Genomic DNA, 57671 nt, shown 5'->3' on the forward strand with positions numbered 1-57671 from the left:
TATTAAAAGAATGTGTTTCAACAGACTCTAGCTTTTCCCAATCATATGCTTTTTTTAATAATGCATTTAAGTTAATTTCTTGCCCCTCTTTTGTAATCTTTTCAGTATCTATTCCCAGATCTACCTCATTAAATCGAGTTGAACTAATATTTACCTTTATGTCTTGAATACCAACAAGAGCTTTCAACGTCAAAATTAATTCCGGATCGGGCAAATCCTGCTGTTCACCTTTCTTTATAGGTTTCCATGTTAGTACATTTTCATCGTCATCGAAACCAGTAACTTTCAATTCTGGTACACCTTTTCCAAACAAATCTTCTTGCTTGATAAAAATATAACAATTAATCTCTGTTGGATCTGTTGGATCTACAGAGATATCAAAGCCTGAGCCAGCTTCATCCTCACCACTTTCATCCAAACTGTAAATCAGATTATAATGGTATTGAGGCTTAATATCTTTCACAATACGTTGCAAAGTGAACTCATTACCATCTTTATTCTTTAAGTAAAGCTTTGCAGTCAGATTGCCTCCTGAAGTAAAATATCCTGCTCGATACTCATCGCGGGTATAAATTAATTGTCCTGCCGATGTGCTAACAGTATCACAATAATCAATAAAATACTTTTTCAGGCTCTCTTTATAGGATACTGTCACTTTCGTATTTGCAATTTTGCATGTAATAGATGTATTTGTAATTTCTCCGCTTTTTACAGCAATCGGTTCTTCTGTTTCCCCTACATAGAAAGGAGAATCCCATGCAGCTCCTCCATCTTTATTAGAACTGACCACAACTTTATAATTTCCAACCGGAAGTATTAACTTCTGTCCTTTAACATCTTTCAAATAATCAGCATAAGATTTTACTGTATCTCCTGATGTTGACATTATATCCACTCGTAGCATCTCATCCGTAACAGGTTTTACAGTGCGGGTAATTGTAACATCATCTTCCTCTACACCTAAATATAGATACCCAACCGATGCTACAGTATTCTTTTCATCATTACAGGAAATCAGTCCCCACATCAACTGTAGAGCCAAAACAAACCATATACTTATAATATATTGTCTCATTAGTCTTATTTATTTTACAGTCAGTTTTAAAGTTTGATTGACACTTTTTCCATTCTTGTCTTTCATTGATACAGCAAAAGAAGAATCTCCACCTACTTGTACTAACAAATCCAGAAACGGAGAAATATCAAACTTCTGATTCCCCTTAGCTCCTTTAACTGGCGTCAACAATACTTTATCCATTCCTGATAAAACACCTTTTATCTCTATCAGATTAGGATCATCTTCATTCAATAAATCCAAAGACAAATCTATCGGTACATTAGGTATATTTACTCTGACAGTTAAAGATTCCAACCCAGTAGGTAAATATAAATTAATCACTACACTATTGGTACTTACAGAAATTGTTTGCTTTGCATTCATATCAAAAGACTTACCATCCATCGTTCCTGCAATAGTCGGACTTTGTTCACTCGGATCAACACCCGGTTGCTCTTCTCCGCCACCTGTATTATCATCACCTCCACTATTTAAGATATCCGATGGTATCTCTATAATAAAATCTTTTTCGACCAAAGATACATCTACTGAAAGAGTCGGTTTTCTGGTAGGTATATCCGGAGGGGTATCACCCGGATCTTCCGGTTCATCATCATCCCCTTCACCGCCTCCATCTCCCGGATTATTATTTCCGCTATCGTCATTATCATTGATAAGACCTAAATCAATCACAACATTGTTATGCTGATTTACTTGCTCATTTTTTGATACATCATAATTATAGATCAGTTGCTTTCCTGCTTTAGAAGTAACATAGACTGTAAAACGCAATATTCCCGTATTTTTCAGAAAAGCACTACGTGTCTCATCTTTATCTAAAGTCAAAACTCCGGATCCATTATCCACCACAACAAAATAATCTTCCTCAAACTGTTTTTGAAAATCTTCTGAGTAACGGAACGTCACCTTCTTATTTTCTAATTTACATGAAGTTATCACTTTTTCTATAACTTGGGGTTGTATGATGCATGTATCCACTCCCTTGTAATATGGTTTATCAAAGCCGGCATTCAAATCATTTCCTTTTTCAGCCTTGATAACATAAGTTCCGGGAGATAGTAATAAACCACCTGTTTCCTTTAGTTGAGCATAATTATCATATGACTCAACCAATCTTCCCTCTTCATCATAGATGCCAACAGAGAAATCCGCCGCATCAAGTATTTCATCACTACCTTCTATTTCATCTCCTTTTGAAGTCGGAATAACCACCTCTTTTTCCGGATTTAGCTCCAGATCTAACATTCCGGCATCTTTAGGTAACTGCGGATCAGTCGGCTTCTCAATTCCACCTAATAAATCCTTTTTCATTTCACATGAAAATATAAAAGGCAGAAATATCAGGCTTAACAGACAGATGTAGTATTTCTTCATTTTCAATTTTCCTCTATGCTAAAAGAATCCAACATAACAGCTTTGGCATCTGGCCCGGCATCCAGATTAATCACATAATATTCACCGACTTTAGGTATTGATCCTTCTTCCGGTAAATAGAAGACTCTTTCCGGGTACCAGTCTGAACTATCCAGACGGACACGCACCTTTACTTGTAACTTTCCGTCTTCCCTTGTACAACCAGTCAGGAAATAACCGGTATCAAGACTCTTCTCCAAATCTTCCCCATCTTTCTGCCGCTGATAAAAAGACCATTTGGTATCACCGTCACCATTGTATACATCCATCTCAAAAGCATAAGCCAAAGGAGTATCTTCCAATAGCTTCCGAAATTGCTCGGATAAACGAAGCTCCACAGCCATGCTTGCATATTTACATGTTACATCTGCCCGGCTAACACGTTTTTCTTCAACAGCAAATGGGGTAGTTCCTTCAAAATAAGGTTTTTTGGAAACCTTTTGGTCTTTCTTCTCAAAAGAGGAGGCCAGCAACTGATACTTTCCAACAGGCAGTTGCAACGGTAGACCTGAATCAACCAATGCATTATATGAAGCAAACGTTTTATAAGGCGTTGAAGCCCCATCTTCATAAATAGCCAGATAGAAAGTATTCGGATCCAAATCAAAATGATGCGTAGCACGCGTCATAAAGGTAGGAATCTCAATATCTGTAGGAGCCTTCATGTTAAAATAAACGACTCCCATGCCATCGGGGATACCTGACAAATCGTCACTTTCATTCACATTCTCCTGACTACAAGCTATCAGCAGCCAAAAGGGTAGAAAAAAAAGGAGTAAGAAAATATTTCGCTTGTTCATATTCTTTCGATTATTCATAGATTAATTCAACATTATCGATATATAATTGACTTCCAACATATTCTCCTCTTGTTAAATTAGCACCAGAAGGGTATATTAGCAAATCGTCTTTACTTGTTGATGTACCAGATATAAATGATATACGAATTCTTTCTGCTTTCATTAAACCGCTAGAAACACTATAGTTTACTACCAGCTTTTGATTAGACCATGTTTCTGTAGGAGTAGCTAATCCTTCCTCTAATACCGTATTTGTTATGACATCACCATTCTGATTCCAAGCAGTTAACTTCGCAATAAACGTATCTTTATTTTTTCTTACATATTTATAATCAAAAGAAAGGGCAGTAGGTCTTGAGATAATATCTTTTCCAAAACGAGTGTCTTTCACATCCATATCCAAATACAATTCTCCTGGTGTGCAGTTCTTTACTGTCCCCATATTTCCAGATGTGAGAGCTGCTGTACTACCACTTCCCCAACCAACTGTACGAATTAATGCTGCACTTCCATCTTTACCAGCCTCTTTAATCACAGCAGAAGTTGCAATATAACGCATCCAACTACTTATACTAAAACCACCATCTTGTGTTGTATAAGCATTATTAGTATTCCATCCTTTTGTATCTTCACCAGTCCAAGGCTGCCAAATCTCCCAAAAACGTCCTGGAGGATCATTAGGACTCTTTCCAAGACCAGAAGGTTCCGGAGCACCTTCCAAAATACTTCCATTTGCATCTGGAGCAATGCTCCACTCTTCAAATCCAGCATTAGGGACAAAGGTATTTGCCTCTTCCGTTGTAACAGTTACAGCCTGACTTTTTCTGTTATCTTTATTGTTATATTTCGCCAGTAAGGTATAAGAACTATTTGGTTCTAAACCTGTTAAAACCGCTTGGTAAGTCTGATCATCAAGTACTATATCCGAAATATTAGCAACGGTTCCGTTACAAATAAAATTCAACTTCTTCGGATCCCCTTTTTGAATTGTTCCGTGCAGAACAACACGTTTGGCAAATGCTGCCCCCTCATTTGTATCAAATGTAAATACAGGTGCATAGACAGATATAACTTTCTCTAAAAACTTTTCTTTTCCATTCTTATCTTTTAGTGTAACTACAAACTTATAATCCTTACTTCCAGCATCCGGAGCAGTTAACATTGCGGAAAATGATTTTGTAAAAGTGATTACAGCTTTTGCCTCACTATCAAAACGAGTATTAATACCATAGCTATCCTTCAATGTTGTAGCATCAGTGGATAGATTATATGCCTGTTCATTAATCGTTAATGAAGTTACATCTTTATCAATCAAACCGGAAGCTTCTAATACATATTCTACCTCATCACTCAGTTCATCTCCTTCTACAATAGAAAGTGGTAAACTACCCTTTTCTATTATAATTGGAGCACTGGCATTCTGCATAATAATATTATAAGTCAAATTATTAGACTCATGCTCTTTACCGGTTGCATCTTTTCCTGAAAACTCAAACTTATACAAATAAGTTTCATCTACTGCTAAAGGAGCCTCAAGGCTATTAATAGCAGTACCTAGAAATATATATCCCTCCATCCATTTCTCAGTAACAGGATCCGTTACCGCTTTCTCCGGGTCATCTGTTTTAGACCATTTGAAGTTCTTTGCAGCAGCCACCGCCGCTCCTTCTGTCGTTGTAATATCAAATATATCGGGATCTTCATTATCTTTCGTTATTTTTATAACCAAAGAACTCACCCCACCCTGCATGTTAAAATGAACAATTGCATTACTATCATAACTTCCTGGACGTGTTTCTTTTTCATCGCCATCCTCAAAATGAATCGGACGTAATTCAGCATCTCCCATCGGCTTATACATATATTCCGGAATCTTAGTATCAACAGGAAGATAAGTCAACTCGTCATCCAGCATAACATCCAAACCGACTCCCTGATTTCCATCGCTCAACTTCAGGATTAATCGAACATTCTGGCGACGTTCCAGTTTTAATGGTGTTTGTACATGAACTGCTGTTGAGTCCGTATCTCCCGCTTTTTTCACATAGACAGTAATATTGGTATCTGTTCCTTCTGTTACAACCTGCAAATAAGCTGGGCGCACTTCATCTTTTTTCTTTATTCTGAAAACAGTATCCATCAATGCAGTTTTCAAATCCACATTGTAATCAGTATAGACTTTATTGAAATCGTCAGTAGACTCCACTGTTACTCGCGCATTACCAAGTGTACAAGTCATATCCAACCGCGTACTCATACCATCCTTGACAGTAAACGCCGTACTCCCCTCAAAATAAGGATTCTCAAATGCAGCAGGAAGGTCGTTGCCTTTGGATGCAACTATTGTGTAGGCACCTTCGGGGAGTTCGATCTCGGAAGGCATTTTGTCGAAGCGGTCGTAAGATTTTACTGTGTCTTTGTCGGTGACGATACGGATCTGGTAATCCTCTACGGTCAGGAATTTCTGGAACTCATCCGAAACAGCTTTCGTCAGATTCGAGTTCACACCTTTCTTCAGAGAGGTTGTATCAGCAGTCAAACTTAAACGGAGTTTTCCCGAATGGGCGGAAGAACCGTCTTTCCGGTCATCACAAGCAAACAAACCTATTATTAATACAGAAATACATGCAAATAATACCATAGTTCTTGCAGAACTATGTCTTTTCGTCATTTCCATTTCCCTCATCTACCTATTTTTGCGGTTATTGTCTAACCTTAATATTATATACTAATGTGATATGCACTTTTTATCGGGTGCAAAGTAACCTTGAATTATAAAATCCCGCAAGGTCTATTTATGCGATTTACTGTCCTTTTTATTAGATATGCCTTAAAACATATTAACTAACTCACTTTATTATATACGATATGGCACCGGAAAGGATAAATCCGGTGTTCTATTTATAAGAAAAAGACGACATCCTTTGAAAAATAATAAATACATTTGCATCCAGTAAACAAGCAAGCAAATGAACGCAAATATACCCAAGGAGCTACCCAACCTGGACATACCCGAAGACTGGATCGTAGGGATGGATATCAGCCGGGAAATACTGAATATGTACACCAATTTTCCCTGCCGACTGAAGGCCGGTATCTTCGTGCTTTGCATGGGGGGAGAGATCGAGGCTTCGATCGATATGACCCAATATAAGGTAAAAGAGAACGATTTCGTGACAATCATCCCCGGCAGTATCCTTCAGATACACAAGGTGGAAGGTGATCTGAAGATCTTTTTCCTGGGATATTCCTCGCAGTTTATCACGGAAGCAAACGTGATCAAGCCGACGCTCGATATCTTCTATACAATAAAGGCCACGCCTGTCGTCCCGCTGAAAGCGGAAGTCGCCGCCATCATACAGGATCATCTGGCCTTGCTTGCTAAAACGTACCTTACCTTTTACGGGAAAATAAGTAAAGAGGTAATCAAACACATACTTTTCACACTGGTTTACGGACTGGGGGAATTGTACAAAGACATCCGGACGATAAAAACCGTACAGGGCAAAAGCGAAAAGATTGCACACGACTTCACACAGCTGGTCATGCAGTATTACAGCCGGGAACGGAATGTGGCCTTCTATGCCGATAAACTGGGTATAACACAGGCACATCTGAGCACCACGATACGGCAGGTCACAGGGAAAACATGTATGGATATCATTGCGTCGATGGTCATTATGGATGCAAAGGCGCAATTGAAATCGACGGATGTTTCGGTACAAAACATCGCCTATTCGCTCAACTTCACCAATATGTCTTTCTTCGGTAAATACTTTAAACGACATGTCGGCATGGGGCCGCAGGAATACCGGAATAGCTAAGTTCTGCAAGAACTCAGGTACATAATCGCTTTTCCAAGAAAAGTGCGTTCATGCCTTCATAAGCTTCATATTCAACTAATACAAAGCAATTTGCAATATGAATGCACTCCATGATCGCATTCATACCGGCCTTCATTCCGCCTTCATCCGAAAAGACTAATCCGTGGTGATATTCGAGTCGATGATCAGGCTAGCCGGCTCCGGTTCGTTGTTCCCGGCGGGACGGGTATAGATCGCTATATGGCGGGTGCCGGTCTCTTCGAGCGTGCCATTCTCTACAAACCCGGCCAGGTCTTTCCGTGCCGAATAATCCGAGCAGCCGTTCAATCCGCGATATTTCATAACGGTGATATACGGGTGGCGATCCATATACCATTGCAACCGGCGGTATTTCTCGTCGTCGTTGAAAGTACGCAACTTTTCTTCTTTCAAACGGGTAAGCGGCATTGTCTTCAGCCTGTCTTTCAACGTCTGGCTGCACCTGAAGTTTACGTTCTTGAAATGCACCGACTCGCTTCGCAACTCCTTCTTATCCATCACCGGGCGCGACTGAAGCGAGACGCTGAAAAAGCCCAGCCCTTCGATCTCGACATTATTTCCCGAACGCAGATTTTCCGCCACCAGATCCGTTATCAGTCGAAGTGCACCCGCAATATCGGCCTCCGAGTAAGTAGACCGCTCTTTGCCGTATCGCATCAACTCTCTAATATTGTATGTATTATGAGGAATCAGGCGGGGATGCAACGGCATCTCATCGTTCTCGCCTTTGGGGTTGGGGTTTCGCTCCATCCTGTAATTAGCTTCCATATAGTATTCAATTATAGGTTAATATACTAGTGCTTATTGTTTTTGTCCCTACTTAGTAGTCTTTTGACAATTGTCGAAAGATTATTTGCCTATTGCCGAAAGATTATTCGACAGCTGGCAAAAGATCTTATCACAATTGGCGGAAGAATAAAAAGTCGGCATCTAAGATATAAAATATAACGAACAAAACCATAAGATACAACGACTTATTTATTAGTAGCGGACAGAGCAAAAACCGGATAACTATCGGTCGGAGCGTTCTTTAAACCGAATATCACGGTTGTATATTTGCTGACAGAAACATCAAAAATCAATCAATATGGAAGCAACGATTTACAAAAGCACGAACAAAAAGATGAAAAAGATTGCCTTGGCAACCTTACTGGAAGAGATGCGGACAGCGCAAAAACAAATTCCGGTAACGGCATTTCGCGAAATGCTGGATTATTGCATGCCGGAGAGCCGGCCGGCCGAAGTGGAGAAGTTACCGGTGACTGTTTTCAGCGGAGTTTACAACCGGTCGTCGGGCAACCCCGTCCTAAAGCGGTATACCGGTATCATCCTGGTAGAAATCAATCGGCTTGCCAACCGCTCCGAAGCGGAGAAAATTCGGGGAAAAGCGGCGGAAATTCTCCAAACTTTGGCGGCCTTTGTCGGTTCGAGCGGTAGAAGCGTAAAAATACTGACGCGCTTTACGCTACCAGACGGTTCATTGCCGGACGAAAATCGGCAGATCGGATTGTTTCACGCGCATGCCTATCGCCGGGCGGCCATCTTCTACGGGGAACAATTACAGCAGCCGGTCACGCCGACCAGTGCTTCGCTGTCGAAAGGGGTTCGCTACACGTTCGATCCCGGACTTTATTATAATCCCGACGCGATCGCGATCCGTATGCCCCAACCGCAACAGGAACCGGATGAAATGCAGGCAGAAAGCAGGGCAAAAGAAAAGAAAGAGCCGCTTTACCACCTGATGCCGGGTTACGAACGTTACCAGGTCATCGCCCGATTGTATAACGTGGCACTGAAAAAGACACTGGCAACGACGCCGATTCCCCAAGCGGAAGCCGATAAGCAGGCGTTTCTGGTGAACCTGGCCGAACATTGTTTCCGCAACGGGGTGCCGGAAGAGGATGCCGTACGCTGGACGTTGCTACATACAGGTTTCCGCAAGTTCGAGCCAGAACTGCGGGAAACGATACATACCTGCTACCTGATGGAGAAGAATTTCGGCGGCAAGCCGGAGCTTTCGTCCGGACAGGTATTGATGGCGCAACTGGATGATTTCATGTTGCGCCGTTATGAATTCCGGCGTAACAAACTGAGGGGTGATATGGAATACCGGGAGCAGTGCTCCTTCTGTTTCCGTTTCCGCCCGGTGACGGACGAGGTGATCAACACGATCAGCATAGAGGCACAGAAAGAGGGAATCGAGCTGTGGGACAGGGATGTGAAACGTTTTATCTTTTCCACGGCAACACCTTCTTATGATCCGTTGGATACTTATCTCGAAAATCTGCCGGCCTGGGACGGAAAAGACCGGATACGCAGCCTGGCCGACTCGTTACCGGTGGAAAACGGGAAGTGGCGCGACCGTTTTTATATCTGGTTCCTGGGAGTGGTTGCCCAATGGCGGCAGATGGACAGGATGCATGCCAACAGTGTAGTTCCGCTTATCGTGGGGCCACAGGGATGTGGCAAGTCCACCTGGTGCCGATCGCTCCTACCTCCGGAGTTGCGGGAGTATTATGCCGAAAGCCTCGATTTCAGCAGTCGGCGGGAAGCGGAAATGACGTTGGGACGTTTTGCGTTGATCAACCTGGATGAGTTCGATTCGATCAGTTCCAGGCAGCAGGCTTTCCTGAAACATTTATTGCAGAAGCCGGAAGTGAAGATCAGGCAGCCGTACGGGCAGAGTATTCACAGTCGACAACGGTATGGCTCGTTCATGGCGACCTGCAACAACCTCGACCTGCTGTCCGACCCGACAGGTAGCCGCCGTTTTCTCTGCATCGAGCTGAACGGGCAGATCGACAACAGCCGGACAATCTGTTACGAGCAATTGTATGCACAGGCACTCGAAGCATTGAAGCGTGGCGAACGGTATTGGTTCACACATGAGGAAGAGGTCGCTATCATGCAGGACAACAGAAGATTTCAGCAATGCCCGGCGGAAGAGCAGTTGCTCCTTCAATATTACCGGAAGGCGGAATCGGGAGAGGAAGGCCTTTGGCTGTCGGCCACCGAGATGCTGCTGGATATGCAAAAACGTAGCGGCGTGCATCTAAGCAGAACCAATATGAACACTTTCGCCCGCGTCCTCATAAAGAACGAAATAGCGAAAAGACATACGATGCGAGGCAACCTCTGGCATGTAATAAAAGTTTGATGAAGCCCCCATGAAGGCTCCATGAACCCGAAATGAAAACCGGGTTCATGGGCTATTCCTTATTAATTAAAAGCTAGAAGAGAGATGAAGGCACTGAAGGCTGAAAGGTTATGTGCTATCAGGGAATAGGCTTCAAATCAACCGTTAGCCCTAATGCATTCGCAATATGCAAAAAGCTGGATAGTTGCATATCCGTTTCACCTTTCTCGATTTTTGCAATATAAGCACGTTCTTTTCCTATGCGTTCCGCCAGCTGTTTCTGAGTCAAATTCAATTCCTTCCGACGATCGCGAAGTATCTCGCCATAATACCAGGCTAAGGCCTTTGCCTGAAAAGCTTCACGCTCCGGAGTGCCGTATTCACCATACTCTTCTACCAGCCTTTTAGTAAAGCTCAACAGCTTGGTTTTATTTTCTACTATTATATCTCCCATAAGTTATATTTATCAATAAGTTTCAATGCTTTCTTTATTTGCTTTTCATAGTCCTTGGTTGACTTTTTCAGGAAACCATTCAAAAGAACAACTTTGGTTGAGAGGATAACATTCCTATCGTCTACTGTAAACAGTATTGTCCGATATTCATTATTGCCTATCGAAATCCGCATTTCATACAAAGGTAACTAATTAATTACATTTCACCCGATAAAAACAACTCTATTTTTCCTACAATCCCCAGCTCTCCCTATCCAGATTACGGTAATTGATAGCCTCGGCCAGGTGGCGGGCTTCTATCTTTTCAGAGCCGTCGAGGTCGGCGATGGTACGGGAAACTTTGAGGATACGGTCGTAGGCACGGGCGGAAAGGCTCAGGCGTTGCATGGCTGTTTTGAGAAGAGCCAGCCCGGCAGCATCGGGGACAGCATATGTATGAAGAAGTTGAGTGCTCATCTGGGCATTACAATAGATACCTTCGTGACCGGCAAAACGTTTTTCCTGGACGGAACGAGCTTTGATCACCCGCTCACGGACATCGGCACTCGACTCGGAAGGACGTTGTTCGGAGATCTTTTCGAAAGGAACAGGCACGATCTCCACCTGTATATCTATCCGGTCTAGCAACGGCCCCGAAACACGGTTCATATACTTTTGCACCGCACCCGGTGGACAAAGACAGGGACGGTCGGGATGGTTGTAATATCCGCAGGGACAGGGATTCATGGAAGCAACCAGCATAAAGCTGGCCGGATAATCGACCGAGAAACGGGCACGGGAAACCGTTATCTTCCGGTCTTCCAACGGCTGACGCATCACTTCAAGGACACTCCGGTTGAACTCCGGCAATTCATCCAGGAAAAGCACACCGTTATGCGCCAGGCTCACCTCTCCCGGTTGCGGATAAGCACCGCCGCCTACCATCGCCACATTCGAAATGGTATGATGCGGGGAACGGAACGGCCGTTGCACCATCAGGGATGTCTCCACCCCTATTTTCCCGGCAACGGAATGGATCTTTGTCGTTTCGAGCGATTCGTGCAAAGTGAATGGGGGAAGGATTGTAGGCAGGCGTTTCGCCAACATCGACTTACCGCTCCCCGGCGGGCCGATCATGATCAGGTTATGACCGCCTGCCGCAGCTACTTCCAAGGCACGTTTCACATTCTCCTGTCCACGTACATCGGAAAAGTCGAATTCGAACTGTTGCTGACGGGCGTAAAACTCTTCCCGTGTATTGACAACGGTAGGTTGCAGGTCACGTCTGCCGGCAATAAACTCGATCACTTCTTTGATATTCTCCGCCCCATACACATCCAGGTCATTCACGACAGCCGCTTCACGGGCGTTCTGCTTCGGAAGGATAAATCCCTTAAAACCCTCCTCCCGTGCTTTGATCGCTATCGGAAGGACTCCTTTTACCGGTTGCAGACTACCATCCAGCGACAGTTCACCCATCAGCAGAAAACGATCCAGACGCGACGCATCCAGTTCTTCGGCAGCCGCCAGTATACCGATAGCCAGCGGCAGGTCGTACGACGAACCTTCCTTCCGGATATCGGCAGGTGCCATATTAATAACGAGACGGTTGCGGGGGAATTTATACCCGCTCACCTGAAGTGCGGAAATGATACGTTCGTGACTTTCGCGTACAGCGACATCGGGAAGGCCTACCAGAAAGAACTGGATGCCTTTTGTACAATTCACCTCAATGGTTACGATGGTTGCAGAAATGCCCTGCACGGCAGCAGCGTAAGATTTTACTAACATAATTAAAAGGTTTTTGGTTGAAAGTTTATAATTCGTTATCTCATCATTCTACCAGTTTTTCGAGTGTTTGTTCGATTTCCAGGCCGTTGTCCGTTTTCATGATGATCTTACCATCCTCATCGATCAGGAAACAGCGCGGAAGCGCATTTACATTATACAGGTCGACCAGCATAGTAGCCTGACCGGCCGAGTCGGTCACCAGGTTCCAGTCGATACTGTCTTTAGCCAACAACTTACGGACTTCCTTCGGATCATCATCCAGACTGACCAGTAACATTTCGACCTTGTCTTTCGGATATTTCATAGCGACCTTATCCAAAAGCAGATCTTCCGTCTGGCACATATCGCACCACGGAGCTGTAAAAGCCAGTAATAAATAACGTTTAGGGAAAGAATCCAGACTTACGGTATGCCCGTAGATATTCTTCACATTAAATCCCGGAGCTTCAGCCCCCAGCGAAGTACGCTGCGCCTTGGCACTATACTCCTGCAATTTACGGATCAGGTAGAAATCCTTCAACTTCGGACTCAGCACCGCCAAGAGTTCGTCCATCTTGCGGGTATCGTCCGGATTCATAAAGAAATACTGCAAAAGGACAGCCGAAGCTTCTTCATCCGGATGCTCCTGGATATAGGCCTGAGCACGCTCACTCAGCGAATGGGTTACATTCGTCAGGCGGGAAGGAATATCCGTCTCCTCTATTGTATTGGTATGATTACTCTTATTATTCAGGATATTGATCAAATCAGCCTGTTCCTTCAGCAAGGGGTTGACGCTTTTACGGAAAACCGTCAACTGGTCGTTAATACGTCCGCCTTTTACCTGCAGCAGAGCCGGATAAAGGGCATCGCCCGTTATCGTCACTTTCTCGCCCGGTATCAGGTAAGCCGTTGCCCAGCGCTTTTTATGATCGAAGAAAATTGTTACCGTATTGAAGTCGCCTTCACTCCGTTTGATAGAGAACTGTCCGGGTTTTTCGCAGGTGATGGTATCGACTACTTTATAACTGTCATTCTCAAAAACGGCATATAGCGTCTCATCTTCCAGATTAGACAATTTGCCTTCAATCCGGTAAGGGACGTCCCCGCCGCATGACGACAAGAACAATACGACTCCGAAAAACAGTAATAAACGTTTAATCATTATACCTTAAAACCCCACATTAACAGATAATATGCGGTAAAGATAGCAATAGAAATTAAAATACGCTAACAATTATAATAAAATTCATTCAAATATATAAAAAAAAGCGTAGAACATGATGTTCTACGCTTTTCAATAGCTTTATTCTTAACCTTTGATAAAAACTTATCTCCGGTAGGGAAATTACAATTTCGGACCAGCAGCAACCAAAGCCTTACCAGCTTCGTTACCAGTGAACTTAGCGAAGTTCTTCTGGAAGCGGCCTGCCAAATCTTTAGCTTTTTCGTCCCACTGAGCAGCGTCAGCATAAGTGTCGCGAGGATCAAGGATCTTCGGATCAACACCCGGAAGTTCTGTAGGAACAACGAAGTCGAAATAAGGAATAACCTTAGTCGGAGCTTTGTCGATAGAACCGTCCAGGATAGCGTCGATGATACCACGAGTATCTTTGATAGAGATACGTTTGCCGCTACCGTTCCAACCTGTGTTAACCAGATAAGCCTTAGCACCAGCCATTTCCATTTTCTTAACCAGTTCCTGACCGTATTTAGTCGGGTGCAATGACAAGAAAGCAGCACCGAAACAAGCTGAGAATGTAGGAGTCGGTTCAGTGATACCACGTTCTGTACCAGCCAATTTAGCTGTGAAACCAGAAAGGAAGTAGTACTGAGTCTGTTCCGGAGTCAGGATAGAAACCGGGGGTAATACACCGAATGCATCAGCAGACAGGAAGATAACCTGTTTTGCGTGCGGGCCTTTAGAAACCGGCTTAACGATGTTTTCGATATGATAGATAGGATAAGAAACGCGAGTGTTTTCTGTAACTGACTTGTCAGAGAAGTCGATAGCGCCGTTAGCGTCTACTGTACAGTTTTCCAACAGAGCGTCACGTTTGATAGCGTTCCAGATATCCGGCTCGTTTTCTTTGCTCAAGTTGATAGTCTTAGCGTAGCAACCACCTTCGAAGTTGAATACACCGTCGTTATCCCATCCGTGTTCGTCATCACCGATCAACAGACGTTTCGGGTCTGTAGACAATGTAGTCTTACCTGTACCTGACAAACCGAAGAAGATAGCTGAGCTCTTGCCTTCTTTGTCTGTGTTAGCAGAACAGTGCATAGAAGCCATACCCTGCAGCGGCAACAGATAGTTCATGTAAGAGAACATACCTTTCTTCATTTCACCACCGTACCAAGTGTTCAGGATAACCTGGATCTTTTCAGTCAGGTTGAATACTACAGCAGTTTCTGAGTTCAAGCCCAGTTCTTTGTAGTTTTCAACTTTAGCCTTAGAAGCATTCATGATAACGAAATCAGGTTCACCGAAGTTAGCCAGTTCTTCAGCTGAAGGACGGATGAACATGTTTGTTACGAAATGAGCCTGCCATGCTACTTCCATGATGAAACGCAGTTTCAGACGGCTGTTTTCGTTAGCACCGCAGAATGCGTCAACAACGAACAATCTTTTGTTAGAAAGTTCTTTTGTTGCTAATTCTTTACAAGCCTTCCAGCATTTTTCGTCTACTGGTTTGTTATCATTTTTATATTCTTCAGATGTCCACCATACAGTGTTTTCGCTGGTAGCATCCTTTACAAAGAATTTATCTTTAGGAGAACGTCCTGTATAAACGCCAGTCATAACGTTTACAGCACCCATATCAGTTACCTGACCTTTTTCGAAACCTTCCAGACCTGGTTTTGTTTCTTCTGCGAACAGAACTTCATAAGACGGATTGTGTACAATTTCTGTTACACCGGTAATTCCGTACTTGCTTAAATCTAAATTAGCCATTCTTGATAATAATTTAAATGATTGACTTTATATAACTTTTCTCTCTCTCGAAATTAAAAACAGCAGGGCTCTGATACCTACTTGTAACTTGCTGTTACCCCGCCTTGTTAAGACCGGTACAAAAGTAATATTTTTTTTAATTGCTGATACTCTATTAAGGAAATTTTTCAGTAATAATTGCTCTTTTCCATGCAATTAACAAATACACTAGTCTATTTGCAAACCAGACCTTACAATATAGAACAAAAATGTCAGTTCAAGTGTTCAGGCACAGTACTATCTGAAATAAAAAAGGCGATCATCCGACCGCCTTTTCCATCTTATTTTACTTCCCAGATCTCACCCTGCATAAGCAAATCTTTCAGCTTACGGGTCGGATTTTTCGTCTGTACTTCCTCGATCTGCTGATGAACGGCCTGGTCGTATACCGGAGCTTCCACATCGCGGATAACTCCCAGTGCGATAGGCATATCGTCTTTCATCATAGCCAGCATCATATGGAGAGTCGTATCTTTCTCATGGGCATCATGAACCAGAATATCATCCATCGTATAGCCGTCTTCGCCGATCGTAACAGCTTTCAGCTTCAAGCCGTCCAATACGAGGCCTTTATTACCGTCTTTTCCGAAGACCATCTTTTCGCCGTGACGCAGGAAGATAGTACGGTCTGCACGGAATTCCTTATCGACGATACTTTTGTGGATACCGTCGTTAAAGATCACACAGTTGACCAATACTTCGGTAACGGAAGCACCTTTATGGCGGGCTGAAGCAGCCAACACTTCGGTTGTATTCTTCAGGTCTACATCGATCACACGGGCAAAGAAGTTTCCGCGTGCACCCAAAGCCAGTTCGGCCGGGATAAACGGATCTTCCACTGTTCCGTAAGGAGAACTCTTGGAGACGAAACCGCGTTCGGATGTCGGAGAGTATTGACCTTTTGTCAGACCATAGATCTTATTGTTGAACAGAACAATGTTCAAATCGATGTTACGGCGTACGGCATGGATGAAATGGTTACCACCGATAGCCAGACAGTCGCCGTCACCTGTGATCAACCATACGCTCAGGTCGGGACGAGCCGTCTTTACACCTGTTGCAATAGCAGCACCACGTCCATGAATGGTATGGAAACCGTAAGTATTCATATAATAAGGTAAACGGGAAGAACACCCGATACCCGAGATAACGGCCATATTGTGAGGAGCCACTCCTACTTCAGCCATTGCTTTGTGTAAGCAGTTCAATACGGCATGGTCTCCACAACCCGGACACCAACGTACATACTGGTCGCTCTTATAATCTTTCGGTTCGAATTTTATATCTGTCATTTTTTAAGCCTCCAATATTTTAGTGAATTCCTCAACTAATCTCGCAACAACAAAAGGCTGGCCTTTTACGCGATTGAATCTGTACGGATTGAATCCGGAAACTTTACCACGCAGGTAGTTGGCAAACTGTCCGTTATTCTGCTCGGCAACAACGACTTTCTTAAACTTGGAAAGTACTTCAACCGTGTTCTTCGGCAGCGGGCTGATAAACTTGAAGTGAGCCATCGCAACCTTCTTGCCTTGTTTCTGCATGGTCTCCATTGCTTCATACAAGTGTCCGTAGGTTCCGCCCCATCCTACCAGCAGCAGGTCGGCATCGGAGTCACCGATCACTTCCAGTTCAGGGATATAATCGGCAATCTTGTCGATCTTTGCCTGACGGGTAGAAACCATCTTCTGGTGGTTGATCGGATCCGTTGAGATCGCACTTGTTTCGTAGTCTTTTTCCAGACCACCCAAACGGTGTGCGAAACCTTCCATACCCGGGATAGCCCAGTAACGAACCAGACTTTCTTTATCACGGCGGTATGCTTTCCACACCTTTTCTTCCGTATAGTTAGATACGTAATTCGGTTTGATTTCCGGATACTTGTCCAGATCAGGCAGTTTCCATGCAGACGAACCGTTTGCAATGAAAGCATCTGTCAACAGGATAACCGGAGTCATATGTTCAACGGCCAGTTTACCTGCCCAGTAAGCAGCATCGAAACAGTCTGTCGGAGTAGAAGCGGCAATCACAACCAGCGGACTTTCACCGTTACGGCCGTAAAGTGCCTGCATCAGGTCGGTTTGTTCACTCTTGGTAGGCATACCTGTAGAAGGGCCACCACGCTGTACGTCGATGATCACCAAAGGTATTTCGGCTATAACAGCCAGACCGATAGCTTCACTCTTCAGAGCCAGTCCCGGGCCGGAAGTGGAAGTAGCAGCCAGGCTACCGGCAAAACTGGCACCGATAGCAGTACAGATACCGGCTATTTCATCTTCAGCCTGTACAGTAACGACTCCCAGGTCTTTGCGTTTTGATAATTCATGCAGGATGTCTGTAGCGGGGGTAATAGGATAACTTCCCAGGAACAACTGCAAGCCGGACTTTTCGGCAGCGGCAATCAACCCGAGGGAAGTAGCCTTATTTCCGTTTACATCCGTATAGAATCCCGGTTCTGCCTTTTCGCTTTCGATACGATAGGTGGAAACCGTTGCGTGGATATTGTGTCCGTAGTTATAACCGTCGGTCAAGACTTTGATATTAGCCTTTGCGATAGCCGGCTTTTTAGCGAACTTATTCTGGAGCATGTTCATAGCCTCTTCCAGAGGACGGTCGAACAACCAGCAAACAAGTCCTAAAGCAAACATATTCTTACAACGCAGAGCAGCCTTATTATCCAGGCCGTATTCAGCCAGTCCGTCTTTCACCATTGTGGAGATCGGGGCGGCAACCACCTGCACACTTCCCAGACCTAATTCCTTGAATGGATCGTCGGTAGTGAACAATGCTTTGTCGAGATCAGCCTTTTTGAAAGAATCGGTATCTATGATAACAATCGCATTCTGTTTGATATTCTTTACATTAACCTTCAGGGCGGCCGGATTCATTGCTACCAATACATCTGCCTTATCTCCCGGAGTAAAGATCTTGCGCGATCCCAGATGCACCTGGAATCCCGATACACCACTAAGTGTTCCCTGTGGAGCACGAATTTCTGCCGGATAGTCGGGGAATGTAGAGATCTCATTTCCGAGGATAGCCGACAGATTTGAAAAGATTGTTCCGGTCAACTGCATACCGTCTCCGGAATCTCCGGAGAAACGAACTACAACCTGTTCCAAAGTTGTTACTTTTGTCTGTTCTGCCATAATTACTTATATTAGCTTTAATCGCTTGTTTGTAGTTAGATTTCCGCAAAGTAAAGAATAAACTTGGCTAGTTCAAAACTTTTGGGGCTTAAAAAGCAGATAGATATAGATCCAGGTTATTAGATGATAAATTAAAATGATTAGATACATAACTGCTTACAGGTTTTCCACAATACATGTAAACACCTGAACGAAAGCCATCATCTGTCTTTATCATATTCTGGACTGACCCGGCATCCCCCAACGAGAGGAAAACGGGTACGAATATATTACTGAAAGCCATTGAAGTGGTACGTGCCACCCGGTTACTGATATTGGGTTTGCAGTAATGCAATACGCCATATTGTTCAAACACGGTCGGATCTGCTTTACCCAAACAGCAGGTAGTCTCAAAACATCCTCCCTGGCTGATACGCAGATCGATCACCAGTGAGCCCCGCTTCATGGTACGGATCAGTTCCTCCGCAATCACGTAACGGTAACGGGTATTGATATAACGCATAGCTCCGATCACCACATCGGCGGTACGGAAAGCGTTGTGCAATACGTTCGGATGAAAGTTGGAAGTAAAAAGTCCCTGCCCCAACACCTGCTGAATGGTACGGAGCTTATTAATATCATCGTCAAAGACTTTCACCGAAGCTCCCAGCGCCAGGGCGGCACGGGCAGCAACTGTCCCAGCATTACCGGCTCCGACAATAACGACCTCGGTCGGTGAGACGCCGGGGATTCCACCCAACAGGATCCCTTTTCCCCCCTGCGTATTGCTTAACAGCTCGGAAGCGATGGTAATCGAAGCGGTTCCTTCTATCTCGGATATGATATTCAATACCGGACATCTTTTCTGGTCGTCCGACATCAGTTCGTAAGCGATAGCCGTAATACGCTTGGCCATCATCAGTTCGAAGGCTTCAGCGGCAAAAAGGTTGAGCTGCACCATCGAGAATATGGTCGAACGGGGTTTCATCAACAGGATTTCTTCCGGCAACGGGGGAAGGATTTTCAGGATAATATCGGCCTGGAATACTTCAGCCGGGGTTGCGACTATCTGAGCTCCTGCCTCGGAATAATGGTTATCGGAATAGTTTATACCCAGTCCGGCTCCGGATTCTACCAGCACATGATGTCCGCGATCGGTCAGCATATCGACAGCTTCGGGAGTAAGCACCAAACGCTTTTCCCCTTCTTTCCGTTCGCGAGGGATACCAATCAGTAAGCGGTTGCTTACCTTATTCAATTCCTTCAACAGTTCCTGAGGGATATATGCCCCCTGTACCTGCTTGCCTCCTGTTGCTTCCATAATACGACTCCTGTCGGCAACTCCTGCAATTGCCTTTACCTTATTATATATAATATATTTTCTAATGCTTCCGATATTTCATGTACATCCGACTCTGTCAACATCACTTCCGCATCAAATACGATTGAAGCTTTCGTATAGAAAGGGGTTCTCTTCTCCAGGCTTTCGGCAATAAATGCAACCAGTTCCTCTCCGGAACGTCCTTTCAACACCGGACGGGTACCCTTGCAGGCTTCCAGGCGTTTGGCCAGTTCTTGCACCGATACTTTCAGATAGACAGTCGTCCCGTTCGCGTTCATAAATTCCATATTATCAAAGAAACAGGGAGCACCGCCGCCTGTCGAGATCAATACGTCTTCAAACATCGAGACTTCCTGAAGCATCCGCCGTTCAATATCACGGAAAGCTTCTTCTCCTTTCTCAGCAAAAATCTGCCCGACAGTTTTGTGATAGCGGGCTTCGATATAACAGTCCAGGTCGATAAAAGAGAGTTTCATCCGTTCCGCCAGGTCTTTTCCGACCGTCGTCTTTCCGGCTCCCATATAACCTATCAAAAAAATACGCTTCATCTCGTATATGATTGTTTACCGCAAATGTAAAGTTTTTTTTCCTCATAACTATGATTTCCTTAAATTATAGTTGGGATCTGAAAAAGTCGTTCCGATGTATTACCTTTGTACTCTTATCTGAATAATAGCAGACAATGGCGAAGAACAAATATTATGTAGTATGGAAAGGGCTGAACCCGGGAGTTTATGACAACTGGGCGGAGTGTAAGATGCAGGTTGAAGGACAGGATGGTGCCAAATACAAATCGTTCGAAACCCGCGAAGAGGCTGCCGAGGCTTTCGAAAAAGGGTATTCTTATTACCTGAAAGCTGCGTCATCAGCCAAAGCTGCTTCCAACCTGGCTCCACAGGCTCCCATCGGAAAGCCTATCAATGAGAGTCTGGCTGTCGATGCTGCCTGCAGCGGTAATCCGGGGGATATGGAGTATCGCGGCGTTTACACGGCTACCGGACAGGAAATCTTCCATATCGGGCCGTTGAAAAAGGGCACCAATAATATCGGTGAATTTCTGGCCCTTGTACATGGCCTGGCGTTGCTGAAGCAGAAAGGAAGCGACCTGCCTATTTATTCAGACAGCCGCAACGCCATTATCTGGGTAAAAAAGAAGAAATGTAAAACATTACTCGAACGCGAACCAGTCAACGAACCGATCTTCGAGCTGATAGAACGTGCCGAGAAATGGCTCAACTCCAACACTTATACCACCACCATCCTGAAATGGGAGACGGCGGTATGGGGTGAGATACCGGCTGACTTCGGACGAAAATAAAACGGATCAGAAGCAACGGATATAAGCCAGCGAGAAAGTATCATACAGATAATCCTGCAAACCGTGCTTATATCTGAACGAGACAATGTTTTTCTTAATCTCATAATTTAGCTTGGAACGGAAAACCATCGGCTTATCCCCTTCTCCCCTGTAACCACGAAAACCGGAATAATCTACATCCAACGTAAAATTATGGCAGGTTCCCTGCAAGCCGAGCCCGTAACAAAGTGCATCATTCTGCCGGTTCTGAATACTGTTTGTCATCCAGCAATAAAAGCCGACCATTCCCTGTGCACGGACAGAAAGCGTCTTTTCCGGATTATTCCATAACGTACGTCCTATATTGCAATCGAACCAATAAGAGGCGGCATCCGTATAACGGGCATCACACAAGCGTCCTCCGCTGGCCGTTTTCAGATTGGCACTTACGATGATATCCATCCACTTTTCACTGGTAAGAGCCTGATAATGGAAACCGAAAATAGCATCCCCATGACAAGGGATAGGCTGTTTTACCTCCACGGCATTACGTTCGTCACGCACTTCCGGTGAAGTCTCATACCATTCCTGGATCACTCCCTGAACCGTAACACCGGCACGTCCTTTGGCAATGGGGATATACAAACGGGCAAAAACATCTTTGGTCTTATCCCCCGGCATCGTATGATATTCACCCCTGAGTTCGACTTCCCAACGGGATGAAAGCTTTCCTCCCAACATCTCCGGTATAGGAAAGGCATTGGCTCCAAAATAGCGGGGAGTATAGACTAATAAGGGTACTTTATCCCACCAGTTGCCAGCCTGTACGGAGGATAGTGATAACAGGCAACAAATAAAAATAGAAAAGAGCGTCTTTGTTTTCATTCTATACGTTCTGTTTGTTATTTTGTTAGAGACGATCGTCTACCCATTCCGGGTTCAGACAACCTTTCACGTCATATACTACATGGTTTTCTTTTACAAGCGACGGTATATCGAGGGTCATAAATTCCTTATGTGCTACCGCCAGCACTACGGCATCGTACTTTTTATTACCGGATAAAGAGACAGTCAGATCAATGCCATACTCCTTCCGAACTTCCTCCGGACGAGCCCAAGGATCATATACGGAAACGTTTATTCCATAATCCTTCAAAACACGGACAACATCGCCCACTTTGGTATTCCGCACATCCGGACAGTTTTCTTTAAAGGTGAAGCCCAGCATCAATACCTCTGAAGACTTCACAGGAACATCTTTCTTGATCATACATTTGACGACCCGGTTGGCTATATATTCACCCATCGTATCATTAATACGGCGACCGTGCAGAATCAGTCCGGGATGATATCCATAATCCTCCGCCTTACGGATCAGATAATAAGGGTCGACACCGATGCAATGCCCTCCGACCAATCCCGGTTTGAACGGAAGAAAGTTCCATTTCGTTCCGGCTGCCGCCAGCACCTCATTCGTATCTATATCCAACAGATGAAAGATTTTAGACAACTCATTTACAAAAGCTATATTGATATCGCGCTGGGTATTTTCAATCACCTTGGAGGCTTCCGCCACACGGATGCTGGATACAGGAAATGTTCCTCCCGTAATTACAGAGCGATAGAGCGCATCGACTTTTTCTGCCGTCTCCGGTGTCGAACCGGAAGTTACCTTCATAATCTTTTCTACCGTATGCTCCTTGTCTCCCGGATTGATACGCTCGGGAGAATAACCGGCAAAGAAATCCCGGTTAAAAGCCAGACCGGATGTTTTCTCGAGAATAGGAACACATTCCTCTTCCGTCACTCCCGGACAAACGGTAGACTCGTAAATCACAATATCATTCTTCTTCAGCACCTTGCCGACTGTTTCACTGGCACGGTACAAAGGGGTCAGATCCGGACTGTTGTGGCTGTCCACCGGTGTCGGAACAGCCACTATATAATAATTGCAGACAGCCAGATCATTTATATCGGAAGTACAATACAAACCTGTTTCGCCATCAGCCGGCAATCCGGGAAGGAGAACGGCGGACAGGCATTCGTCCGAAATCTCCTGCGTGACATCCTTTCCGGCTTTCAGAGCCGCCACCCTTTCTACCTTTACATCGAAACCAATGACAGGATAACGCGTTGCAAACAATCTTGCCAACGGCAATCCTACATATCCCAAACCGATAACGGCAACTTTTATATTTCCCATTGTGCGATTTCTATTTTATTCGCTATAGTGCTTCTGTATTTTATCAATTAATTTCCGGTTCGCAGAACTGAATTTGCGTGCAAAAAGCATATCCGAACCGACCAGTTCTTCATAATCCGTATTCTGCCACACGTAAGGTCTTCCGCGCTCCCAGTCTATTTTCCTCATAGAACTGTCATCCGTCTCTTCCTTCGAATATAAATTGAAGCGGAATGGCGAATTCCACAAAATCGTTTGCAGAAATATCTCATCCGGACAAAGCGTATACCGGAAGCGTTTCAAGACAAAATCCTTCTTTGTCATAAGATACTCTACAAACTCATGCGTGACACTGACCCAGTTTGCCCCTTTCCTGAATTCCAGTTCATGATACCTGCGATATTTGGAAACTTTCTGCAAACATAATACGATATTACGACTAATAGACGAAGCAGAGTGCAAAAAAATATTTCCACCCTTAAAACGCCGTGTGAACAGATGATACCGGGACACCTTACGATCCATATCTTTTTGATGAAAAGAGCTCTGCCAAAAGCCCACAAATTCTTTTCCGGCATTCTCCCGGAAAAACGTATGAATATAATCCTGACGTTGTATAGGCAAATCTACTCCCGACAACAAATGATAATAAGCATACGGCCCATTCGACAAAGCCGTCTCAAATAACAGGTACTCAACTTTAACCTGGCTGATATCTCCCCAATGCACTTTCATAGGTTTCTCCAAAAGATAAAAACCGGCTTTTCTCATCCGAAAGAGACCCACTTGGCGGGATAACTCGTATGAACGCTTATCCACATGCAGAAAAACATCGTTTCTTTCATCATCCAGCATCGACAAAAGAGCTTCTAATACGAGATACTCTCCATGTGCTATAACCAAATATGCATGTTTCATTTTATCGTTTTTTCATCCAATCGCCCAAACCATTCCGGTATGGTTGTATCCGTTCGGATAAACCCATCTTGTTTAAGCTGATCGAACGATGTCGCTCCTATCACTTTATCATATTCGGCTTCCAGCAAACCCTCTTTATAAAGCTGATAGAAGTAACGCCAGTGACGTCCTCCATGCTTTTTAGGGTTTTGTTCCAACTGTTTGCCACCGTTGATCATCTTTTCTAAAAACGGTTTTTTACCCCGAATGTTATAATGATAGATACGAATATTACTCTTTGCCACCTTTTTCGGGAACATAGTCACCTTGTGATTACCCATCGATATCTGTATATAACCGGCTGTACGATGAATCACTTTCTTATTCTGACGGGCAAAAAGAGAATAACGGGAAAGGTTATATCGCTCTAAATCGTTTACAACTTCGACAGTCTGCCCCCATTGCCAGAAAGGCTTACCCTCTTCGGGATAAACGCACTTCATCTCGCAGGTCAGGACATTTGCCCGGCTCGAAACAAGTTCTGTCTTCAGGTCACCGGAAGGAGCATACCATATCTCATCGGCATCCGCATTAATAACCCAATCTGCTTTATGCACCGATTTTGCCTTCCAGATCATGCGATCTACCCATTTTTTCTGTTGATAATCCGTCGCTTTCTCTTCAATGGCTTCTACTATCCACCCTTTCTCTTTATATTTCCGGATAATTTCCGGCGTACGATCGGATGAGTTATTATCTGTAATGATAAACCCATCCACACCCATTGCTTTATGGAAAATCAGATTTTCCTCCAGCATATCCTCTTCATTCTTAACCAGCAACGTCATGATCAACCTGGGCGTGGATTTCCGTTTATTTGTCCGCACACCACCCTCAACAACTGCAAGAACGATCTTTTTTATAAGAAAAAGATAATCCATATTCAATTCTAATTATAGGTAAACACTTTATCTGTGCCGACAGAACAATACTAAAACCTTATTGTTGCGCCAACGTATATTTCATAATCAACCTGAAACATTCATCCGCATCAAAGCCTCTTGCTTTTGCATATTCATCCGCCAGAACGGCAAACATTTCAGGCGTACCGGGCAAACGCTCAAAATTCTTACAACCTTCATCCATCCCGATCTCTTTGAAGCGGATCCGGTTCAAATCAATGATCTCGACCTTTATTTCCTGTTCCGTATCCTTAAACAGGATGTTACCCCGTGAATAATCCTTATGTAAATAGCCATGTTCATGCATAGCAGCCGTTGTACGGGCAATTGCACGAAGTATCTGTTCCTGGTTAGAGAAGCTATTTTTTACCAGATCATAATAGGTATAAGGACATTCCGACTTCAGGCTGACATAATAACTGCGTTCAAACAATAAACCTGTACGCTCCGTATAATAACCCACCGGTTGCGGAGAGCCGATACCCGACTTCAACAACATCTCTGCATATTCATACGAACGCTGTGCCTTGGAAGAACGGAACAAGCCGTAAACGATCTGATTGACAAGATTCGGTTTACGGAAAGATTTTATGACCAAGTCCTGTCCTTTATAATTAAATTCGCGCAGTTCATTACGCCCTTTATAAATAACTTCGCCATCTCCATTCCTAAAATGAACAGGGAGAGTCTTTATAAAATAAGAGAAACTGCTATATGCTTCATTTACAAATGAAACACGAGGATAGAAAATCCGGTATATTCTATTGATCAGCTTCGACCAGGTTCTTCTGTACCGGAGAGGGCCGCCCAACTCCCGTTCGAAAAATTCAGGATGACGCTTGTTCAGCACATCAATTACATGCTTTTTCAGTAAACGGTCCGTTACACGCTTCGAGCTGTTTCTAATCCGGTAATGCAGAGATATATCAGGAAGCTTTACTACTTTCCCTCCATCCTTCAATACAGAAATCCAGAATTCCCAATCTTCACGTGCGACAATCTCCTCACAATAGCCTTTTACCCGTTCCCAATCCGATTTACGATATAAGGCACAGGTATCCATTATATTCTTCCGTGCCAGCAACTTTAAAGAGAAAGAGGGCAAAAGCCATTCTCCCGAACGATCGCCAAAAAAGTCCGAATGCGGGCAAACGACTTTAATATCTTCATCTGTCATGATTACCTCTACGGCTTTACGGATAAAATCGGGTTCAATAGTGTTATCGGCGTCGACGGGTAAGATCAATTCACCTTCCGCCAGCGAAATCGCATGATTACGGGCAGCACAGGCTCCGCCATTCGGTTGCGTAAAAGCTTTTACCCGGGAATCTTTCCGGGCATATTCTTCCGCTATTTGCAAAGAGCCATCTTTAGAACCATCGTCCATGACAATAACTTCAAAAGAAGGATAATCGGAAGCCAACACCGAGTCGAGTGTCTCTCCCAGATATTGTTCCATGTTATAGACAGGTACGATGACCGAAACCAACGGCGAATGTTCCATAAGCAAATCAGATTTTATCCAGCCCTTTCGTAAACTTCAGCCAGTAATATTTTAGAGGATTTGTATATTTAAGCTGTTTCCAGGGCCGGCTACCATGCGGACGATGCCACACAGTCAGGGATGTGAACAGGTAGTTTGTAAATCCTTTTTCCTGCGAACGGTGCGAAATAGTGACATCATGCCAATTTTTCTCCGGATTCAGCAAATGGAAATCAAAAGCCTTCAGAAAAGATAAGGTAAGCAGGGAGCAACAAAAGCTCAAATGCTTTTTCTCCGGAAAGACCTGGCCCTCCTTTCCTTTTGCATATAAATAAGGATAATTGATATTTTCCTGCTCATCCACCGTCACGGCTGCGGCAATACCACAATCCGGACGAGTCGAAGCTCCGTCAAACAGGGCTTGCAGCGTATGCTTTTTTACGATCACATCAGATTCCACTATCAACAACCCGGCATTAGCATCAATCGCTTTTTGCTGCGCAGTCTGAAGGGTCAGCAAATAGTTCGGTGAAGGATGATCTGTCAGGTCCGAAAGATTGACCAGTTCAAAGCCCAATCGCTCCGAAGCCTCATGCAACCGCATTGTATTCTCCTCGGTACTGAAATCATTATAAACATAATAATGGTAAGGCACTGTGAAATCAGACGCCAATATTGACTCGATCGTTTGCAATGCCAACTCTATCGAATCTTTTACCGGGGTAATGATATGTAATTGCTTCATCTTTTCTTTCTTTATTTTCAATACTTGAAATATGGTTGTTGTCCGTCAGCTAATTCTCTTCCAGCGCAGCCAATACCCTTGAGACAATAAGTTCCGAAGGCAATTGCGTAAGACATCCCCAGTCTCCCCGAGGACATTCTTTTTGCCCGAACTTCGAACAAGGACGGCAAGGCATGGACAATTGGATCACATCATCCGGCCGCTGGCGATAGCCATAAAATCCGGTATAGATATGTGTAGCTCCCCATACGGATAACACCCGTGTCCCAACCAGTGAAGCAAAATGCATATTGGCGGAATCCATACTAAGCAGCAAGTCCAACTGACTTATTAACGCTAATTCATTGTCAAGCGTATATTTACCTACTACATTTTTTACACGGGGATAACGATAAGCCCAATCTTCCAGTACAGCTTCTTCATATCCCCTCGCCCCAAACAGGAACAATGTCAGATCTTCTCTTTTAGATAGTGTAGCAACAACCTGCTCCATTTCATCGATCGGATAAACTTTACCCCGATAACGGGCAAAAGGGGCGACTCCCAGCCACTTACCTGTCTTGACCCCGGCAATAGCCTCCATTTTTGACAAGTTGGCCGGATGTGATTCGTATAAAGAGGTGAACGATTCGGTATAAGCCAGCCCGGCAGCACGGAATACATCGGCATAACGTTCGAGCACGGAAGGCAGAGGTTCCAGTTTTTTGTTTTCCCTACGCATAAGCGGAGGGTATCTTTTCCGTATCTTGTCCAGCACATAGACCGGTTTACCTTTCATCCAGAAGGAAGTACGAATAATCATAGTGCGAATCACATTCTGTAAATCCAGAACGATATCAAAATCAAACTTCACCAAAGCGGAAGTAAACCGTAACAGACCGATCAACGTTTTCTCAGCACCTTTAGTACTAATACCTATCACTTCCACATTGGAAGGACGATTCATGAAAACCGGCATCATAAATGCCTGCGTCAACACCGTAAACGAATCCTTCGGATTGGCTTTAGCAGCCGAATAGATGACCGGAAGTGTCATCGCCACATCGGCAATCGCCGCGAGTCGTATCACTAATATCTTTGCCATCTCTTATCGTACTTTTTCGTTTTCAATCCGTTTTTCTTTCTGTAAATACAGTCCACAAAGGTAGGAAATCTTTTCTGATACCCAAAGTGTAAACTTTCAACGCATTTGCTGCAAAGTGGTGGTGGGTCCCTCCACATACAAATGTCCGTCTTTGTCAACGCCCATCTTATCGATAAAAACGACCCGTTCTTCACCAGTAGCCTTTGTACGACCGTGATAGACACAATACATCTGTTTCCCGTCTTTTGAATAAGTCACGCTGTTATGACCGGTTCCGGTTACTATTCCTCCTTTTTCCACATTCTTCTGCAATACCGGGTTATTCGCTGATTTGACAAACGGGCCAAGCGGAGATCCGGAAGTAGCATAACCGACGGCATAGTTCTTACCTCCGAAATAATTCGCCGAATACATCATATAGAAAAGAGCACCTTTCTTGAATATATAGGAACCTTCCGTCCATCGGCGATTCACCTCACCGGAAGTAACGGAACGGCTCTCCCACTCTGCCTGCGGATCGTCATTCGTTACAGGCGGACGCAGAATCAAAACAGGTTCACCGATAATTCCGCTCAGGTCTGGTTTCAGCTCGACTCCATAGATCCAACTTTCTTCTATCTCTTTAAACATACCTTTTTCACGTGCCCAGGTAGCCACTTCGCTCTCAACCGGATGCTTATAGCAGCAACGGGAATAATACAGATAAAGCCGTCCGTCGGAATCTTGCAGCAGGTTACCGTCGATAACCGGATAGCCGGGATCGAAAAGAGGGCGGTCGCTCATCTCTTTAAAAGGCCCGGTCGGTTTATCGGCCACAGCAACACCTATACGGAAATTTTCCAACTCATTCGTGGGATTCTCTTTCCAGTCTGCACTGAAAAACATATAATACTTACCGTTCCGCTCATATACTTCAGGAGCCCAGAAGTTGGCAACAGCCCACGATCCGGGAACATTTCCCCGATAGACCTGTCCTTCCGGCTTCCAGTCTATCAGATCATCTGAAGAATAAGCACAAAAACCATCCACAGCTCCGGCACCCGTACCATACATATAATAACGACCGTCTGAAGCCAGCAACACATACGGGTCACCGAACTTCACCGGCAGCGGATTCGTATATTTATCCTTACCATGGACAGACAGACCAAAGGTTAACATAAAAAGTAACAGACTCCAAAATACATGTTTCATAATCTAATTTCTTATATTAATAAAACTCTCTCCTTTACACAGAACCGAAAAATACTGTGTATTATGCGTTCTAGGCATTATATAGTACAAATATAAATCATTTTCAGATATGTAGCTATAATAAACAGGTCCGAACAAATATTGAGTCCGGACCTGTAAAAAAGCTATTCGTAAAATACACAATTCTATCTATAAATAAATTCTAAACTACGATTAAATTCATATGCAGAAGATCTCCCAGTAGGTTGAAATGATGCCAATTGATTTGATTTCCAATAATAACTACCATTTGAACTTCCATCCCATCCCCAGTTCATACGAAAATAATCATTTGTTTCATATTGATTATTAGGATTTAAAGTTACTAAATGTTCCCATCCTGTAATAAGCCATGCATGTCCACCTTTATCGCAAACACCTCTTATATATACAGGTTTATTATTGAGAATATTTTCGCATATATAATCAGTATTATAAGATCTTACACCTTTAGTTGAATATCCATAACCACGTAAAGCTGCTTCTGCACTGTAAATATTTGAACCACTTCCATCACAATCATAAATCATTGATACCTTATCACCAATATCAAACATAAGTCTTGCGATTTCGTTTCTTCTTGATTCAGAATCATTTTGAGAGACAATAGGACTAGACAATAATAAATTCCAATTAAATGATGAAGGTTGTTTATGATACGCCATCAGCTGTGCTAATGCAACAGCAACACATCCTGCAGGAGCTTTTCCACCATATTTAGGATCACCATTTGGACAAGAATATGTAACCTTATTGTTATAAGGGCTCCCTTGTCCCCAAGTTACAGGAGGATTACAATAATGTCTAAACGATTCTTTCGTTGGGTCATCAGCTTTCGTTAATACATCAGTATCCTTAGTATAAGTATATGCCTCTTCCAAATCATTTTTGAGACAATCAGGTATAGTTTGCACAAAGAATTTTAATGGTAAATTGAATACTGTATCATTTAAAGATCCATAACTAGAATAAGCCAACACTTTTTGAATTCTTTTATCTGCTACCACTAAAGCAAAACCGCTTTTACCTTCATTTTCTGTGAAAAACTCGTATACTGGCACATTACCACCTATTGATTCTCCAGATCTTGTTTTCACAGAAGTTTGAATAGAATATTCTGTCTTTTTTTGTCCTACAATCCTAATTGTTCTATCACTCTTTGTTACAGAACTTCTTACAAAATCATAAACCATTTTTTTTGCCTCTTCTACTGATAATTCATAAGATTCATCACTTGAAGTAGATATAACAGTTATATCTTCTTTAAGAATATCTCCATTACTACAAGAAAATAAAAGACTTAAGACAATCAAATAAAACAAACTACACTGTTTCATACTTTGTAATATTTTAATTAGCCTACTCTATAAGTTTTTCGGCATCTACTTTGAACTTTTATATCTTTCCTTTAGGAATTAAGGCTCATATATTCCGCTATAAGGATTCTGGTCACCAGCCGGCCAGATCTCATCTACCAGTGCCTTATTGTTCTTCATTTCCGTACCCGGAATCTGATAGATAAAACGCCATGAGCGGGCCGGAAGCGGAGTAGCGCCTCCGTATACAACATGGTTTCCTGTACGCAACAATGGTTTCTGATTACGAATCAAATCGAACACGGCAAAACCCTCTCCGTACAGTTCTTTCCGTCTTTCTACCAATATATCTTCAATCAGCTGATCACCGGTCGATTCTGTCCGTTTGGCATTTCTCAGATCCTGCAACTGCCACAATAACTCTTTGGCTTCTCCTTCTTTGCCCTGACGTGCCAAAGCTTCTGCCGCATTCAACAACATTTCATCCGAGCGCATAACAACCATAGAACCGCGGCAATCTTCATTATCACGGAATTTGAACGATACCCAGAATTCTTTTTTATTCTCTCCTTCTCCTTCCGACCAACGTTCCAGTTGTTTAAAACGAATATCATCTTCATCAAACAAACTGACAAAATCATCAGCAAGAATAAAACCACCGAAAGTCCAGCATTTGCGGGTTCCGTTGTACCACATGGCAAACGGGGAATAGTCGCCCATATTCTGTTCTTCTGTTTGCTTGATCGACCAGATCCATGATGCTGTTCCATGATTATTGAAACCATTTGTATAATCTTCGGTTGTCGATAGCGGATATTGAGCCAATACCTTTTTCGCATATTCTTCCGATTTTGGCCAGTTATTCATCACCTGGTAAACTTCGGACAATATACCTTGTACAATTGCCTGATTGAAAACGTTCGGATAATTAGTACTACGGACAAATCCTTCCAGCATCGGTTCGGCAGTAGTCAAGTCAGACAATATCTGTGCATAAGTCTGTTCCAATGTCCCACGCGGCTGACCTTCCGTATTCTCAGTTGTCGGTTCCGTATAAAGAGGAAGTCCCGGCATATCTTTTGCTATTGCATAAGTCTGCTGAAATAAACGCGACAGGCTAAAATAAGCCCAGCCTCTCATAGCCAGAGCCTGACCTTTAATATATTGTTTATCCTGATCGTCTCCCTCCGTTTGATCCACATAGGCAATGACGGAATTTAAGTTGTTTATCAAACGATAATGGAATGTCCAGAGTTGCGGAGCCCTGAATATATTCGCTTGTGTCTCTCCCCAATAGTTATAATTCCACACATACCATGCTCTCCCGTTATTCATCATATCTTCGCCACACATATCGGATATCATTTGTATGGAAGGAATACCATAATCATCATCCCGGTCTGCACCGCCACTATTACGGGCACGCATCTGAAAATAGCATCCATTCAAAGCTGATTGCGCACCGGCTGTTGTCGTAAAGACATCATCATCTGAAACCGCCGTAGATGGTTTCGTTTCAAGGAAATCGCTACAAGAGATTAACCCACCGGAAAACACACCTGCAGCAAATATCGACAAAATATATTTTATTGTTCTCATATAACTTTTCATTATTAATTAGACAATTCTTACAAATTCAACTGTAACCCGAAAGAAAAAGATTTAGTTGTCGGGAAACGGTTATCTGTTGTTCCCGAAATACTTTGTTCCGGATCCGTACCACGACGAGCCGCACTACCAATAGTTATCAGGTTATCACCCTGAACAAATAAACGTAATGTATTTATTCCGTATTTTGATGTGAAAGACTTCGGTACCGTATAACCCAAAGTTACATTTCGTAAACGGGCAAACGAGTTATTAAATAAGAACTTGGAAGTATAAGTCCCTAAATAATTTGCATATGCATTAGACAAACGCGGGAATTTAGCATCCGTATTTTCCGGAGTCCATGCTTTGAGCATGTCCGGATGCATACTATAACCGGTACGATAAGACATCATCTGAGCATAATCGCTATCATACAATTTGCCACCGATACTGTAATAGATCATGAAAGACAAGTCGATACCTTTATAAGAGAAGTTATTAGTTACTCCTCCGAATAAAGCAGGAATAGCATCTCCCAGGTATTTCATCTGACTATCGCTCGTCACTTCATTATAATCATCCGTAAGAACCCGTTCTTTAACAACTTTCTCGCCTTTTTCATTCGTTTCATAGATATTCTTCCAATATTGATCGTTACCGGTTTCCTTATTTACACCGGCATATTCAATCCCCCAGAAATTATAACGGGATTCTCCTTCCCTCCATTTGAATACACCGGAGTTGATTTCCGCCTGTGGTAATTTAGTAATACGGTTTTTATAAGATGTCCCGTTCAGGTCGATCGACCATTTGAAATTTTTATTTGAAATAGCGGCATAATTCAAAGAGAACTCTACACCATGGTTCTTCACATCACCGATATTACGATCAATGCCGCTAAATCCGGTAGAAGGAGCCATTGGCAATGAGAATAACAAATCTTTAGATTTACGGCTAAACCATTCTACACTACCGCTTAATTTATTAAATAAAGCGAACTCCAATCCGACATTCAACTGCATATTACTTTCCCATTTCAAATCCTTATTAGCCAAACGACTAACCATAACCCCCGGATCTGTATAATTATTCATACCGGTTTGATACAAGCCCTGATAAGCATAATATGTACCAAGATTATCATTACCAACGGCACCATAACTGGCTTTCAGCTTCAGATTATCCAACCAACCGCTATAAGGTTTTAGAAACTCTTCATTAGATAATCTCCAGGAACCACCTATAGACCAAAAACTACCCCAACGATTATCCGGATGGAAACGGGAAGAACCGTCTGTACGGAAACTTCCTGAAACATAATAACGATCTTTATAATCATACTCTACACGACTTAACCAACTCAATAAACGATAATTATCCTTATAGGAATTCATACTGTTCATCACTGCAGCCGAACCGATCTCTTCCACTCCGGGGAAAGGGAAGCCTCGTTTGGAAGCAGACAGATACTTAAATTGCATGGAATAAGCTTCCTGTCCCAGCAATACCGATAAAGAATGATCGCCGAAAGTCTTTTCATAAGTCAGCAGGTTATTAACCGTATAAGCGAAATTACGATCGCTTTCTTTATAAGCTTCTCCCTTATAGCCGGCAGCATACCCATATTGGCTATTTACATATCCGTCATAATTATATTGATAGAAATCTACACTCAGATTGGTACGCCATTTCAAACCCGGCATGAAAGTAATCTCAAAATAACTCCGGTTGGAAACATCATCGTGTGTCCATGGAGCATTATTATATTCATCATCAGCTAATGGATTCGAGCCCTGCCATGATTTACGATAGTCACCATAGTCATAAATACGATTTCCATTTTTATCCAGAATATATTCCCCTGTAGTCTGGTTTGTTTCATAAATAGGATAAACAGAAGGCATCGTACGAAGGAACCATACAGTATTTGCACTAGCAGAACCTTCGCGTACACTATGGGATAGACTAATGTTAGTTCCGACTTTCAACCATTTGTTAACAGAATAATTGAAGCTGGCTCGTGTTGAATAACGCTCGAAACGTTGTATCGAAAATACTCCTTTATCATTCAGATAACCGGCAGATAAGTAATAATCGGCTTTCTTGGACTTACCGCTAAAGTCTATCGTATATTCCTGACGCAGCCCTGATCTAAACAATTCATCCCGCCAATTCCCGGAATATAATAATTTTGCATTAGGATCCATTTTTCCATCCGTCCCCACAGGAGAGCCCACATTATAAGGATTACAACCGAACTCCCCAGTCAGGTAAGCAGAAGCCCAGTTTCTTGATTCATCTTCTGTATATCCCCAATCTTTATATCCATTATATAAAGAACGCCATGTTAAAACAGAAAACTCATCCGGTGTTAATTCACGAGGCAGGTCAACAGCCAGACTGGCAAATCCCCAGGTAGAACGGAAATTGATCTGTCCTTTCTCCGAAGCTCCTTTACGGGTGGTTATCATTACAACACCATTCGCTGCACGGGAACCGTACAAAGCAGTGGCAGACGCATCTTTCAGAACTGTCATCGATTCAATATCAGCCGGATTAATCGCATTCAGATAACCATTATAAGCTGTTCCGTCCACGACGTACAACGGATCGCTGGAAGCATTCATTGAACCGATACCACGTATCATGATTTTGGCATCCGCCCCAGGCTCTCCGCTATTATTAAGAACTTGTACACCAGAACTCTGCCCCTGCAATGCTTGTGTCACGTTAGATGCACGTATCTTTTCCAAAGATTCTTTCTTAACCACTGTTGCCGAGCCCGTAAAAGTCGATTTCTTTCCGGTACCATAAGCAACTACCATAACCTCATCGATGGCTACCACATCCGGTTCCATCTGAATCGACAGGTTGTTCCCAACAACAGGAACTTCTTTGGTTTTGTAGCCCAGATAAGAGACATGAAGAACTTTAGTGCGGGCAGTCACTTCAATAGAGAACTCTCCATTCTCGTTCGTTGTCACTCCGTTCATGGTTTGTTTGTCCATGATCGCAACACCAATCATCGGTAAACCATCTTCCGAGGATGTAACGACACCCTTCACCAGCTTACCCTGCGCTACCACCAGTTGAGTACACAACAAAATGGCGCAAAGAATTGAAAAGATTTTTTTCATAATCACATTTATTAATATCAACACTAGTTTTTTCATCTACAAAACACAAAATCCGATAATTCAAAGCAAACAGAGTTCTGGTAGAACTCATGCTATTTAGTGTAAGGGGCCTGTTTCTGTGCGATATAAGCCTCTTATGTTTCTGTGTTGTAGAATAACGGTATCTTTTTTACTCAATTTTTAGCCTTTGATTGCTTTGTCTTTGAAAGAAAAAGACTTTTATTTGTAATTTATTAATATTTATTTGATGGTTTAAGTATAAATTTAATATATTTGCCATCAAGACTATGATTTGACAGAGTCCTACCAGAACTAACACCCCTACTACCCAACTTGATTCTGCAATAAATACATTAATCACCCTCATTCCTCTTCCTTATAAAAGAAAGCACTACCTTTGCACACAGATAAAACAATAGGATTTCTCTTTTATCACAGCAGTTAATACAAAGGCAAAATGAAGATAATAGCAGATAACACCGTCCCTTATCTAAAGGGAATAGCAGAACCGATTGCAGAGGTTAAATACCTCAATTCAAAAGAATTCACTCCCGGAAATATCCATGATGCAGATGCACTGATCGTTCGCAGTATAGATAAATGTACACGCGAGCTGCTGGAAGGCAGCCGGGTAAAACTGATTACCACAGCAACCATCGGTTTCGATCATATCGATACAAAATATTGCGACGAAGCCGGTATCACATGGAAAAATGCTCCAGGGTGTAATGCGGTATCGGTTGCCCAATACGTATTGGCATCGCTAATCACGGTAGCACTCCGCAGAAAAGAATCATTACAGGGAAAAACAATCGGGATAGTCGGTGTCGGCCATGTGGGGAAAGAGCTCGAAAAGCTCTGTACAGCTTACGGACTGCATGTTTTACGCAATGACCCGCCGCGTGCCGAAGCAGAAGGAAGCAAAGGTTTCGTTTCTTTGGATACAATCGCCCAAGAGTCTGATATCATCAGTTTCCATACGCCTCTAACCAAAGAAGGACGCTTCATGACACGTCATCTGGCTAATGAAGATTTTTTCGGTAAAACCCGGAAGAAACCCTGGTTTGTAAATGCCTCAAGAGGAGCCGTACACGATACGGGAGCACTTCTCGCAGCATTGAAATCCGGACAGATCAGCGAAGCCATTATAGACTGCTGGGAAAACGAACCGGCAATCGATCGCGAACTGCTTGACCGTGTGTCCATCGCGACTCCGCACATTGCAGGTTTCTCTGCCGACGGTAAGGCAAACGGTACCCGTACCTGCCTCGAAAATATCGAACATTTTTTCAACGTAAAAATAGAGAAGTTGGGAGAAGTGATCCCGCCAGGCCCGACCGATCCGGTTATCGACCTGGATGGTGTGGCGGATCAACGTATCGAATATGCCGTTCTCAGGAGCTTCAACCCGCTTGCCATAGATCAAATGCTACGGGAAACGCCGGATAAGTTTGAATGGTTCCGGGCAAATTATCAGCACCCACGGGAGTTTGCAGCTTATACAATAAAGAATGCAACTGCAGAAGAGCGGAAACTTTTCGATCAGTTGGGTTTCCGGTAACTTCAGTATTTTATTTCGATACATACGGTAATTAATCCAACGACTCACAACAATGACGAAAGACAAGTTATTATCACCCGGTTTTTGCTACATATTGACAGCAAATTTCCTGCTGTTCTTTGCTTTTTACCTGATACTTCCGATCCTGCCTTTCTACCTGCAGGAACGGTTTATGACGGATAAGTCGATGATCGGGTTTATCCTGTCCTGCTATACGATCGCCTGCCTTTGTATCCGGCCGTTCTCGGGTTATTTACTGGATACGTTTGCACGCCGGCCGTTATACCTGCTGGCTTATGGTATCTTTATGGTCATATTTGCCGGATATATGGTGGCTAGCCTGTTGAGTATATTCATTGTGCTGCGTATCCTGCATGGGTTTGCTTTCGGTATGGTGACAGTTTCCGGTAATACGATCGTGATCGACATCCTCCCCTCTTCCCGACGTGGCGAAGGGCTTGGATATTACGGGATGGCAAACAACCTGGCAATGAGTTTCGGGCCGATGATCGGATTATTCATGCACGAAAGTTTCAGTTATGAGGTGATCTTCTCCTGCTCGCTTATTTCCTGCTTCCTGGGATTCATTATGGCTTATCTGGTAAAAACACCTTACAAGCAGCCGGTCAAGAAGGAACCGATCTCGCTCGACCGTTTCTTCCTGGTGAAAGGGCTTTGGGCCGGGATTTCCTTATTATTGCTTTCCATCCCTTACGGCATGACGACTACTTATGTGGCGATGTATGCCGACGAGATCGGTATTTCCGTACATTCCGGACTTTACTTCACCTTTATGGCGATCGGGCTGGCGGTATCACGCCTGTTCTCCGGGCGACAGGTGGATAAAGGGCGTATCACGCTGGTTATCCTGTTGGGAATGTTCCTGGCATGTGCCAGCTTTTTCGCACTGGCGTCACTCGAAACATTGATGAAATGGAACCCGGTATTCACCTCCTATTTATTTATCGGGATCGCCTTGTCGCAGGGAGTCGCTTTCGGAACGATGTTTCCGGCCTTCAACACCTTGTTCGTGAACCTTGCCCCCAACAGTCAGCGCGGAACGGCTACCTCCACTTACCTGACAAGCTGGGACGTAGGTATCGGTATCGGCTTGATGATTGGGGGAAGCATTGCGCAAACCTTCGGCGGGTTCAATTACGCCTATCTTTTCGGCGCCTGCCTGACAGTCTTATCGACACTTTTCTTCATGGCAAAAGGCGGGCCGCATTTTAACAGAAATAAACTGCGGTAAAAAAGACGAAATACAAGCCGGATTCATCACGCCAGAGACTCTATGTAATCACATAGTTTCTCTATACCTTTTTCGCTCTTTATCTGTTCAGCGACAGCGGCTGCATTCTTTTTATAATCCGGATTAGTAACCAAGTCGCTCATCTTTTCTTCCAACTCTTCTTCCGAAACCTTTGCGATCTTTACCCTTGCCGGGCCTAATCCCAGAACCTGCACCCGGTAAGCCCAATAAGGCTGGTCGAGCAATAAAGGAGTGATCAGTTGAGGAACTCCTGCACGTGCCACGCTATGTGTCGTTCCGCTTCCTCCGTGATGGATAACAGCATCGCAATGGGGGAAGATCAAATGATGAGGGATCGGCTTGTCCATCAGGAAGAGTTGCTCGCTTCCCTGTAACGAAGCTCCGGTCTTTGCCCAACCCGAACCGACCACCAGGCGGTATTTCTTCCGTTCACAGATACGGGCCAGCATCCCGCAGAAACGTTCGCGGTCATTGGTCGTACAACTGCCTAGAGTGAAGAAGATAACCGGTGCCTTGTCTTTGTTTATAAACGCCATCAGTTCCTGATAGGCCTCTTCATCATACTCGAAAGTATCATTAAAGCAATAGCCACCGATATTCCAACGGAAACGTTCATCCCAAACCGGATCGGTATGTCCCAGGTATTGGCTATACAACAGGAAGTTATCACTATTCTTCGCGGCATCCTGTCCGAAGTTCTTGATAGGAGCCAGACCATATTTCGCACGGTTCTTGTTGATTGTGTCTTTCACCATATAATTGGATACACGGTTCATCATCAGCCAAAGCAACTTAGGCGTGAAGATAGGATTGGGTTTCGGATATGGGAAAGCGGGCGGCGGCATCTTCTCCCCGGGCAGGAAAGGAGCGAACGCCGTACGGATAAACGGCTTTTTACAATATTCCGCAATGCCGGTTGCCGCAAATTCGGTATTGGCGGCAACCAACACATCGTTTTGTTCCAGAAGCGGTACGACCTGCACGAACTGCTTGTCTATCGCATCGCGCGTCCATTCGACGATCCGTTTAAAACTTTGCTTATTCTCTGCGGCATCGGCCATCATTCCGCCTATATTGTCGAAGTCCTGCAAAACCACTTTCACAGGATATTTTTTTGCCATCTCCTCAAAGACATGGGGAAGATTCATTGTTACTTCATGGCCGCGCTCAACCAGTTCACGGGCAATAGCCAGATAGGGCAATACATCCCCCTGCGATCCTCTTGTTACTAATAATATTCTCATCCGTTCAATATTTTACATGTAGTTTTTCCACAACAATTCAGACTTCTTTGCCTTCACTGTCATCCACGAGACACTGTTCTTTCACTTCGTATCCCTCACTTACCTTTTTACTTGCCGCTTTCCGTTTAAAGAGCATGCGAACCAAAAAGGCTAAAAAACCTAATAATAGACTCATTAACATAATGAGAACAAAGAACGTACTTATAAATATATCCGTCAATCTCCATTTTTCACATTCGATATTCTATTATTAATAATATCTCATTGGCATATATTAATATACAGATAGTTATACAAGAATAAAAGGTCATTTCTTAAGAATAGAATATTGATTCCGAAAGATAGCTATTGTTTGATTTAAAGTTATGTCGGTACTTTGTAACATCATTATATTAAACAATAAAAAGAAAAGTAAATGAACAAGTATTTATTGCGCAACTTTCTTTATGCCATCTGTATGGTCGCCCTACTTACCGCCTGCGATGACAATGATGATTATGATGGACCCGAAATGAACGGAACCTATTCTAACAAGTTGAGCGCACCCGAGGGTGGCGACGCACTGATCCTGACTTACAGCGGACGAGAGTTCATCGGTAAGGATGTCGCTTTTAAAATGACTAATGACAACACAGCCAACATTACCTTACACGGTGTCTTACCGGGAGAAACTGCTACCCCGCTGGAGAATGTAGCACTCACTTCCGAGACCAACGGCTATTCTTTTGCCGGGAACGGAACCGGAACCAATGGAACAACCTTCGCCTACAAAGGGAAAGTGGAGAAGGGAAAAATGACACTGGACCTGACTGATGTGAAAATCGCAAGCAACCAGCTGACATCCAACAAGACCTGGTATCCGGTGCAAACCGCTGTCACCGAAGAGAAAGACCCGGTGCTGGGAAACTACACCTTACGTCATTATTCTTTCCATCTGGTAACCGACAACCTGATACTGGCACAGGCCGCTCCCATGCTGGAAGGTATGCTGAGCAACCTGATCACGTGGTTTATAAATAACGTCACTTTCAATCCGGATGGGAATATCACAGCCAGGTATGCCACTATGCCGGAAGGGAAAGCGATCGGCGACCTGATCAATGCAGTTCCCGACAGAAAAGACAGCGAATGGATCTCCTCTCCGATCAACCTGGCTTCTTATTATGTAAAAGACGATTCAGAGCTTTACATCGTGCCTAATATCGACATGATCCTCTTCCAGATCCAGCAGAACAAGACCAAGGCGGACGACAGGTTAGACATGGCACTTATCGCCGCTGTTTATCAGCAGCTCAATAAATGGAGTACGACAGGTATCAAGATGAACATCCGTAAAAACTCGGAAACGCCCACCAACAGCATGGGCAATATGATTGCCTACAAGGGAGACATTTACCTGTACCTCGACAAGGAAGAAATAGAGGCGTTCATTCCCCTGCTTTCTTTAGTAAAAGGACTTCTTCCGGAAGAAATCCTGAACGGCCCGATGGGGCCGATGATCGGTACCTTACTCGACCTATTGAGCGGAAGCCTGCAACAAACCCAGACACTCGAACTGGGTATGATGCTGACCAAAGAAAAACAGACATTATAACAAATAAAAACGATAGAAATGAAAAAGTTATATGTAATAGCATTCCTACTAACCTTTCTGGCCGGGCCTGCATTCGGGCAGATAATGAAAGGACATATTTACGATCAGGAGACAAACGAACCGCTGGCCGGTGTCAATATTACTTATAAAAGACTGAGCGGGGAAACAGACGGAACCGTCTCGAATGCCGACGGTTTTTATCAGATCAGCCTGCCGGAAGGTGGCGTCGACTTGTTGTTCAGTTATATAGGATATGAGAACGAAATGGTGCCGGTAGTGATCAACCGGAACGAAACGAAAACCCGGGATATCCGGATGCGTATCAAAGCGAATCTGCTGGGCGACGTAGTAGTCAGTGCCGGACGCTTTGAGCAGAAGCTGAGCAACGTAACCGTTTCAATGGATCTTCTGAAGGCGGAAGATATCACCAAACAGGCACCGACCGACCTGAGCGCAACGCTGAATACGATGCCGGGTGTAGATATCAACGACAAACAGCCATCTATCCGTGGCGGTAACGGCTGGACATACGGTGTCGGTTCGCGAAGCCTCGTTCTGATAGACGGGATGAGCGCCCTTACTTCCGGTACGGGTATTATCAACTGGAATATCGTCCCGCTTGAAAACATCGAACAGGTAGAGGTGATGAAAGGAGCTTCATCGGTTCTTTACGGCTCGTCGGCCTTGAATGGGGTGATCAATATCCGGACAAAACGCCCCAGCCTGACACCGGTAACCACCCTGCGTACTTATCTGGGTATTTACGGCGATCCTGATAACGAAGAATACCGTTGGAGCGACAAATCGTTCTGGAAAGAAGGTAAATATGAAGTGGAACCTTTCCTGCGTAAGAATGTATTCTCCGGTATCCGCAACCCGATATACGAAGGGATAGACTTCTCCCATGCCCGCCGTATCGGGAATTTCGACGTATCGGCCGGACTGAATATGTTTACCGACGAAGGATACAAGGAGCAGGGCTATAACAAACGTTTCCGTGCCGGTGGTAACCTGACTTATCATCAGCCTATGACGAACGGCCTGTTGGTAAACTATGGTTTCAACGTCAATTTCATGAGCGATAAATATGCCGACTTCTTCCTCTGGCGTTCACCGAAAGATGCTTATGAGCCATCGCCTATCGCCAATATGGGACGCGAAGCGAATACATTCTATATCGACCCGTTCTTTAACTTCACGAACCCGTCCAATAATACGTCACATAAGATCAAAGCCCGTTTCTATTATCGTGGCGACAACATTGCAGACGGTTCCAACAAAGGCAAGTCGATCACTGAAATTCTCGGAAATATGGGAACGGACGTCAATGCCATTACAGGGATTGTGCAGAACGTACAAAATGGCGATTACAGCATGCTCTACCCGCTCATCCAGCCGGCACTGCAAGGCGATGTGAACGGACTGGTGAACGGAGCGACCGGTATGCTGGGCCAGATCTTCCCGACAGCAACTACGGCCGATTATGCCGACCTGCTCTCGTGGGTGATGAAACGCGGTATTCCGAGCAGCACATCCGACCTGATCCCGTGGTTATCGAATGCGATCGAACCGAAATCCGATCCGGTCAGCATCGATAAGAACTATACCTATTATATAGACTACCAGTTCAATAAGAAATGGGACAACGGAACACAGATCACTGCGGGTGCCACTTACGAGCACATGCGCAGCACATCCGTCACCACCGGTAACCATGACAGCGACAATGCCGCCCTCTTCTTCCAGTACGACCAGCGTTTCTTCGACCGCCTGAGCGTATCGGCCGGTATGCGTGCCGAATACTACCGTGTAGACGACTACCTGCGTGAAGCTGATACCAAGATATTCGGTGCAAAAGTACCGGTTAAGCCAATCTTCCGTGCCGGTCTGAATTATCAGTTGGCCGATTACAGCTTTATCCGTGCCAGCTTCGGGCAAGGTTACCGCTATCCGTCTCTGACCGAGAAATATGCCCGCAAGGATATCGGCGGAGTCGGTGTATTCCCGAACAACGATGTACAGCCGGAAAAGGGAGTCAACGCTGAATTAGGTATCAAGCAAGGCTATAAACTGGGAAATCTGCAAGGCTTCTTCGATGTAGCCGGTTTCTATACCCAGTATACCGATATGATCGAGTTCCGCTTCGGATTCTTCGACCCCAATACATTTGCCTATGCCAACAGCACGAAAGAGATCCTGGGTATCCTTGCCCAAGGCCAGATGCCGGGTATCGGAGCACAGTTCTATAATGTATCGAAAGCACGCATCTACGGTGCGGAAGTAAGCACGACCGGTGCTTATAACTTCAACCCCGACACGCGCTTAACCTACAATCTGGGATATGTATTTATCGAACCGGAAGATGCCGACTATAAAGAAAAGAACGAGATCGAAGCACAATACAACGACCCGCTCCGTGCCAAAGAGAAATCAAACGACTCCAAATATTTAAAATACCGCCAGAAACATACGGTAAAAGGAGTTGTCGATTTTGAATGGAAACGTCTGAACCTCGGTCTGAACGTCACCTGGAAAAGCAAAATGCTGGCAGTGGACTATCTGATGGTAGATGAACGCGAAAAGGATCAACCGGATGTAATGGAATATATCCGCCAGTTCCTGTATGGCAATATCGGCGGAGAGACATTAAACTCTTACTGGAAAGAAAAGAACACGGATTATTGCGTGGTCGACTTGCGCGCAGGTGTGAAAATCACAAAAGATATCCTTTTCCAGTTCTCCGTAAACAACTTATTCAATAAAGAATATTGTACCCGCCCGATGCTGGTATGTGCACCGCGTACTTACGTGATGCAGTTGAATATGAGTTTCTAATTTTACTATACACATATTGAAAAGCAACTATCACACTATCACGAACCTTCTTGATACTATTATAATCAAGGGATATGAGAGTGATAGTTGCTTTTTTCAACTATCACTTAACTATCACTCATCTATCACCAACTGTTAACTGTCTTGTCCAGAAATAGGATATACCCATCCTTACAACGCTACCGGACTCTGTTTTTATCCTGTATCTTATCACAGTATCATATATTGTGATACTGCATTCTCATATATTATGACACTCAAGTATCATGTATTGTGGCACTCAAGTATCATAATATATAAGAATTTTCTCTCCTGAAGAGCAAGCACTTACAGTACAGTCCGTTTCATTAATCAAAATCACTTGACTGTTACAGGATAGTTAATATAATAGGAAAAAAGCGAACCGGTTCTGTCTGTTCATCCATTAATATATGTATCTTTGTGAATTACGTAACACATAAAACACTTAATTATGAAAAATTTAGATCCTAAAGTCATGGCAGAGAATGAAAGAAAAGAGTTGCAAGACCGGTATATCCGCTTCGATTGGGCCATCAAGCGTTTGTTGCGCCAGAAGGCCAACTTCGATGTGCTTAACGGTTTCCTGACAGTCGTGCTTAGGGAAGAGGTTCGTATCCTTGAAATCCTCGAAAGCGAAAGCAACCAGGAAAGTGCCAGCGACAAGTTCAACCGTGTAGACATCAAAGCATTGAACAGCAAAGGCGAGATCATCATCGTCGAAATCCAGAACACCCGCGAAGTACATTATCTCGAACGTATCCTCTACGGCGTGGCCAAAGCCATCACCGAGCATATCTCGCTGGGTGAAGGTTATCAAAAGGTAAAGAAAGTCTACTCCATCAGCATTATTTACTTCGATCTCGGTGTAGGTACGGATTATTTCTACCACGGACAGAATCATTTCACCGGTGTGCATACAGGCGACCGTCTGCGTATCAACATGCGCGACCGCGATGCAGTCATCACCCGCCTGCCTGCAGAGATCTTCCCTGAATACATTCTGATCCGTGTAAACGAGTTCGATAAAGTAGCCACAACGCCTTTGGACGAATGGATCAAATACCTGAAAGACGGTACGATCCGTCCCGATACGACAACACCCGGCCTTCGTGAAGCCCGCGAGAAACTAAAGTACTACTCCATGTCCTCGCAGGAGCGGCATGCTTATGACGAGCACCTGAATGTAATCATGATCCAGAACGATGTCCTCGACACCGCCAAATGGGAGGGCCGGATCGAAGGCCTTGCAGAAGGTAAAGCGGAAGCCTTACGTCAGACGGCAGTTAATATGAAACGTATGGGTATAGAGACTACCGACATTGCAAAATGTACAGGATTGTCGGTTGAGGAGATAAAGGCATTATAATCCACACATCGAAAACATTCAAGTCTAGAACAGTTGCAGGTAGCAGGCGATAAGACCGTGCAGTTGCAGGCCGGTTTCTATATCGTCCGCATCGGTAATTATACCGCTAAAATGATCATTCGCTAAGCGGAATTAATACTGGTTTCCAGAAGAGTGCACCGCCCGGATCTTCATCAGTCCGGGGTGCACTCTTTTTTATTAAATCTTCTTTAATACCTCTTCAATTACATGCGGATAATGGGCATATTCGAGTTTATGCACCTTTGTGGCTACTGCATCGGGCGAGTCGGTAGGCAACACCTCACATTTGGCCTGGAAAATAATATCCCCCTCATCGTAATTCTCATTGATATAATGTATGGTGATACCCGACTCCTTGTCGCCGGCAGCCACTACCGCTTCGTGCACATGCATGCCATACATACCCTTTCCCCCATGTTTCGGCAATAGGGCCGGATGGATATTAATGATCTTCCCCGGATAAGCCTTCAGCAATGCATCCGATATTTTATTCATAAAACCAGCCAAAACGATCAGGTCGGCCTGATATTCCGCTAATTTCGCCAAAACGGGCGTACCTTCCACAAACTCCTCACGGGAGAATACAAAGGAGGGTATTCCCAGATTATTGACACGGGCATGGACCCCTACATTTTTGTTATTCGACAAAACAACCGCCACTTTAACGGTTTCACTTTTAGAGAAATATCGGGCGATATTCTCGGCGTTTGTACCCGAGCCGGAGGCAAAAATTGCTACGTTTTTCATATTTTCCTATGTTTTAGTGCACACGAAAAGAAAAAATGTGCAGTTTTCCGCATTTTTAGTGCATTAAATTTGTTTTGTAACATAAAAAATTCTTTTCTTTGCACTGCAAATTTAAAAAGTATATTCGTATTTATTAATCTAAATTGAAAAAGTTATGTCTGAAGTTGCATCTAGAGTAAAGGCTATCATCGTTGACAAGTTAAGTGTTGAAGAAACAGAAGTTACAAACGAAGCAAGCTTTACTAATGATTTAGGAGCAGACTCTCTTGACACTGTAGAATTGATTATGGAATTCGAAAAAGAATTCGGTATCTCAATTCCTGATGATCAGGCAGAAAAGATTACAACAGTAGGCGACGCAGTTGCTTATATCGAAGCTAACGCGAAGTAATCAATCCTTTTAATTAAAGGTATGGAATTAAAAAGAGTTGTAGTAACAGGTCTTGGTGCCATTACTCCTCTTGGTAATACCCTCGCAGAAACATGGGAGGGTATTATCAATGGGAAGAGTGGAGCCGGCCCTATTACACAGTTTGATGCATCCAAATTCAAGACACAATTTGCATGCGAAGTTAAAGGTTTCGATCCGTTGTCAGTAATGGATCGCAAGGAAGCCCGCAAGTGTGACCGTTATAGTTTATTTGCAATAAATGCCGCAAAACAGGCAATCGAAGACGCTGCTATGGACTTGGACAATGAGGACAAGAACCGTATCGGTGTTATTTTTGCTTCAGGTATCGGCGGTATCAAGACATTTGACGAAGAAGTTTTAGGATATGCGAAAACCAAAGATACGATCGGCCCGAAATTCAATCCGTTCTTCATCCCGAAGATGATCTCGGATATTGCAGCCGGACATATCTCCATGCTTTATGGATTTCATGGTCCTAACTTTGCAACAGTGTCGGCTTGTGCCTCTTCTACCAACGCGATCGCTGACGCATTCAACTATATCCGTTTGGGTAAAGCCAATGTGATCGTAACAGGTGGTGCGGAAGCTGCTATTGCAGATTCAGGTGTCGGTGGGTTCAACTCGATGAATGCGCTGTCAACCCGTAACGATTCGCCCGAGACAGCTTCTCGTCCATTCAGCGCAAGTCGCGACGGTTTCGTCATGGGAGAAGGTGGAGCTTGTTTGATTTTGGAAGAAATGGAACACGCTTTGGCTCGCGGTGCTAAAATATATGCCGAGATTGCCGGAACAGGAATGTCTGCCGATGCATACCATCTGACAGCGTCTCATCCTGAAGGATTAGGTGCCAAGTTAGTGATGCGTAATGCACTGGAAGATGCAGAAATGGCTCCGGAAGATATCGACTATATCAACGTTCACGGAACATCTACTCCGGTAGGAGACGTTTCAGAAGTAAAAGCGATCAAAGACGTTTTCGGAGATCATGCTTACAAGCTGAATATCAGTTCAACGAAGTCAATGACAGGTCATTTGTTAGGTGCAGCCGGAGCTATCGAAGCAATGTTGTGCATCATGGCGATCAAAGATGGAATCATTCCTCCGACAATCAACCATGCAGATGGCGACGATGACCCTGAAATAGACTACAAACTGAATTTTACATTCAATAAAGCTCAAAAAAGAGAAATACAGGCAGCACTATCCAATACTTTTGGATTCGGTGGTCATAATGCTTGTGCTATTGTTAAAAAATTTGTGAAGTAACGTGTTTACACAACTATACAAAAAGATAAGGCTCCTGAAACATAAGAATAAGGAGCCTTATTCTTCTTTATATAAGATACTGGGATTTTACCCCGACAACATCCATGTTTATGAACAAGCCTTCCTTCATAAATCTTCCTCTGTAGAAGATAGTGATGGTAAATGGTTGAATAACGAACGATTGGAGTTTTTGGGTGATGCCGTATTGGATGCTATCGTAGCAGACATTGTGTATAAACATTTCCAAAACAAACGGGAAGGTTTCCTGACCAATACCCGTTCGAAGATCGTACAACGCGAAACGCTCAACCGCGTGGCGGTCGAACTCGGTCTCGACAAAATGGTCGTTTACTCGGCTAAACTGAGTTCACACAATAATCACATGTACGGAAATGCATTGGAAGCGCTGATCGGGGCAATCTACCTGGATCAGGGATATCGTGCCTGTTACCGTTTCATCAATGATGTGATCATCAAGAGGTATATCGACCTGGATAATATTGCCCGCAAAGAGGTCAACTTCAAATCGAGCCTGATAGAATGGAGCCAGAAGAATAAGCTGGAAATAACATTCGACCTGATCGAGTCGTTTTCCGATAATGACGGTAATCCGGTATTCCAGACAGGCGTAACATTAGCCGACATGCAGATCGGCGTCGGTATCGGTTATTCCAAAAAAGAATCCCAGCAGAATGCCGCCAAGATGGCTATCAAAAAGCTGCGTACCGACAAAACTTTCCAGCAGTTTATCTCCGACCTGAAAAAGAAACAGACGGGAGAAAATACCGCTGCACATGAGTTTGAGGATCTGCCGGAAGAAGAGTCTTCTGCGGAACAGACATCTTCTGAACCGACAACAATCAACAAGACAGCATGCATTGATGCCACCATCAATGAAGAAGTCCGGTAATTACTTACCGAACGAAATCCCCATTCTTTCTCCCTGAACGATCAGATCCTGCTCCGGCGTGACCACTTTCAATTTGCCTGCCACTTCCGATAGGGCGATCGATTCCACTTTATCCCCTTTCATACACACCATACGTCCGAATTGGCGGTTTGCAATCAATTCCGTGGCATGTCCTCCCAAGCGGGTGGCCAGGTTACGGTCGAATGGCGAAGGGTTGCCACCGCGCTGGATATAGCCTAATACGGTATCACGGCATTCGATACCGGTAGCCGCTTCTATCGTGCGGGTGATATAATCGGACGGGCGTTTCTTATCGGGTGTCTCCACTCCTTCGGCAACGACAACAATTGAATAGGGCTTACCACGGCGGGCACGGTCGAGGATAGCTTCATTCACCCGGTCGATATCATAACCGAGTTCGGGCAACAGGATAACATCCGCTCCCCCGGCCATTCCGGCATATAAGGCAATCCATCCGGCATGATGTCCCATCACTTCCACCACCATTACACGTTTATGCGAACTGGCGGTCGAGTGCAGGCGGTCGATCGCTTCTGTAGCAATGTTAACAGCTGTATCGAAACCAAAAGTGATATCAGTACCCCACACATCGTTATCGATCGTTTTGGGAACACCTATAACGTTCAGTCCCAGGGCAGAGAGCATACCCGCTGTTTTCTGCGTACCGTTTCCTCCGATACAGACAAGGCAGTCTAATCCTAATTCTTCATAATTCTGTATAATGATCTGAGGCTTTTCGCTTTCGCCCGAAGCGAGTAGTTTGCGGAAAGGTTTCTCGCGGGATGTTCCCAAAATCGTTCCGCCCAGATTAAGGATACCTGAAAGGCTTCGTTCGTCGAACGATTGAATATCTTTGTTCAGCAGTCCTACAAAACCACTATGGATACCTATTACTTCCATGCCATAATGCATGATGGCTGTTTTACCTACACCGCGAATCGTAGCGTTTATACCGGGACAATCACCTCCGGAAGAAAGGATTCCTATTTTCATTGTTTTGTTAATTATGTATGCAACAAAGATATAAATAAAAAGAGAATGCCTACATTTGCAGCCTATACAAAGTAAAAGGAGCATGGATATTTTAACAAATACGATATCACTACTCTTCCGTCACCGGCAGAAGGACATAGAGAAATACGGGCAGGACACCGACCTGCTCCAGCGTAAGCAATTGCGCACTCTGTTGAAGACCGCACGTAATACGGAATGGGGTCTGACATACGATTACAAAAGTATCCGTAACTACAGTGACTTCTGTGAGCGGGTTCCGCTTCAGCTCTATGACGATATCAAGCCTTATGTGACACGGATGATAAACGGAGAAAGGAACATTCTGTGGCCTTCGGTCGTCAAGTGGTACGCTAAAAGTAGCGGCACCACGAACGATAAAAGCAAATTCCTACCCGTTACCCGCGAGGTGCTCCACGGCTGCCACTATCAAGGTGGCTTCGACACAGTGGCTCTCTACCTCCGAAACAATCCCGAAAGCCACTTCTTCTCGAAAAAAGGCCTGATACTCGGAGGAAGCCACAGCCCCTCCCCCATCAATCAAAAGTCCCATTGCGGCGACCTCTCGGCTGTTCTTCTACAGAACCTGAACCCGTTGGTCAACCTGATGCGTGTTCCGGCTAAAAAGATCATCCTGATGGACGAATGGGAAAGCAAGATTAAAGCAATTGTAGACTGTACCTGGAATAAGGATGTGAACAGCCTGTCGGGTGTCCCTTCCTGGATGCTGGTGCTTATCAAGTCGATCCTGAAGAAGACCGGACGGGAATACCTGAGTGACGTATGGCCCAATCTGGAAGTATTTTTCCACGGAGGTATCAGTTTCGAGCCTTACCGGGAACAATACAAATCGCTGATTCCTTCGGACAAGATGCATTATATGGAGACTTACAATGCCTCGGAAGGTTTCTTCGGCATACAGGATGATCCGGCAGACCAGAGTCTGCTGATGATGCAGGATTATGGTGTTTTCTACGAATTTATCCCCATGTCGGAAGTGGGTATGGAGAACCCGACGGTTCTTCCCCTGGAAGCAGTAGAGACAGGAAAGAATTATGCGATGGTAATAACGACATCCGGCGGACTGTGGCGTTATCAGATCGGCGATACGGTTCGTTTCACCTCCCTTTTCCCTCATAAGTTTATTATTTCGGGCAGAACAAAACACTATATCAACGCTTTCGGCGAAGAGCTAATGGTAGACAATGCCGATAAAGCGATCAGCCGGGTAAGCATCCAGACGGGAGCAAAAGTGAAGGAATATACAGCCGCCCCTCTCTTCATGCTGGACAAGGCAAAAGGCCGTCATCAATGGTTCATCGAATTTGAAACAATGCCGCCTTCGCTGGACGAATTTGCATCCCTGCTGGACAAGACTCTGCAGGAACTGAATTCCGATTATGAAGCCAAGCGTTACAAAGAAATATCTCTCCAACCGTTGGAAATCACAATAGCTCATGAAGGAGCTTTTTACGAATGGCTCAAAGAAAAGGGTAAACTAGGCGGACAGCACAAAATACCCCGCCTCAGCAACGACCGTACACACATCGAACAATTACTGGCCATCAATAAGCGGTTGTCCTGATTAGATTCTCCAAATCTGACATGTACCCCCATTAACTATATATTCAGAATTCATTGAAAGTATAAAATTTGGTTTACCGTTGAATTTTAGGCTTTCAAAGATTATAATACCCATCTCGAAGATTTTGTTTTTCAAACATGAAAAAACAATGCAACTTGCGCTAAAATTTAAATTATACAAGCATGAAAAAACAATCCTTTTATCTATCATTATTCTCTTTTATTCTAAATAAGCCAGGTAATATTATCGTATTGTTACTGTGCATTTTGTACGGAGCAGTCAGCTGTGGAGATAAAGAAGAGGACGATGGTACGGAGATATATGATATACCCGATATATATTATACCAATTATAGGTTCTCGACTATAAATCCTCTTGAAGAAAACGATACAATAGAATTAAAGGTAGGTGATACTATTGCAATATATATGAAATCCGCCATAGAGTGGAATGTATTAGCTGAAGACAACTCTGCTATTAATATAGCTGATAAAGGTAATGTCGGATATATGGTTACGACTAAACAAGTCGATTTTGTTACAGCGGGTATACTGTCTGACTCTTTCAATTTCATATTCTATATAGATATCCAATCACTCAACTCCGAGATTCAGGTATTAGAGCCTCCTACATACCAGATAGATATAGAAAATGGAAATCTGAGAAACACAATTCAGGAAGAGTTAGAGTCCTCGTATGCCGTTCGGCTTTTAGACAAGTTTGAACTTACATATACAACAATGAATGTAGGGTCTGTCAAATATACTAATAGAGCGGATGTTGACACCATAACCGGGACATTCAAAGATAATGGTAATGATTTAAGCATATATATCGATAATCATCTAAAATACAATTTCACTTTTGAAAAATATGAGCCTGCTTCTCTAATTTATTCACACTATATATGCCAGGATCTTACCGAAATATTCCGGATCAAGTATCCGACAGAACAAATAAATAAAGTTCTTGTCACTGCAGAATGTCATAAAACAGATCCTAAATAAATTATAGATAAATACAAAACGAATAAGCGGAGGGGTTTAGGTATTATTAAAACGAATAAGAAAAATAAACTCCTCCCCCCTGTTCGTTGAAGGTCGGGGCGATCACCATGTTTTTAGCTGACTTACGATTTATTTTGCGGGCTATGGCGTTACGGAGGGGGAAATAAGCCAGATAGGATAATTCGACGGAAAGAATACCGAAACCGGCTCCCGCCACGACATCGGCCACCCAATGGCGGTTATTATACAACCGCGAACCGGCGACAAACAAAGCGATCGCATATCCCGAATAAGCCAGTACCGGACTACTGTCCTTAAACTCTTTATAAGCCATGTGAGCCCCCAGAAAAGCATTGGCCGTATGACCGGAAGGAAACGAATAAGGCCCTCCGTCAGGACGGGTCTCATTGATGGAATATTTCAGGGCACGGGTCATAACGGCATTCATACCTTCCGCCATAGTCACCAGAAAGAGCTGGTCTACCCAGTTATGCTTCTCCTTCCCCATCAGGTCGCAGACGAAAACCCATCCCAACATCCCCCATTCCAGATAATCGTCCACACGAATCTTCTTCACATCGCTTTTCCTGGAGAAAAGATGGAAATCATTCATCCCGTCGATAGCTGTTCCGACTGCTCCGACGGTGATCAGAGAAGCCGGGAGAATCAGGTGTTTCGGATTAAATTTATATTCGATAACCGGCATCTTTTGTTTCAGGCTATCGGGTACAGACACCTCATGCTGAGCTTTCAGTGGCGACAAACAGATAATCGTCAAGAGTGCAACGATAAGTACGGATATTCTCATTCCTTACAGGCTTAATCTTTTTTATTCAAACCACAAAGGAACAAAAAATAACTTATCTTTGTTTCATACACTAGTATAGATCTCCGTTTATAAACAAATTAAAGACATTCATTCCGATGAAAAAAACAAACAACAGGCACATGCTGGCTGCCTTTATTCTTTGTGCAGGATTGCTTTCTGCCTGCGGACAAAAGAAAGCACAACAAGAACCACAGTCAGAAAACGAATCTGCCGAAATGGTTGGAAATGATAAAGACGAACACGGCTGTATTGCCTCTGCCGGCTATACCTGGTCGGAAGTACAACAAAACTGCATACGCCTTTTCGAGTCGGGAACACGCCTGGAAGCAACAGACGGTAAATCGTCTGCTTACCTCGTATTCAGTCCGGACTCGCTGAAAGCCGAATTATTCTTCTCTACCGGCGCTCCGAGTGAAGTACTCGACCGCCGTTCACTGCCAGCCGGAGGTTATGCCTGGAATGTAGAAGACGATGATACAAAAAACGTACGTATGGTAGACGGCGTATGGACTATCAGCCAGCGTCAAACTGAAATCTACCGTCAGGATAAAGCGGAAGCAGACAACTCCCTGGGAGCTATGCAGACGCTTACTTATGAAGGTCTGCTTCCCTGCGCCGACTGTCCGGGTATCCGTTACGACCTGACTATCCGTAGCCGGAAGCATAGCGGGGACGGCACTTTCTCTCTTTCACAAACATATCTGGAAGCGGAAGACGGCAAAGACGCTACATTCGTTACTAACGGGAAACGTCTCACACTCAAAGGGATGCCAGGAGACGACAATGCAACTATATGGCAACTGGTATCCGATAATGGAGACGAAGTGATGAATTTTCTTTGTGAAAATGACTCTACACTGACTCTTTTGGGAGACGATTTTACTAAAGCAGAGTCGGAACTCAACTACAGCCTGAAGTTAGTAAATCAACAATAATAAGCATTATCCTTGATTTATTTATTCTATTCATACAATTAAAACCAGGAATATATTTAATTTTGCCAGTTATAGACCTCCCGAAATTTATAGGCTATGGCAAACGACAAAAATGCTCTGACAGGGATGAAGCAGTTTCTGAAACTGCTTCCCGATACGGTTTTAATAGTAAACAAAGAGGGTGTAATCGAGGATTTACTCAATTACCAGCCTGAAATATCTCTGTCCCTTACGCCTCAACAGCAAAAGGGACAGACGATACAAGAGTTGTTTCGTTATAAGAATTTGAGAGGAGGCTCAGGGGCTGAACTGCTGAATGCATTCCTGGATACAATAAAAACACGTAAACCGAATATAATTCATTACGAAGTAGAGAACGAAGGGCACACAGGCTATGCCGAAGGATATATAATCCCTTTTGAAGAGGATTACACATTCGGCATCTTCCGTAATATGACCGAACGAATACAGGCCCAGCATGAGACGATCGAGCAGAAAAATAAACTGGCGATGGCTCTGAAGGCAGGTGGACTATCCGTCTGGTCATACCTCCCCAATACCGACTCATTCGACCTGGCCGATGAAAACACAGTGCCTCAACCCGGCATGAGATTACGGGATGTCACCAACCAATTAGTTCCGGAAGACCGGAAAAGGCATGTTAAACTCGTTACCGATATTGTCGAAGAGGTACACGAACAGAGTTGCGAACAATTCCGTCTCGTTACTCCCGACGGCCAAATCCGCTGGTATGAGATCTACTCGATGGGGATACGCGGAGAAAACGGAAAAATAGACCGTTTGATTGGTACCCAGAAAGATATTACCGACCAGAAAAACAAGGTGCAGGAGTTAATAGAGAATAAACAGCAACGAGACCTGCTGCTCCAGATCACGAATATGATCATCTGGGAATACGACCATAAAACAGGAATATCTACTTCGGCCGGAGAGTCAATGTTTTTCGATAAGGATATCAAATTGAAGGATAGCTATAAAATCATCGCCCCCGAACATCGGTTAATGTATCAAAAAGCATTCGACAATATCCTGAATAAGCGTTCTGACCAGATGAACATAAAATTCCGTGTCAAGACGCTCGATAATTCCTACCGATGGGTTCGGCTCATTGCAAAGGTATCGAACTATGATAAAGAAGGTAATGTGGCCAAACTGATCGGAACCCGCGAAGATATTACAGAAGAGGTAGAACGCGAACAACGTTTCAAAAACTATATCCAGCGAAGCGAACTGGCTATTCAGGCTGCCAACATCATCCAATGGGATTTCGACGTCGATACGCAGGAATATACCCGCCTCTATCCCGACCCGATCGATCCCGGAGAGTTTATCCGAAAAGAATTGATTTTCACTATCCATCCGGATGATCGCTTGATACTGAAGCGGGAGCAGGAAAGACGCGCATTGGAAAACAAAGGATATAGTAATCTACATTTGCGCATTATGCTAGAAGGCGATACAAACTACCGTTGGGCAAATGCCTTTTCCGTCCCTATGGAGTTCCACCTTAACGGGAATCTGAAAAGCGTTACGGGGTTGCTGATAGATATTACCCACATCGAAAAAGTAGAAGAAGCCAACCGGATGAAGATGACTTTCCTGGCAAATATGAGCCATGAAATACGTACGCCGTTGAATGCCATAGTAGGATTCTCCCAGCTACTGGCCGAAACGGACAATCACGAGGAAAAAGGAGAATTTGTCCGTATTATCGAAGAGAACAATGATCTGCTCCTACAGATTATTAACGATATACTCGATATATCCAAAATAGATGCCGGGAAAATGGTATTCAATTACACTAACTTCGATATTACGGAAGTTATCGTCGATTTGAAGCAGGTCTATGAATCACATTTGTCACCGGAAGTAAAGCTTATCTGCCATTTACCTCATAAGAAATATGTGATCAACTCTGAAAAGAACAGACTGACGCAAGTTATCACGAATTTATTGAATAATGCTGTTAAGTTTACTTCGGAAGGATCGATTACGATAGGCTATGAGGTCATCCCCGGTGGATTGGCTTTTTATGTAACCGATACAGGAAAAGGGATCGATCCGGAAAACCTGAAGCGTGTATTCGAGCGTTTTGCCAAGTTCGACAGCTTTGTTCCCGGCACGGGGCTGGGCTTGTCTATCTGCCAGATGATCGTAACAAAATTAGGAGGTAAAATATCTGTTGAATCGGAGTTGGGAGTCGGAACGACTTTCCGCTTTACGATCGCTTGTGAATCGACTACACAAGCAAAATAAACAAAAGCCACTTGTCCCTATGCTTTGCATGAGACAAATGGCTTCTGCCAGATTTCTTCAGATTTCAGATCAATTCTCAACCTTCACATCCCTCTTCTCATCGAACCCGCCATCGAAGGTATTGTCCTTGATTTCGGAATTAACTACACGCTGGAAGAAGAAACGGTGATTATTCCAGTGGAAAGCAGGATACTGGTTATTCTGTTTGACCGTATTGTTGCGGAAGATCAGTCCGTCCACCGATTTCGCATACAGGATCGGAGCATCGAATGTTTCGAACTCATTATTCTCGATCACGATATTGCTATGGAAATACTTTTTCTGGTCTTTCAGGTCGGGTATTTCGGGATAGATCGAGATAACTGCATTCGTAAACTGGAACATATTGGTCAATGCATTGATGAACTTGTTGTTGCGGATCAGCACATCGTGGCAGGCTCCTGTTTCAAACCAGCCGTTACAGTCACCGCACAGCAGGATAGCCGTACCGGAAGTATGGTCGAAGACGTTGTTTTCCACCACCGTCTTTTTCGGCGTGCTGAACAAGGAACCGCGGGCACGGTTGTTGCGGATCAGATTGTCGGCAAAATAAACTTCCGGTGTCCATTCCAGATTCTCGATACCGAATGTTCCGGCTTCGCTGATTGCCGGGTCGATACTTTCTTCAAAGACGATCTCAAACTGTTTTGCGCCGTGTGCAGTCGGTTTGTCCACCGTTTTGATAGAAGCGACTTTGTTGGGATTACCGATAATCTCCATTGTCTTGGAGTCGATGAACTGTACGGCATTACCCGGAAATCCCCATTCAAAGCCATAACTCTGCGAATGCATATACTCGCCTACCAACGTCTTATCATCCACACGCTTCTGGA

45 protein-coding genes (2 of these 45 only partly in view) are annotated in these 57671 nt (G+C 44.0%); 15 read left to right on the forward strand and 30 right to left on the reverse strand.

What is annotated here, in order from left to right:
- The 4 genes from HMPREF1212_RS26415 to HMPREF1212_RS20045 form a co-directional block, all read right to left on the reverse strand.
- On the reverse strand, positions 1–1075 hold the 5' portion of the coding sequence (locus tag HMPREF1212_RS26415; RefSeq protein WP_052725063.1) for a PCMD domain-containing protein. Its footprint begins 1073 nt before the window's first position; only the first 1075 of its 2148 coding nucleotides appear in the window; the start codon lies at positions 1073–1075; the stop codon falls past the left edge of the window.
- A gap of 9 nt (positions 1076–1084) precedes the next feature.
- On the reverse strand, positions 1085–2389 hold the full coding sequence (locus HMPREF1212_RS20035) for a DUF4493 domain-containing protein (RefSeq protein ID WP_157317077.1): 1305 nt from the start codon (positions 2387–2389) through the stop codon (positions 1085–1087).
- A 65-nt stretch (positions 2390–2454) separates the two neighbouring features.
- A complete protein-coding gene (locus tag HMPREF1212_RS20040; RefSeq protein WP_046150827.1) occupies positions 2455–3291 on the reverse strand; it encodes a DUF4493 domain-containing protein in 837 nt (278 codons plus the stop codon).
- A gap of 10 nt (positions 3292–3301) precedes the next feature.
- Positions 3302–5968 (reverse strand): DUF4493 domain-containing protein, encoded by a 2667-nt coding sequence (locus HMPREF1212_RS20045; RefSeq protein WP_157317079.1) that lies wholly within the window; start codon positions 5966–5968, stop codon positions 3302–3304.
- Between the two features lie 304 nt (positions 5969–6272).
- Here HMPREF1212_RS20045 and HMPREF1212_RS20050 point away from each other — a divergent pair, with 304 nt between their 5' ends.
- On the forward strand, positions 6273–7115 hold the full coding sequence (locus HMPREF1212_RS20050) for a helix-turn-helix domain-containing protein (protein ID WP_087880941.1): 843 nt from the start codon (positions 6273–6275) through the stop codon (positions 7113–7115).
- 156 nt (positions 7116–7271) lie between these two features.
- Here the strand turns inward: HMPREF1212_RS20050 and HMPREF1212_RS20055 are convergent, their stop codons facing one another.
- The gene (locus HMPREF1212_RS20055) at positions 7272–7922 is read right to left on the reverse strand and encodes an HU family DNA-binding protein (RefSeq protein ID WP_046150830.1); all 651 of its coding nucleotides are present in this window, start codon (positions 7920–7922) and stop codon (positions 7272–7274) included.
- Positions 7923–8241: 319 nt separating this feature from the next.
- Here HMPREF1212_RS20055 and HMPREF1212_RS20060 point away from each other — a divergent pair, with 319 nt between their 5' ends.
- Positions 8242–10311: a VapE domain-containing protein gene (locus HMPREF1212_RS20060; RefSeq protein ID WP_046150831.1), complete on the forward strand. Its 2070-nt coding sequence runs from the start codon at positions 8242–8244 to the stop codon at positions 10309–10311.
- Between the two features lie 118 nt (positions 10312–10429).
- On the opposite strand, the gene HMPREF1212_RS20065 is transcribed toward HMPREF1212_RS20060, so the two are convergent.
- From HMPREF1212_RS20065 to HMPREF1212_RS20105, 9 genes are all read right to left on the reverse strand, one after another.
- Positions 10430–10744, reverse strand: a complete 315-nt coding sequence (locus HMPREF1212_RS20065) for a helix-turn-helix domain-containing protein (RefSeq protein WP_044191441.1) — start codon at positions 10742–10744, stop codon at positions 10430–10432.
- A complete protein-coding gene (locus HMPREF1212_RS20070; protein ID WP_052349776.1) occupies positions 10732–10917 on the reverse strand; it encodes a type II toxin-antitoxin system RelE/ParE family toxin in 186 nt (61 codons plus the stop codon). Before HMPREF1212_RS20070 ends, HMPREF1212_RS20065 begins: the two co-directional genes overlap by 13 nt.
- A 58-nt stretch (positions 10918–10975) precedes the next feature.
- Positions 10976–12514, reverse strand: coding sequence for a YifB family Mg chelatase-like AAA ATPase (locus tag HMPREF1212_RS20075; protein WP_028726505.1), 1539 nt, complete (start codon positions 12512–12514; stop codon positions 10976–10978).
- A gap of 43 nt (positions 12515–12557) precedes the next feature.
- Positions 12558–13658, reverse strand: a complete 1101-nt coding sequence (locus HMPREF1212_RS20080) for a TlpA disulfide reductase family protein (RefSeq protein ID WP_046150832.1) — start codon at positions 13656–13658, stop codon at positions 12558–12560.
- Positions 13659–13841: 183 nt separating this feature from the next.
- Complete coding sequence (gene pckA / locus HMPREF1212_RS20085; protein WP_028726507.1) at positions 13842–15449, reverse strand: phosphoenolpyruvate carboxykinase (ATP); 1608 nt, start codon at positions 15447–15449, stop codon at positions 13842–13844.
- A gap of 320 nt (positions 15450–15769) precedes the next feature.
- Positions 15770–16780 carry a 2-oxoacid:ferredoxin oxidoreductase subunit beta gene (locus HMPREF1212_RS20090; protein WP_046150833.1) on the reverse strand — a complete coding sequence of 337 codons (1011 nt, stop codon included), beginning with the start codon at positions 16778–16780 and terminating at the stop codon, positions 15770–15772.
- Positions 16781–16783: 3 nt separating this feature from the next.
- Complete coding sequence (locus HMPREF1212_RS20095; protein WP_046150834.1) at positions 16784–18637, reverse strand: 2-oxoacid:acceptor oxidoreductase subunit alpha; 1854 nt, start codon at positions 18635–18637, stop codon at positions 16784–16786.
- A gap of 88 nt (positions 18638–18725) precedes the next feature.
- Entirely contained in the window at positions 18726–19937 is a 1212-nt protein-coding gene (locus HMPREF1212_RS20100) for an alanine dehydrogenase (protein WP_028726510.1), read from the reverse strand.
- Between the two features lie 35 nt (positions 19938–19972).
- Positions 19973–20506 (reverse strand): shikimate kinase, encoded by a 534-nt coding sequence (locus HMPREF1212_RS20105; protein ID WP_046150835.1) that lies wholly within the window; start codon positions 20504–20506, stop codon positions 19973–19975.
- Between the two features lie 134 nt (positions 20507–20640).
- Here HMPREF1212_RS20105 and HMPREF1212_RS20110 point away from each other — a divergent pair, with 134 nt between their 5' ends.
- Positions 20641–21276 (forward strand): ribonuclease H1 domain-containing protein, encoded by a 636-nt coding sequence (locus HMPREF1212_RS20110; protein WP_028726512.1) that lies wholly within the window; start codon positions 20641–20643, stop codon positions 21274–21276.
- Positions 21277–21282: 6 nt separating this feature from the next.
- Here HMPREF1212_RS20110 and HMPREF1212_RS20115 read toward each other — a convergent pair whose 3' ends face one another.
- The 11 genes from HMPREF1212_RS20115 to HMPREF1212_RS20165 form a co-directional block, all read right to left on the reverse strand.
- Positions 21283–22140, reverse strand: a complete 858-nt coding sequence (locus HMPREF1212_RS20115; protein ID WP_028726513.1) for a hypothetical protein — start codon at positions 22138–22140, stop codon at positions 21283–21285.
- A gap of 25 nt (positions 22141–22165) precedes the next feature.
- Positions 22166–23458, reverse strand: coding sequence for a nucleotide sugar dehydrogenase (locus HMPREF1212_RS20120; protein WP_046150836.1), 1293 nt, complete (start codon positions 23456–23458; stop codon positions 22166–22168).
- 15 nt (positions 23459–23473) lie between these two features.
- On the reverse strand, positions 23474–24355 hold the full coding sequence (locus HMPREF1212_RS20125) for a beta-1,6-N-acetylglucosaminyltransferase (RefSeq protein WP_046150837.1): 882 nt from the start codon (positions 24353–24355) through the stop codon (positions 23474–23476).
- Complete coding sequence (locus tag HMPREF1212_RS20130) at positions 24352–25182, reverse strand: glycosyltransferase family 2 protein (protein WP_369800854.1); 831 nt, start codon at positions 25180–25182, stop codon at positions 24352–24354. Before HMPREF1212_RS20130 ends, HMPREF1212_RS20125 begins: the two co-directional genes overlap by 4 nt.
- Before the next feature lie 151 nt (positions 25183–25333).
- The gene (locus HMPREF1212_RS26780) at positions 25334–26800 is read right to left on the reverse strand and encodes a glycosyltransferase (RefSeq protein ID WP_082099943.1); all 1467 of its coding nucleotides are present in this window, start codon (positions 26798–26800) and stop codon (positions 25334–25336) included.
- 7 nt (positions 26801–26807) lie between these two features.
- Positions 26808–27524, reverse strand: a complete 717-nt coding sequence (locus tag HMPREF1212_RS20140; RefSeq protein ID WP_046150839.1) for a glycosyltransferase family A protein — start codon at positions 27522–27524, stop codon at positions 26808–26810.
- Positions 27525–27573: 49 nt separating this feature from the next.
- Positions 27574–28608 carry a glycosyltransferase family 9 protein gene (locus HMPREF1212_RS20145; RefSeq protein WP_028726519.1) on the reverse strand — a complete coding sequence of 345 codons (1035 nt, stop codon included), beginning with the start codon at positions 28606–28608 and terminating at the stop codon, positions 27574–27576.
- A 96-nt stretch (positions 28609–28704) separates the two neighbouring features.
- Complete coding sequence (locus HMPREF1212_RS20150) at positions 28705–29802, reverse strand: glycoside hydrolase family 43 protein (RefSeq protein WP_046150840.1); 1098 nt, start codon at positions 29800–29802, stop codon at positions 28705–28707.
- Between the two features lie 185 nt (positions 29803–29987).
- Positions 29988–31178: a C10 family peptidase gene (locus HMPREF1212_RS20155; protein ID WP_046150841.1), complete on the reverse strand. Its 1191-nt coding sequence runs from the start codon at positions 31176–31178 to the stop codon at positions 29988–29990.
- Between the two features lie 78 nt (positions 31179–31256).
- Entirely contained in the window at positions 31257–32756 is a 1500-nt protein-coding gene (locus HMPREF1212_RS20160) for a RagB/SusD family nutrient uptake outer membrane protein (RefSeq protein ID WP_046151260.1), read from the reverse strand.
- 29 nt (positions 32757–32785) lie between these two features.
- Positions 32786–35884 carry a SusC/RagA family TonB-linked outer membrane protein gene (locus tag HMPREF1212_RS20165; protein WP_046150842.1) on the reverse strand — a complete coding sequence of 1033 codons (3099 nt, stop codon included), beginning with the start codon at positions 35882–35884 and terminating at the stop codon, positions 32786–32788.
- A gap of 457 nt (positions 35885–36341) precedes the next feature.
- Between HMPREF1212_RS20165 and pdxB the strand changes: the two genes are divergently transcribed.
- Together pdxB and HMPREF1212_RS20180 are read left to right on the forward strand one after the other, a co-directional pair.
- Complete coding sequence (gene pdxB / locus HMPREF1212_RS20175; RefSeq protein WP_046150843.1) at positions 36342–37445, forward strand: 4-phosphoerythronate dehydrogenase PdxB; 1104 nt, start codon at positions 36342–36344, stop codon at positions 37443–37445.
- 52 nt (positions 37446–37497) lie between these two features.
- Positions 37498–38697 carry an MFS transporter gene (locus HMPREF1212_RS20180; protein ID WP_046150844.1) on the forward strand — a complete coding sequence of 400 codons (1200 nt, stop codon included), beginning with the start codon at positions 37498–37500 and terminating at the stop codon, positions 38695–38697.
- 26 nt (positions 38698–38723) lie between these two features.
- Here the strand turns inward: HMPREF1212_RS20180 and HMPREF1212_RS20185 are convergent, their stop codons facing one another.
- The gene (locus HMPREF1212_RS20185; RefSeq protein WP_046150845.1) at positions 38724–39962 is read right to left on the reverse strand and encodes a glycosyltransferase; all 1239 of its coding nucleotides are present in this window, start codon (positions 39960–39962) and stop codon (positions 38724–38726) included.
- Between the two features lie 415 nt (positions 39963–40377).
- Between HMPREF1212_RS20185 and HMPREF1212_RS20195 the strand changes: the two genes are divergently transcribed.
- From HMPREF1212_RS20195 to HMPREF1212_RS20205, 3 genes are all read left to right on the forward strand, one after another.
- Entirely contained in the window at positions 40378–41556 is a 1179-nt protein-coding gene (locus HMPREF1212_RS20195) for a DUF4925 domain-containing protein (RefSeq protein ID WP_046150846.1), read from the forward strand.
- Positions 41557–41574: 18 nt separating this feature from the next.
- Positions 41575–44391 (forward strand): TonB-dependent receptor, encoded by a 2817-nt coding sequence (locus HMPREF1212_RS20200; RefSeq protein WP_028726528.1) that lies wholly within the window; start codon positions 41575–41577, stop codon positions 44389–44391.
- A gap of 472 nt (positions 44392–44863) precedes the next feature.
- Positions 44864–45778 (forward strand): Rpn family recombination-promoting nuclease/putative transposase, encoded by a 915-nt coding sequence (locus tag HMPREF1212_RS20205; RefSeq protein ID WP_046150847.1) that lies wholly within the window; start codon positions 44864–44866, stop codon positions 45776–45778.
- 198 nt (positions 45779–45976) lie between these two features.
- Here the strand turns inward: HMPREF1212_RS20205 and purN are convergent, their stop codons facing one another.
- Positions 45977–46546, reverse strand: coding sequence for a phosphoribosylglycinamide formyltransferase (gene purN / locus HMPREF1212_RS20210; protein ID WP_028726530.1), 570 nt, complete (start codon positions 46544–46546; stop codon positions 45977–45979).
- Between the two features lie 154 nt (positions 46547–46700).
- Between purN and HMPREF1212_RS20215 the strand changes: the two genes are divergently transcribed.
- Genes HMPREF1212_RS20215 through rnc form a run of 3 tightly spaced genes read left to right on the forward strand, consistent with a single transcriptional unit; the run spans position 46701 to position 49134 of the window.
- Entirely contained in the window at positions 46701–46937 is a 237-nt protein-coding gene (locus HMPREF1212_RS20215) for an acyl carrier protein (protein ID WP_009860668.1), read from the forward strand.
- A 21-nt stretch (positions 46938–46958) separates the two neighbouring features.
- Positions 46959–48224: a beta-ketoacyl-ACP synthase II gene (fabF, locus tag HMPREF1212_RS20220; protein ID WP_028726531.1), complete on the forward strand. Its 1266-nt coding sequence runs from the start codon at positions 46959–46961 to the stop codon at positions 48222–48224.
- A 1-nt stretch (position 48225) separates the two neighbouring features.
- Entirely contained in the window at positions 48226–49134 is a 909-nt protein-coding gene (gene rnc / locus HMPREF1212_RS20225) for a ribonuclease III (RefSeq protein WP_028726532.1), read from the forward strand.
- On the opposite strand, the gene HMPREF1212_RS20230 is transcribed toward rnc, so the two are convergent.
- Entirely contained in the window at positions 49135–50148 is a 1014-nt protein-coding gene (locus HMPREF1212_RS20230; protein WP_028726533.1) for an ATP-dependent 6-phosphofructokinase, read from the reverse strand.
- Positions 50149–50230: 82 nt separating this feature from the next.
- Between HMPREF1212_RS20230 and HMPREF1212_RS20235 the strand changes: the two genes are divergently transcribed.
- Together HMPREF1212_RS20235 and HMPREF1212_RS20240 are read left to right on the forward strand one after the other, a co-directional pair.
- Complete coding sequence (locus tag HMPREF1212_RS20235; protein WP_046150848.1) at positions 50231–51751, forward strand: GH3 auxin-responsive promoter family protein; 1521 nt, start codon at positions 50231–50233, stop codon at positions 51749–51751.
- Between the two features lie 182 nt (positions 51752–51933).
- Positions 51934–52758 (forward strand): hypothetical protein, encoded by an 825-nt coding sequence (locus HMPREF1212_RS20240; protein WP_028726535.1) that lies wholly within the window; start codon positions 51934–51936, stop codon positions 52756–52758.
- A 46-nt stretch (positions 52759–52804) separates the two neighbouring features.
- On the opposite strand, the gene HMPREF1212_RS20245 is transcribed toward HMPREF1212_RS20240, so the two are convergent.
- Positions 52805–53566 carry a phosphatase PAP2 family protein gene (locus tag HMPREF1212_RS20245; RefSeq protein WP_046150849.1) on the reverse strand — a complete coding sequence of 254 codons (762 nt, stop codon included), beginning with the start codon at positions 53564–53566 and terminating at the stop codon, positions 52805–52807.
- A gap of 116 nt (positions 53567–53682) precedes the next feature.
- On the opposite strand from HMPREF1212_RS20245, the gene HMPREF1212_RS27590 reads away from it, so the two are divergent.
- Positions 53683–54522 (forward strand): copper resistance protein NlpE, encoded by an 840-nt coding sequence (locus HMPREF1212_RS27590; protein ID WP_046150850.1) that lies wholly within the window; start codon positions 53683–53685, stop codon positions 54520–54522.
- Positions 54523–54618: 96 nt separating this feature from the next.
- Positions 54619–56799 carry a PAS domain-containing sensor histidine kinase gene (locus tag HMPREF1212_RS20255; protein WP_046150851.1) on the forward strand — a complete coding sequence of 727 codons (2181 nt, stop codon included), beginning with the start codon at positions 54619–54621 and terminating at the stop codon, positions 56797–56799.
- Between the two features lie 69 nt (positions 56800–56868).
- On the opposite strand, the gene HMPREF1212_RS20260 is transcribed toward HMPREF1212_RS20255, so the two are convergent.
- Positions 56869–57671, reverse strand: the 3' portion of a protein-coding gene (locus HMPREF1212_RS20260; RefSeq protein WP_046150852.1) for an alpha-1,3-galactosidase-related protein. Its footprint extends 1024 nt past the window's final position; only the last 803 of its 1827 coding nucleotides appear in the window; its start codon lies beyond the right edge, outside the window; its stop codon occupies positions 56869–56871.

The sequence above is a fragment of the Parabacteroides sp. HGS0025 genome, from assembly GCF_000969845.1.
In the GTDB taxonomy this organism is placed as follows: domain Bacteria; phylum Bacteroidota; class Bacteroidia; order Bacteroidales; family Tannerellaceae; genus Parabacteroides; species Parabacteroides gordonii.

Excerpts from the sequence above, each read along its gene's own strand:
- HMPREF1212_RS20060 (WP_046150831.1), top strand. The coding sequence starts at position 8,242 with ATGGAAGCAACGATTTACAAAAGCACGAACAAAAAGATGAAAAAGATT.
- HMPREF1212_RS20245 (WP_046150849.1), bottom strand. The coding sequence starts at position 53,566 with ATGAGAATATCCGTACTTATCGTTGCACTCTTGACGATTATCTGTTTG.
- HMPREF1212_RS20150 (WP_046150840.1), bottom strand. The coding sequence starts at position 29,802 with ATGAAACATGTATTTTGGAGTCTGTTACTTTTTATGTTAACCTTTGGT.
- HMPREF1212_RS20115 (WP_028726513.1), bottom strand. The coding sequence starts at position 22,140 with ATGAAAACAAAGACGCTCTTTTCTATTTTTATTTGTTGCCTGTTATCA.
- HMPREF1212_RS20230 (WP_028726533.1), bottom strand. The coding sequence starts at position 50,148 with ATGAAAATAGGAATCCTTTCTTCCGGAGGTGATTGTCCCGGTATAAAC.
- HMPREF1212_RS20160 (WP_046151260.1), bottom strand. The coding sequence starts at position 32,756 with ATGAGAACAATAAAATATATTTTGTCGATATTTGCTGCAGGTGTGTTT.
- HMPREF1212_RS20255 (WP_046150851.1), top strand. The coding sequence starts at position 54,619 with ATGGCAAACGACAAAAATGCTCTGACAGGGATGAAGCAGTTTCTGAAA.
- HMPREF1212_RS20120 (WP_046150836.1), bottom strand. The coding sequence starts at position 23,458 with ATGGGAAATATAAAAGTTGCCGTTATCGGTTTGGGATATGTAGGATTG.
- HMPREF1212_RS20040 (WP_046150827.1), bottom strand. The coding sequence starts at position 3,291 with ATGAACAAGCGAAATATTTTCTTACTCCTTTTTTTTCTACCCTTTTGG.
- HMPREF1212_RS20180 (WP_046150844.1), top strand. The coding sequence starts at position 37,498 with ATGACGAAAGACAAGTTATTATCACCCGGTTTTTGCTACATATTGACA.
- HMPREF1212_RS20140 (WP_046150839.1), bottom strand. The coding sequence starts at position 27,524 with ATGAAGCAATTACATATCATTACCCCGGTAAAAGATTCGATAGAGTTG.
- HMPREF1212_RS20145 (WP_028726519.1), bottom strand. The coding sequence starts at position 28,608 with ATGGCAAAGATATTAGTGATACGACTCGCGGCGATTGCCGATGTGGCG.
- HMPREF1212_RS20165 (WP_046150842.1), bottom strand. The coding sequence starts at position 35,884 with ATGAAAAAAATCTTTTCAATTCTTTGCGCCATTTTGTTGTGTACTCAA.
- HMPREF1212_RS20100 (WP_028726510.1), bottom strand. The coding sequence starts at position 19,937 with ATGGAAGCAACAGGAGGCAAGCAGGTACAGGGGGCATATATCCCTCAG.
- HMPREF1212_RS20065 (WP_044191441.1), bottom strand. The coding sequence starts at position 10,744 with ATGGGAGATATAATAGTAGAAAATAAAACCAAGCTGTTGAGCTTTACT.
- HMPREF1212_RS20055 (WP_046150830.1), bottom strand. The coding sequence starts at position 7,922 with ATGGAAGCTAATTACAGGATGGAGCGAAACCCCAACCCCAAAGGCGAG.
- HMPREF1212_RS20075 (WP_028726505.1), bottom strand. The coding sequence starts at position 12,514 with ATGTTAGTAAAATCTTACGCTGCTGCCGTGCAGGGCATTTCTGCAACC.
- pckA (WP_028726507.1), bottom strand. The coding sequence starts at position 15,449 with ATGGCTAATTTAGATTTAAGCAAGTACGGAATTACCGGTGTAACAGAA.
- HMPREF1212_RS20185 (WP_046150845.1), bottom strand. The coding sequence starts at position 39,962 with ATGAGAATATTATTAGTAACAAGAGGATCGCAGGGGGATGTATTGCCC.
- pdxB (WP_046150843.1), top strand. The coding sequence starts at position 36,342 with ATGAAGATAATAGCAGATAACACCGTCCCTTATCTAAAGGGAATAGCA.
- HMPREF1212_RS26780 (WP_082099943.1), bottom strand. The coding sequence starts at position 26,800 with ATGGAACATTCGCCGTTGGTTTCGGTCATCGTACCTGTCTATAACATG.
- HMPREF1212_RS20200 (WP_028726528.1), top strand. The coding sequence starts at position 41,575 with ATGAAAAAGTTATATGTAATAGCATTCCTACTAACCTTTCTGGCCGGG.
- HMPREF1212_RS20125 (WP_046150837.1), bottom strand. The coding sequence starts at position 24,355 with ATGAAACATGCATATTTGGTTATAGCACATGGAGAGTATCTCGTATTA.
- HMPREF1212_RS20215 (WP_009860668.1), top strand. The coding sequence starts at position 46,701 with ATGTCTGAAGTTGCATCTAGAGTAAAGGCTATCATCGTTGACAAGTTA.
- HMPREF1212_RS20155 (WP_046150841.1), bottom strand. The coding sequence starts at position 31,178 with ATGAAACAGTGTAGTTTGTTTTATTTGATTGTCTTAAGTCTTTTATTT.
- HMPREF1212_RS20205 (WP_046150847.1), top strand. The coding sequence starts at position 44,864 with ATGAAAAATTTAGATCCTAAAGTCATGGCAGAGAATGAAAGAAAAGAG.
- purN (WP_028726530.1), bottom strand. The coding sequence starts at position 46,546 with ATGAAAAACGTAGCAATTTTTGCCTCCGGCTCGGGTACAAACGCCGAG.
- HMPREF1212_RS20240 (WP_028726535.1), top strand. The coding sequence starts at position 51,934 with ATGAAAAAACAATCCTTTTATCTATCATTATTCTCTTTTATTCTAAAT.
- HMPREF1212_RS20105 (WP_046150835.1), bottom strand. The coding sequence starts at position 20,506 with ATGAAGCGTATTTTTTTGATAGGTTATATGGGAGCCGGAAAGACGACG.
- HMPREF1212_RS20035 (WP_157317077.1), bottom strand. The coding sequence starts at position 2,389 with ATGAAAAAGGATTTATTAGGTGGAATTGAGAAGCCGACTGATCCGCAG.
- fabF (WP_028726531.1), top strand. The coding sequence starts at position 46,959 with ATGGAATTAAAAAGAGTTGTAGTAACAGGTCTTGGTGCCATTACTCCT.
- HMPREF1212_RS20080 (WP_046150832.1), bottom strand. The coding sequence starts at position 13,658 with ATGATTAAACGTTTATTACTGTTTTTCGGAGTCGTATTGTTCTTGTCG.
- HMPREF1212_RS20095 (WP_046150834.1), bottom strand. The coding sequence starts at position 18,637 with ATGGCAGAACAGACAAAAGTAACAACTTTGGAACAGGTTGTAGTTCGT.
- HMPREF1212_RS20110 (WP_028726512.1), top strand. The coding sequence starts at position 20,641 with ATGGCGAAGAACAAATATTATGTAGTATGGAAAGGGCTGAACCCGGGA.
- HMPREF1212_RS20070 (WP_052349776.1), bottom strand. The coding sequence starts at position 10,917 with ATGCGGATTTCGATAGGCAATAATGAATATCGGACAATACTGTTTACA.
- HMPREF1212_RS20130 (WP_369800854.1), bottom strand. The coding sequence starts at position 25,182 with ATGACGTTGCTGGTTAAGAATGAAGAGGATATGCTGGAGGAAAATCTG.
- HMPREF1212_RS20235 (WP_046150848.1), top strand. The coding sequence starts at position 50,231 with ATGGATATTTTAACAAATACGATATCACTACTCTTCCGTCACCGGCAG.
- HMPREF1212_RS20045 (WP_157317079.1), bottom strand. The coding sequence starts at position 5,968 with ATGGAAATGACGAAAAGACATAGTTCTGCAAGAACTATGGTATTATTT.
- HMPREF1212_RS20195 (WP_046150846.1), top strand. The coding sequence starts at position 40,378 with ATGAACAAGTATTTATTGCGCAACTTTCTTTATGCCATCTGTATGGTC.
- HMPREF1212_RS27590 (WP_046150850.1), top strand. The coding sequence starts at position 53,683 with ATGAAAAAAACAAACAACAGGCACATGCTGGCTGCCTTTATTCTTTGT.
- HMPREF1212_RS20090 (WP_046150833.1), bottom strand. The coding sequence starts at position 16,780 with ATGACAGATATAAAATTCGAACCGAAAGATTATAAGAGCGACCAGTAT.